Below are 52,668 nucleotides of genomic sequence, written 5' to 3'. Positions count from 1 at the left end.
CGATACTTTAATCGTTGGACAAAATACCCAGTCTGGTCCACAAGGTAGTTCGACAACTTCCACAGTAGCACAGCAAAAAATCAATACTAGTGCTGTTCACTTTATTGGATTAGGTCTCTAACTCTTAGGAAACATAAATATAGGAGTTGAATATGTTAATTGAAAATCAAACCATCATTGAATTATCTGAGCAAGAACTAGAGGTAGTAGCAGGTGGTGCAGATGAATCGTTTGCTCCCAATCCTCTCCCTCCTGGCAATATATTCAAACAATTACCAGAAGTAAAATTTCCAAGTTCTTGGGATGGAACTATACCTAATCCTTTTCCTCCCACTGGAGGGGATGTAGTATATTATTAAAATTCCAATGACTAATTAAATAGCAGAGGTTAATCTACTAAATAACTTTTTTTGCAGATAAAACCTCTGCTTTTATTAGAATCAAAATCAGTCTTTACAAAGGAAAGAGTAAGTTATGTCAAATGAAAATCTAGACGCTATCGAATTATCTGAGCAAGAATTAGATGTAGTTGCAGGTGGCTCTGATTCACTGGTTGTAGATAAGTTAAATGAACATGAGGGTTACAAGCATTTTAAAGAAATAAAAAAATCTCTTTTTCAGGATGGTACTTCCAGATGGATGGAAAATGAACGCAACAAGAAGTATACGCTGACTTAGTAGCAGAGGTTATTTAATCTAATTAATATTTTTTTAGTATTAAACTTCTGTTTCTATTAAAAAAATCAATATACACATAGGAGTAAGCTATGTTAGATGAAAATAAAGTTGCTATCGAATTAGCCGATGAAGAACTAGATATGATTGCAGGTGGTTTCAATTTCTTCTTTGCTGCTACCTTTTTTGAGCAAAGTGATCGCGTAATTCTTCAAAATACTCAGTCTGGCCCTAACGGTAGTTCTACAAGTTCTTTAATTGCAACGCGAGATATCAGAACTTTTGCTATTCAGGGCTTATTTTTGGGAGACACACCTAGTCAATTTGGTCAGTCTAGCTAGGAGAGCAGATATTAATTCATCTAACTAATTCTCCTATAAATTCAATTCATTTTTTTACCCTAAATAACCAATCAAGGAGTCAATCATGTCAGAGCAATACATTAATTATAGTAAAGTCGTTGAATTACATGAGGAGGAATTAAATGCTGTTGCTGGTGGTAAGGACGTTTCGATTTCTAGCTCTTACTCTCAAGAAGACGTGAAGTTTGTAGCGAAAAGTCATCCCGATTCAGTTATCAAGTCTGTGAATAAAATCACCACCGCTTTACATTTAATTACGATAAGTATATAACTTAACAGTAGAGCAAAGCGAATCAAATCAAGTATTATCGGATTTTTTGGGACTGGGAATTCTGTTCCGTGAATATCTGCATTCAGCAAAACATTCAGCCAGTATTAAGATGGATCAAGGTGAACAGAGCAAACCAACTCAGTTTTCAATTCCTGATTTTGGGTACTTACAACCACCGACAAAACTCTCCCGCCCTTACAAACATCAGGGAGTTAAATTATGAGAGAAGTTCTGCTAAAGGAACTGAGTAATAGCGATATCGACTGGATGTTGACCACAGGTACTAAGGAAGAAGTTGCCGCAGGCAAAGTTCTTATCCGTCAAGGCGAACCTGTAAATGCACTATATATTTTATTGGATGGAGAATTAATAGTTTCTCTCTCACAACCGGATAATAATCCTTTAGGTCGTGCCTTTGCTGCCCTAGAAGGTGGTGAAATGTCAGGGCGTGAGATTGCGAGATTATCAAGCGGAGATATGGTAGGAGAAATTCCCTTTCTCGATACCTATCTACCTTCTACTACTATGAAAGCGCTGACTAACTCACTGGTATTAGCAATTCCGCAAAAGCAGCTAGCGACAAAATTAAAAGAAGATATCAGTTTCGCAGCTCATCTTTATCGAGCAAGTGCGATTCTGCTATCAGACAGACTAGAGCAAATCATCAGTCAGCTAGGTAATAGCACACTTGTTCTTAGTCAACCGCAACTTAGAGAAATCTTATTTATCTTTGCAGAATTACGTGATAGCGATATCGATTGGTTGGTTGTTGCCGGCACAGTGAGCAAAATTACCGCAGGTACTGTGCTCATTCCTGGTGGTAGACCTGTCGAGGCGCTGCATATTTTATTAGAAGGAAAATTAACACTTTCAGCTTCAGAAGACGATCGCAATCCTTTAGCTAGGGCATTTTCAAGTTTGGAAGGTGGCGAATCTCCAGAACGTGAGTTTGCTAGGTTATCCCGAGGCGACATTGTGGGAGAAACACCTTTTATCGAAGCGCCTCCACCTTCTTTTTCTGTGAAAGCTGCGGAAGACTCTTGGGTATTATCCATTCCTCAATGGCGAATAGCGGCAAAGCTTTTACACGATTTACCTTTTGCTGCACGTTTTTACCGAGTACTTGCAGTGTTGCTAGCAGATAAACAGCGGGCAATTGTCAGTCGTCTTGGTTATGGCAGACTCAGTTACAGCAAAGATCAATCTTTAGATCAAAGCTCACAATATGAAAATGAACTGAGTTCCGATTTTTTAGCTCAGGTGGCGCTAGCTGGAGCCAGATTTGATTGGATGCTTAAAAGAATTCGCCGGAGTTAAGTGAAGGCAGAGGGCAGAGGGCAGAAGGCAGGAGGCAGGAGGACAAGGAAGAAAAAGCTTATTCCTATGTCTTCGCAGGCTGAATTTCTGAGCCTGCGTTTGTCAAAGACGTTCCCGCAGAGTAGCCTGCCTACCCTGCGGGAAGCTGCTATGCGCCTATGTGCAACAGCACGATTCTATGATGACGGCGGGATTTAAGGATAGTGAAAGGTATTACTTCTAATTCGCCCACAATCCCCATTAAACTACCTTTTTCCTTCCCTCCTGCCTTCTGCCTCCTGCCTTCTGCCTTCTGCCTTCACCCAGACACAATGTAGACGATCTCATTAAAGTTTTGTTTCATTTCTGGGAAATTAATATTCGAGTTTGTATTTAAAACAGTATTTAACTTCACAGCTTTGCATGGACTTTGACTCTACATCCCATGCATATTTTGGATAAATTAGGAAGGTATTAAATGGTCACTCACAGGAACAACCTGTTTCGCAAACAAGCTTTAGAGCGTTCATCCTCTCCCGAGCGCTTAGACCAGATCATGCAAGTAGTCAGTCCGATGAATTGGTTACCCTTGGCTGCTCTAGGGACCTTGGTTGCAGCAGGACTGGCCTGGAGTATTTTGGGTCGGATTCCAATTACGGTAGAAGGTAGGGGTGTACTTGTCTATCCCAGTAAGGTTCTACCATTGCAATTCCCCGCTGTCGAAGGGAAGTTAAAGGTAGTAAATGTTCGTGTTGGCGATTTTGTGAAGAAAGGACAAGTTATAGCCACAATCGACCAAGATGAACTACACAAGCAACTCCTCCAGCAGCAAGCCAAACTTGCAGAATTAGAAGCCCAAGACCTCAACGCTAATTCACTTCAGGGTCAGCGCAGTGAATTGGAAGTCAGAGCGATCGCCCAGCAGCGTTTAGGATTACAACAACGGCTAGTTGAAACTCAATCTCTGAGTCCAATTATCAGAGATAAGGATATCGGCGCGATCGCCCAGCAACGAACCAACTTACAGCAACGTTGGGAAGAAGCTAAGTCTTTAGCTCCTACTCTCAAAGATAGACTCGAACGCCGCAAAGCGCTGAAAGCTGAAGGAGCAATTTCCGCCGATCAGGTTTTAGAAGCCCAACAAACTTACCTCGATAGCATCGCCAAAATCGCCAATATTGAAAGCCAATTAAAACAACTAGATATTAACCAAGTTCAGGCAGAAAAGTCTTACCGCGAGAATCTGGGACAAATCACCGACTTGAAAACACAGTTAAAACAATTGGATGCTAAGGAAAAAACTCTCAGCGAACAAAATTTTCAAACTTCGATTAACCGCACCAATCAAATTCAAGATTTGAAACGGGGTATTGCCGAACTGCAACGAAAATTAACAGGTAGTAGCGAGATTAAGAGCGATCGCACCGGACGCATTTTAGAACTGACTGTAACTTCCGGGCAACTTCTCTCTCCCGGTAGCCGCATCGGCTCTATCGAAGCCCAAGAGTCCTCTGCTAAATTGCTGGGAGTGACATTTTTACCAGTGAGTGAAGGTAAAAAAGTGCAAAAAGGCATGAAGTTACAAATCACTCCTTCCACAGTCAAGCGGGAACGATTTGGTGGTATTGTCGGTACTATTACCAATGTTTCACCCTTCCCTGTGACCAAAGAAGCCGCAGCTAGTCTAGTTGGTAATCCCGACATTGTCGGCAGTCTAGTAAGCTCAGAACCACAAATTCAAGTTTTAGCAGAACTTCAGCCCGATCCTGCCACCTTCAGCGGCTATCAATGGTCTTCTTCAACTGGTCCCCAAGTCAAAATGTCTCCGGGAACCACCACCTCTGTGCGAGTCACTATCGAAGAACAAGCACCCATTACCTTTGTGTTACCTATCCTGAAATCCTGGAGTGGGATTTATTGATATGTCGCTGCCCAAATTGCCAAAACTCCTGAAACGTAAAGGCGCTCGCCGTCGTACCCCGACGCTGCTGCAAATGGAAGCGGTAGAATGTGGTGCAGCGGCTTTGGGAATTATTCTGGGTTACTACGGTCGCATTGTCCCCTTAGCAAAACTGCGTCAAGATTGCGGGGTATCGCGGGATGGGAGTAAAGCCTCCAATATCCTCAATGCTGGTCGTAACTACGGATTAAATGCCAAAGGTTTTAAGGCAGAGTTGAACCAGCTGATGGAAATGGAATGTCCCTTTATCGTGTTTTGGAACTTCAACCATTTCCTAGTAGTAGAGGGATACAACAAACAGCGCGTTTATCTCAATGACCCCGCCAGCGGCCCGCGTCACATCTCCATAGAAGAATTCAGCAATGCCTACACTGGTGTAGTCCTGGTTTTACAGCCTGGGCCGGATTTCAAAAAAGGGGGAAGCAAACCCAGCATTATCCAGGCTTTATGGCAACGATTGCGGTTTTCCTTGTGGGCGCTGGCTTATTGTGTGCTGGCAGGTTTGCTATTGGTGATTCCTGGGTTGGCGATGCCCACATTTGCCCAGGTGTTTGTCGATAATGTTTTGATTGAGCGTCGCCAGGAATGGTTATCACCGCTGATTTTGGGAATTTTGATCACAGCTTGCGTCACGGGATTTTTGACCTTACTGCAATTACAATCCCTGCGCCGCATGAAAATCAAGCTGTCTGTGGGGATGTCGAGTCAGTTTCTCTGGCACATTCTCCGCCTCCCAGTCAGTTTTTACGATCAACGATTTGCTGGAGAAATCAGCAGCCGCGTTAACCTTAACGACTCCTTAGCTAGCATTCTTTCCGGGAGATTAGCGACAACTGCGATCGCAGTCGTGACGGTGATTTTTTATGGAGTGGTGATGTTGCAATATGACAAAGTACTCACCTCAATTGGTGTAGCTTTTGTCGCCATCAACCTCCTAGCATTGCAGTGGGTAGCTCGGCGGCGCATCGATGCCAACATGAGATTGCAACAGGATCAAGGAAAAGTTGCTGGTGTGTCCATCTCTGGTCTTCAGAGTATGGAAACCCTAAAAGCATCAGGCTTGGAATCAGATTTCTTTTCCCGTTGGGCTGGTTACTATGCCAAGTCAGTCAACTCTCAACAGGAAATGGATGTGACAAACCAGACTTTGGGAGTCTTGCCATCTTTCCTAACTACCATGTCATCCATGCTACTAATTGTCATCGGTGGTCTCAGAGTTATCGATGGGCATCTCAGTATTGGGATGCTAGTGGCGTTTCAGGGGCTAATGCAACAATTTTTACTACCTGTAAATAATCTTGTTAACCTAGGAAGCGACCTCCAGAGAGTGGAAGGCGATATCACGCGGTTAGATGATGTCTTACGCAACCCCACAGATGCACAAGTAGATCGAGAGGTACAGAGATTTGGGGAAAATATCCAGTTCGCTTCCGCCGAAAACCCTGTTGTGCGTCTGCAAGGATATGTCGATTTACACAATGTTACCTTTGGCTACAACCGCATTGGTCAACCATTAATTGAAAACTTTAATTTTTCTCTCAAACCAGGGCAGCGAGTCGCCTTGGTCGGGGGGAGTGGTTCTGGCAAGTCTACCGTAGCCAAACTAGTAGCGGGATTGTATGAACCTTGGCAGGGAGACATTTTGTTTGATGGTCAAACGCGATCGCAAATTCCCCGACAAATTTTAGTCAATTCTCTGGCTCTAGTAGAGCAGGATATTTTTCTGTTTGCTGGGAGTGTGCGAGATAACTTAACACTTTGGGATACCACCGTTCCGGATAGCTATTTAATCCGTGCTTGTAAAGATGCGGCTATTCACGATGTTGTGATTTCCTTACCAGGCGGCTATGGTGCCCAACTGTTAGAAGGGGCAGCTAACTTAAGTGGCGGACAACGTCAGCGGTTGGAAATAGCCCGCGCTTTAGTAAATAATCCGGCGATTCTGGTGATGGATGAAGCCACCAGCGCCCTTGATAGTGAAACAGAAAAAATCATCGATCGCAAACTCCGCCAACGGGGTTGTACTTGTATTATCGTGGCGCACCGCCTCAGCACCATTCGCGATTGTGATGAAATTATTGTCATGGAAAAGGGCAAAGTCGTGCAACGGGGCACACATGATGAATTAAAGGAAGTTGAAGGTGCATATTTGCGATTAATTCGTAGTGAAGGAGAAGCACTTTAGGAAGTTCAAAAAAATTTTGGTGTTGCACAAATTAAGGATGAAATTAATGAACCGCAAAGACGCGAAGTGCGCGAAGGTATTTGTAGGGTGGGCAGTGCCCACCATGTTCTGGGTATAGAACCGCCAATAATTTAGAAAATGTACGTAAGTTTTATCTAAAAAATTTAAATTAAAACTTTTTCCGGGGAGTAAAGTGACTGATGCTAGAGCAAATCAGACTCATCATTCCACAAGCAGAACAATATATTGTTAAAGGTAATGAGCCAATACTCCTAAATGACCCGCAGACTGTTTGGCTAGTGAAAACCGGTTCGATGGCAATGTTCGCCGTGACGGTGAAGAATGGCGTGCCGGAGGGTTCTCGCCGCTATTTATTTACCATCGGCGACAAAGAAGCGATGTTCGCTACCTCTACTAGCGGGGAACAGCGCCAAATCCTAGCGGTGTCAATGGAGGAAACAACTGTTGTCAAAGTATCGGCAGAAGATTTTAGCAAGTTGATTACTAATGCCGATGAAGAAGCTGTGGAGATGTTAGAGGGCTGGATTCAGCATCTAGGCTTGACAATATCAGAAATCGCTGCTCCGGCAATGGCAGTCAAACCAGAGACAATTAATTACTATTCCTTACGCAAAGGTGATATCTTTCAGCCCCAACTAGGTGCAGTCTCTTGGGTACAAATTCAGCAAGGATGCGCCAGTTGGATGGGTTTGGCGGAGGTGCCGTTGAGTTTTGCATCCGGACTGTTACCCATGAGTGAAGATATGTGGTTGCAAGCAGATGACATAGTTGAACTGGCAACTGCTAGTACCTTAGATATCCAAAATACTCAAGGCTTATTGGATAGTTTATCTCGGTTGACAAACCATTTTCTCTTGGTTATCGACCTGCTAGAGCAGTCAGAGATGTTCTCGGAGTTACGTAGATTTCAGGAGAAGGAACGTCTCAATTATCAAGTGATGGAGGAGACGTTGGGAGAACTGTCTTCCGTGCTGCAACGCCGGAAAACAGCTTTGGCTCCGGGAGCGATACCAGTTGACGATCCAGACCAAGCTTTACTTGTGGCGACTGGTGCGGTGGGCAAAGCGATGGGAATAACTATTCGTCCACCAGCTAAGTCAGAAAACCTCAAACGGTTACAAGATCCCCTAGAAGCGATCGCGCGGGCTTCGCAAATTCGGATGCGTCGTGTCTCCTTAACTGATAAATGGTGGAAAAAAGACTCCAGCCCCATGCTGACTTACACTCTGGAGGACGACCATCCTGTGGCATTGTTGCGGGTTGCAGGCAATCGTTACGAGATTTACGATCCTTGGGCTATGACCCGCACTCCTGTAGATGCTCGCAGTGCTGCCAAGCTAGCCCCGACAGCATACGCATTTTATCGACCTTTGCCTGAGAAAAAATTAAATCTCCAAGATTTGGTACAGTTTGCGGTGCGAGGTCATGAGAAGGAGCTAGTGTTAATTTTGGTGACTGGAGTTTGCACCACCGTACTGGGGATGCTGACACCACAAGCTACTGCCATCCTGATAGATAACGCTATTCCAGATGCTAACCGGGCATTATTAATCCAAATCGCCTTGGGTTTGTTAGCAGCAGCTTTTGGACAAACTCTGTTTGAACTTGCCCAGGCATTTGCAATCATCAGACTAGAAACGTTTGCGGAATCTTCTACCCAAGCGGCGGTATGGGATCGGCTATTGAATCTGAAGGCGTCTTTTTTCCGCCAGTACTCGATTGGGGATTTGAAATCTCGGGTTAGTTCCATCTCGCAAATTCACCATAAACTGAGTAGCACGGTACTTAAAACGATTTTCTCCAGCTTTTTTGCCTTGCTCAATTTGGGGCTACTGTTTTATTACAGTGGTGCTTTAGCTCTCTTGGCTTGTGCGATCGCGATTGTGAATATTGGTGTCACCGTCGTTTCTGGTACACTCACCGTGCGCAAGGTACGACCTTTACTAGAACAAGAAGGACAAATCTTTGGTTTGATGGTGCAGTTAATTAATGGCGTCACAAAGCTGCGAGTTGCTGGCGCGGAAGCCAGGGCTTTTGCCTATTGGGGTAAACAGTATACCGATCAATTAAAACTCATGCTGAGTACCCAAGGCATTGAAGACTCTGTTGCCGTTATTAATAAAGTACTGCCAGCTTTAACCAATGCTCTACTCTTTTGGGTGGCGGCTACGATGATTCAGCAAACATCACAGCCAGGAACAGGCTTATCTACAGGGATTTTTCTCGCGTTTAATGCGGCTTTTGGCAGCTTTATTGGTGGTGCTACCAACCTCAGCACGACAATAGTAGACGTGTTGCAAGTCTTACCTGCGTGGAAACGTGCCCAGCCGATTCTCCAAGCCATACCAGAAGTAGCTGCTAGCAAAACCGACCCCGGTAGACTCACAGGTAAACTGCTAGTAGACCATGCGATTTTCCGATATCGAGATGATGGTCCCCTGATTTTAGATGATGTGACAATCAAGGCGGAACCTGGAGAATTTATCGCCTTAGTCGGTCCTTCTGGCAGTGGCAAATCGACTATGTTCCGGTTACTACTAGGTTTTGACCTCCCTGAATCTGGCACTATTTACTACGATGGACAAGACTTAGCTGGGTTAGATGTCAATGCTGTTCGCCGACAATTAGGTGTGGTGATGCAAAATAGCCGCATGATGTCAGGTTCAATCTTCGATAATATTGCTAGTGGCGCTTTAATTACAATGGATGAAGCTTGGGAAGCTGCCCGTGCTTCCGGTTTAGCTGATGATATCGAAACCATGCCAATGGGGATGCACACTGTTGTCAGTGAGGGGGGTACTAACCTTTCAGGAGGACAAAGACAACGGCTGTTGATTGCCCGTGCTTTAGCCTTGAAACCCCGGATATTGCTATTTGATGAAGCTACGAGTGCTTTAGATAATAGAACCCAGGCAATTGTAAGTGAAAGTTTAGAAAGATTACAAGTCACCCGAATTGCGATCGCTCACCGTCTCAGCACCATTCGTAATGCTCACCGCATTTATGTGTTGCAAGGCGGTAGAGTTGTGCAACAGGGAAGTTTTGAACAATTGGCAAATCAACCAGGGCTATTTGCTCAACTAATGGCAAGACAAATGCTTTGAGCAAAAATCCGAATAGGGCTATTGTCAGGGATGATGTGCGATCGCTTGTATGAAATTAAGGTAGAAAGCTAAAGAATTATTAAAATGCAGCTAGTAGGGCATTCTTAAAATCTACTGCACTCTTAAAGTAAATCTCCGGCTTCTCTAACAACCCCAAATCAATCACCTCTGCTAACTTGGGTGGAATACTTGTGTCACGTTGGCGAATTGGTACAGGATCATTTTGCAACACTGCCAAAAATGGGTCATTGCCGCTAAAATTACCTGGATAAGTCCCTGTCAACATATTATCAAGACAAGCCGCAGTCGCCCAAATATCTACATCTTGTTGCACATATTTAAAATTTCGTAATTGCTGTCTGGGAAGAAATACAGGAGTTCCGGCTTTAGTTCCTGTCATAGTTTGCCCACTTAAACCTGCTAAATCAAATGCTTTAGCTAAACCATAATCTTCGATTTTTGCAGTTAATTCGCCATCATTGTAGGTGAGAAATATATTACCCGGTTTTAAATCGCGGTGAACTAAACCCCTACCTTTACCAAAGCCACCATCCTTTAATTTCACATAAGGAATTTCTGTATTGTGGCTATATTCCAACCCGTTGAGAACTTGCAGAATAATTGGGACAGCAATATCAACAGCTAATTTCCCACCTTGCTGCTGCATTAAATCCCAAACAGTGCTGCCTGAGCAATATTCCATTGTAAAAAAGAAAATGCCTTCAAAAAAGCCATAATCGATCACTTGCACCACATTGGGATGCTGCAAAGCTTTCGTATTCTCGGTTTCCCGTAAAAACCTTTGTACAGCATCTTCATTGGCTGCGATCGCAGGTAACATTACCTTCAAAGCAATAAATTTACCAGAAGTATGATGCTGTGCTAAATAAACCTCGCCAAAACCACCCTTCCCTAATATTTTGATGAGATTGTAACCGCGAATCATTTGCAAATTTTGATTACCATTCGCCGCCAAACCTAGCCAGCGTTTAATTACCTCTAAAAAATTTGGTGGTTGGGTTAAATCTTGATTCGCATTAACTGTCTGAGGAAAAAAGTTAGGAATAATAATTTCTTCGGGATTATCAATATTAAGTGTAAAAATAGTATTACCGAGTTTAATGTCATCGCCTGAGCATAAATCATACTCTGGAAATTTTAATTTCGCTGCTTCTTCTGGCGTTTGATCGGGTTGACGCTGACCGATTTTTTCATTGTTGACGTAAGTACCGTTTTTACTGCCAAAATCCCGAATCCTAATTGCAGGTGGGTTAATATCTAACAGGCAATGATAACGGGAGATTGTCCGATGTTCTGCATCATCTGGTAGTTGGATATTGCATTCATTACTTCTGCCAATAATACAAAGAGTGCGCGAATCAAAAGTATATTGTCTTCCGGGAAGTTGGCTTTTAGTAATAGTGAGGGTAACTTTAGAGACCATTTACTTTATAAATGGTCTCATAATAAATGTGTAATTTTGACTTCAGTATATTTTATTGTAGTAGTACATAGGTTGCGTTATTTTCTGCAACACAAAATTTTTAAATTACAGCAGATTGCAGGTACATGAGATATAAAAATCAACAATATAACTCTTGTGGTGCGGGCATCTTGCCCGCTACGGGTGTACCTTATTCATATGAAATCCGCTGTAAGTTGATGGTTAATGAGGGTAAAGTAAATGATGGGCGCAGTGAGAGTTGCAATCAAATTAAAAAATGCAGTTGATGAAGAATTAATACTTCGCGGCTTACTAGCACCTAATCTACTCCGAGAATGTGAAGTTATCGGATTAGTAGATACAGGCGCAGTTTCTTTAGTAATTCCACCAGAGAGAGTAGAACAACTGGGGTTAAGAATTGTCGGACAACGAGTTGCACAATATGCAAATGGTAGTCAAGAAACTATAGGTGTAACTGGCCCCATTATTATTGAATGTGAAGGACGTACAACAATTGATGAGGCGTTAGTGGTTGGTAATGAAGTATTAATTGGACAGGTAATTTTAGAAAAATTGGATTTACTGGTGGACTGTAAAAATCAAATATTAATACCAAATCCAGCTAATCCTGATTATCCAGTAGCGATGATTAAATAAAAAAATATAGCAGTACTAAATCATTCTTGAATAATTAGATTCCCGACTTTTTTAAGAAGTCGGGAATCTGCGCCTCTCGTAATTCGTAATTCGTAATTATTAACCGATGATGTCCCGCAAGGAACTTCAGTTCCTTGCTCATAGCGAAAGTCATCTTAAGATGACTAAATCTCTCTCCAAATCCTTAGTCTACTTCAGTAGACTTGAGTTATTAGCCTGGGAATTCATTCCCAGGCGGATGAGGAAGCTAAGAGAGAGGCTATTTTTAGCTTAAGTTGACACCAATCAGCAATGCTAAACCCTTACCTATGTGCTTCAAAATAATTAACCTTAAATAAGAATTCAAGACAGCGCAAAACCCGTAGATTTTCGTAATTCTTCTGGATGGAAAGCTAATACAATATCTTATTTAGGTACATCTGCACATATCAGTGCTTGTGCTAAAGGTTCGGCACAACCATCATATTGAATCCAGACTTTATCACCTCTGGGCAACAACTTCCACTTTTTGTGTTGAAGTACTTGAAAATCGTATTTATCGTCATCAATATCGTATTTATCGTCGTCAATATCGTATTTATCGTCATCAACATCGTGTTGATCGTCATCAACATTGTATTTATCATCGTCAATATCGTGTTGATCGTCATCAATATCGTTTTGATCGTCTTCAACATCGTGTTGGAGTACTTCAAACTTTGTTGCATCACGATCAAGTTGTCAATGTCTAGAAAAGCAATTGACGGTGCGTTAGCCTACGGCATAACATACCCTACATTTTAGACAGCGACAGGTGGATTTTCTTCACCAAAATTAGCCACTTCTACAAAACGTGCAACCGCCAAACTTTTTCTATTACTTTTAATTCTTTCAATTTCATGCAAAGTTTCTGCTGTGAGATAACTCTCGCCACATTCAGGACAACTAATAACAGGAATATTTTCAATTACTAGTAAATCTTTACCTTTGCCATAACTCCTTGCAACCTTACGAATATTTACTTCTTCGTTGCCACAAAAGTCACATTTCATATAATATTTTCCCGTCTTATAATTGATATACTGTAATGATAACTAACTTTCCAGTCACACCTAGCTTGGCAACAACTTCCATTTCTAAGCCATCTTCATTTGTACCTCGAATACGGTATTTGGATTCAGCAGTTACTTTATCTTTTTGACGTTCTAGTATTTCGCCTGAAAGAATAGCTTGTTCAATATCATAAATTGTTAAATTGTCATCGTTCATTTCTTCTTCTGCGTGGAGTGTCATTACATACTGAAGTAATGTAACTTTCTCTCGCATTCTTTGTAGAATTTCATCGAACATCCTGTGTCAGGTAGGGATTTTGCCGGACTACAAAATTCTACCAAGCATAGGGAGAATGCCCAGTGCCAGGTAACAGAAAGCTACAACCCGCAAGGCTTCGTGGAAAATGATGGGTTTATAAATCTGAAAAATTTTCTGTAAGCTTTATATGTTAAAGTTTACAAGTCTCGAAGCGAGAGAACAGACCTAAAACAACTCCTTCCCCAAAATACCAAAATTCCTTAGGGAGGTGGGCTACTGGTGCTGTGAGGTCAAAAGTTAGGTCTTTATAGTACATCCACGTTCCGTCCTTTCTCCAGCCTATTGCGACGTAGAAGGCTTTCCAAATTTCGTAGTTATATTCTCTGGTTCCACCCAGACTTTGATAAATGCGCTTTTGCACAGAGAAGCCAAAGCACCCATTGCTGTATTTTACCCATAACTGGTCTATTGTGCGCAGGCCTTCGCAAGGGAAGTTATCAATATCTTCAACTCGAAGCCAGCCTTCCTTTTCTCTCCCCGCTACAGCTAGCATGACACGCGTTGTTTCTTCATCCGCTTCTCGCCACTTCCCTACTACAAGTAAGTCACGCAGTCTCGTGTAGTTCATCCCCACAGCAGATTTGAGACTGTCAACTTCCAATTTAGAATTGAGTAATTCTAACCATTCCCGCACAGTCTGAGGACGTTCTTCCACTTTCAACGCCATCCCCTGGAGAATTGCTTTATTCACTCTGTCGCTAATCGCTGAATTAAATTGCTTTGGCGGGTGTAAAGCTATACCACTTTTGCGAAAATTAGCTGGTAAGGGAACTTCCGCAGTTAGCAAACTATACATTGTCGCGGCTAAAGCATAAACATCTGTGTAAGCAGCAAAAGTTCCCCGTCTTTCATACTGTTCTATCGGTGCATAACCTTCAGTTTTGGCATTTGTCATGCTACCCGTCTTCCCGCCTTGAAACTCACGGACTAGCCCAAAGTCAATTAATACAGCTTCTTGTGTACTGCGTCGCAATAAAATATTATTGGGCTTGATATCCCGATGTAAAAATCCCTTGGCATGGATATATTCTAAAGCTTGTCCAATTTGCTCTATGTAGCGTAGCGCCTCAAGTTCTGATAACTGTCCACGCTCATCAATATAATTAGCTAAATCTTGCCCATTAATATATTCCATTACGATTACCCAAAGTTCACCTTCTTTGAAGACTTCGTTAACTTTCACAATATGGGGATGACTACACTGGGCTAACCGCACTGCTTCGTTGATAAATTTTACCTGTTGTTCGTCAAAGTCTGCTCGTGTTTGTTGCAGGTGATTCAGGGTTTTGATGACAAATAATTGACCTGTGCGTTGTTCAAGGGCACTGTAAGTAATACCAAAACCACCGCTATCAAGGACTTTTTGCACAATAAAGCGTCCGTTTTGCAATGATTGATTGGGTGTCCAAAGTTGCATAGGTGGAGTTTAGAGCTATTTTTTGCGTGGTATGGTAGTTTTATTTCATTATGAATAGAAACTCTATCTTTGCGTTATATCATCATAGGCAACAGGTTACAGGGTAGCGTACAATATTGCATTTATTTTTACAGCTTTTCATCTTTATTAAGATTCGATTAAAAGAATACAAATAGTACTAAAGTGTTGGCTAAGTAACGATCTCAAGTTTGATAGAAATAATTATGGGATGAGTTTTGCCCTCACCCCATAAGAAAACAAAAAATCCGTTACTCAATTTTGGGAACCGATGTGGATGCGGTTCTCAACTTCTGCAAATTTTTCTTCTGCTTGTTTTTCGCTAAACATTAGAGAAACCACAATCCCGACAATAAATGCTAGGGGAATAGTCACCAAGCCAGGATTTTTTAATGGGAAAGGTGCATCAGCGTGCTTGAGAATTGTTACCTGGATTGTGGGAGAGAAATAAATCAATATTAAAGAGGCGAAGGTTCCTACTAACATACTTGCTACCGCACCATTGGTAGTAAAGCGTCGCCACAGCATCGATAGCAGTAAAGCTGGGAAGTTAGCACTAGCTGCGATCGCAAATGCTAAACCCACCATGTAAGCTACGTTTTGTCCCTTGAATAAGATACCCAGGATAATTGCCAATGCACTTAAAAGCATTGTTGCACCGCGAGCTACTTTTAGCTGTTCTGACTCATTGGCATGACCTCCTCGCACCACATTTACCCACAAATCATGGGACAATGCCGCTGCGCCAGAAAGTGTTAAACCTGCAACTACCGCTAAAATTGTGGCGAAAGATACAGCAGCAATAAAGCCTAGGAATGCGTCACCACCGAGAAATTCGGCTAACATCGGCGCAGCCATGTTACCACCAGTACCAATTTGCTTGATTGCATCTTGACCTACCAGCACCATTGCCCCAAAGCCCAGGATAAAGGTGAGAAGATAGAAAAAGCCAATAAAAGCTGTAGCGTAAGTGACAGAAACTCTCGCAGCTTTGGCATCCGGTACTGTGTAGAAGCGCATCAGAATGTGAGGTAATCCCGCAGTCCCGAACATCAATGACATCCCCAAGGAAATTGCATCCCAGGGATCGGAAACTTGTTTACCTGGGGCCAATACACCTGAATACTTTTCAGCGGCGGCGGCGAACAGATTTAAAGGATTAAAACCAAATTTTGCCAATACCAAAACAGATAACAAGATAGTCCCGCCTAACAGCAGAACTGCTTTGATAATTTGTACCCAGGTAGTAGCAATCATGCCACCAAAAATTACATAAGCCATCATCACGCCACCAACGATGACTACGGCTAATTCATAATCAAAACCAAACAGCAATTTGACCAGTTCACCCGCACCTACCATCTGGGCAATTAAATAAAAACTGATTACTGCTAATGTCCCAATTGCAGCGGCAATGCGTACAGGTTTTTGCTGCAAGCGATAAGCTACCACATCAGCGAAAGTATATTTACCTAGATTTCGCAGTGGTTCGGCAATTAGAAACATCACGATGGGCCAGCCCACCAAAAAGCCGATGGAATAAATTAAGCCGTCAAAGCCATTGAGTGCAACTAGCCCAGCAATTCCTAAAAAGCTAGCTGCACTCATGAAGTCTCCTGCTAAAGCTAGCCCATTTTGGAAACCGCTGATATTACCTCCAGCCGTATAGAAGTGGGATGTGCTTTTAGTCCGCTTTGCCGCCCAGAAAGTAATACCAAGGGAAGACGCCACAAACAGCAAGAAGAAGGCGATCGCCAAAGGATTGAAATGCCCTAGACTGGTAAGATTCCCAACAGCTAGTGGAAAGTTATACCAAACACTATTTATGCCCATATTTGATTACAATTTTGGATTTTTGATACACACATAGCTAATAGTTTTTAGCCAATTCACTTGCGTGTCAGATTATTGATTCGTTCGTCATATTTATTATTTGCCCAGCGCACATAAAGAAAAATTAATACCCACGCTGAGACAATTACCAGTGCCCCTAACAAAATGCCAAGACTCAACCCTGGAAAGATTATTGACCCTAATAAAGGCTTATTAAATGCAATCAGCAGAATAAAGCCAAAATAAATCAACATCATGGCTCCACTTAGAAGCAGAGACACCCGCCAGCGGTCATTAGCAATAGATTGGAGAGCTTTTTTGCGATCGTCCATATCTTCGGTTAATTTTTGAAGAAGATAAGTTCAGATTGTCTCATTGAAGTTGATTTCTATGTAATCTACTTAAAAATTATTAGTAAATGCATAACAATTTTTTGTAAAAAATATAACTGTTAGTATTTTTTGAATAACTAGATAAAATCTGAAACTTTTAATCTCAATAACGATGACAAAACAAAAAACTAGAGACATTCCATTGGAACGTCTCTAGGTGCGATCGCAGAACTGCAATTTCAACGCGAACAAACAAACTAATTTTTTATGGGGTCAAAGCCCCTTGTAGCGTTATCAGGTATGAAGCATCCAGAGGTGTAAAGAAAAAGCGGAAACCTCTGATTATGGAAGGGAAACACCGCTATTTTTCAGATGCACGGCTTTTAGAAACCGATCGTGCTGCCCGAAAAAAAGTAATATTTTTGTTCGCGTTGAAAAGTTTGAACTTATATTTCTAACTAACTCCACGTAACTTGCGAGTGTTGTCAACTAAACTCTGAGCAAACTGATCAAACCTTTGGGAGAGTTTTTCATCTAGCAGCTTACCTTCAGAATTGAACGCACCCCAAGCTTGTCCAATAGCAATTTGTTCGGGAATCACCCATCCATGTACCCAGCGGATAATTAGCCGGAGTTCATTGAGGGCGTTGCTATTCGACTGTCCTCCCAATACGCTAATTAGTCCTGTCACCTTACCGGACAGTTCTTCAAAACTTAACAAATCTAGTGTATTTTTCAGTACACCACTCACGCCGCCATGATACTCAGGTGTGGCTAAAATCAAACCATCGGCATGAGCCACAATATCCCGTAACCGTTGAACGTCTGGATAATCTGGATATTCCTTGCCACCGTTGCAAAATGGTAACTGCAACTGTCGCAAATCGAGAATTTCTACTTCTGCTCCTAGTGCTTCTACCCTTTGCGCTGCTAGTTGTAAAGCAATCTGGGTATAGGAGTTGGGTCTTAAGCTACCACCAATGCCAACAATTTTTACCATAAATTCACCTACAAAGTAAGTAACACAATTTACTAATCAACTATTCTCACTAGAGTTCTTGAAAAACGGAATCATTACGACTATGTTTATAGTAGCGATTTGTTGCGTAATATGTCAAATTACAATACTAGGGATAATTTGATGGTAAGTGAGTAAAAACACAGCTAAATCAGAATTTAGACAGAATAGATACTATGTATGCTGACACAAACCAATCTGGGAGCTAAAAACCAGTTTTGATGGTCATTCCCCTTATTAATAGAGGTGTATTCCTAAAAGCTGATGGAGAAAGACTGGGAAATGGTTTTATGTGGAAGTTAAACTAGATGAGAAAACAATTATTTCCCGTTATTTCAATTTTTGCTAGAAGAATAGGCATAAAATTAGCGCTCAGCTTTTGCCAGCAGGAAAAGGGTAATTATTATGACAGTTTTAGGTAAAAAAGCATTGAACAAACAGCTATCGGCAAAGCGTGTTTCTTGGGCTGGTGCATTAGCCGCCAGCTTGATCTTACTGCCAGGGATTTTAGCTGGCAATCCAGTCTTGGCACAACAAAAAGCAGAGCGCAACTCCTTGACTTATGGGGAGTTGATCAAGAAAACAGAAAAAGGGGAAGTTGCAAAAGTCGAGCTTGATGAAGCTGAACATGTAGCAAAGGTATATTTGGTTGGTCAAAAAGATACGCCAATCCAGGTAAAACTTCTAGAGCAAAACACAGAGTTAATTAATAGACTCAAAGAAAAAAATGTGGATTTTGCTGAGGTTTCCTCTGCTAATAGTAGAGCAGCCGTGGGGTTATTGATTAACCTGATGTGGATATTGCCACTGGTGGCTTTAATGCTATTGTTCTTGCGGCGCTCCACCAATGCCTCTAGCCAAGCGATGAACTTTGGCAAATCTCGCGCTCGCTTTCAAATGGAGGCGAAAACAGGAGTAAAATTTGACGATGTTGCAGGGGTAGAAGAAGCGAAAGAAGAACTGCAAGAAGTCGTCACATTCCTGAAACAGCCAGAAAGATTTACTGCTGTAGGTGCGCGTATTCCTAAAGGTGTGTTGTTAATTGGTCCTCCTGGCACAGGTAAGACTTTACTGGCAAAAGCGATCGCTGGGGAAGCAGGTGTCCCATTCTTCAGCATTTCCGGTTCGGAATTTGTGGAAATGTTTGTGGGTGTTGGTGCATCCCGCGTCCGCGACTTATTCAAGAAAGCTAAAGAAAATGCCCCCTGTCTAATATTCATCGATGAAATTGACGCTGTAGGTAGACAGCGGGGTGCTGGGATTGGAGGCGGTAACGACGAGAGAGAGCAAACCCTAAATCAATTGCTCACCGAAATGGATGGTTTTGAAGGTAACACAGGCATCATTATTATTGCTGCCACTAACCGTCCTGATGTACTTGATGCAGCATTATTGCGTCCCGGACGCTTTGACCGCCAAGTAATTGTTGATGCACCCGATCTCAAAGGGCGCTTGGACATTTTGAAAGTCCATGCCCGGAATAAGAAAATCGATTCTAGCGTATCCTTAGATGCGATCGCGCGGCGCACACCTGGATTTACAGGTGCAGATTTAGCTAACCTACTCAACGAAGCGGCAATTCTCACCGCCAGACGCCGCAAAGAAGCGATTACCATCCTCGAAATTGATGATGCTGTAGATCGGGTAGTCGCTGGGATGGAAGGAACTGCTTTGGTAGATAGTAAGAGCAAGCGTTTAATTGCTTACCACGAAGTTGGACATGCTTTGGTAGGCACATTGCTCAAAGACCACGACCCAGTACAAAAAGTCACACTCATCCCACGAGGACAAGCATTAGGATTGACTTGGTTTACTCCTAACGAAGAACAAGGTTTAATTTCCCGCGCCCAACTTAAAGGCAGAATTACCTCTATTTTGGGTGGTCGCGCGGCTGAGGAAGTTGTTTTTGGGAAGCCAGAAGTAACTACTGGTGCAGGAGACGACTTGCAAAAGGTAACAAATTTAGCACGACAAATGGTAACGCGCTTTGGGATGTCCACCTTAGGCCCTTTATCTCTAGAAAATCAGAGCGGAGAAGTCTTTTTAGGCCGCGATTGGATGAATAAATCAGAGTATTCTGAAGAAATTGCTGCCAAGATTGATTCACAAGTTCGGGAAATTATCAGCAATTCTTACCAAACTGCAAAATCAATATTGGAAGAAAATCGTGTAGCTTTAGAGCACTTGGTAGATTTGTTGTCAGACCAGGAAACAATTGAAGGCGAACTATTCCGCAAAATTGTTGCCGAACATGCTCAGGTAGCTGATGAAAAAATAGCTGTATCTCATTAGCAATAAAGCTAGTAGTTGGTGCTGAATTGCCAACTACTAGAATACCGATTTAGTAATCAACAACTAAACATTTAGAGGTTATTTATAAAGTAAAGCTTAAATCGTAGGGTGCGTTATAGCAACGCTTAACGCACCGAGAAAGATGGTGCGTTACGGCTAATAATCACTCTCTCAAACTCCTAAATCCTTGCATAGCCGTAACACAACGGCAATAAAGCGGGAGGAACATCCACACCGCTTTTTGCCTCCCCTACTTAATATTTACTTTATAAATTGTCTCTTATTACAACTGGGTTTTAAGTTTTAACGGGAGCGATCGCACTTAGACAAACAAAGCCTCGTGAGCGATGATATACCGCTTACGAGGGAGAAACTTTTCAGGTTTTGTCTTTTCCTTTTTCTAGTTTCATTCGTTGCTATTGATTCTTGCAGCCCCATAGGACAGATATAACCATTAAGCTTTTGTGTGAGCATGGTTACTTTTTGAATGGTCTATGCGATCGCACCCCTCTAGCGAGCAGCTAATGCCTCAAGTTCGTGTGTATTAAGCATTAGCAGCGATATCGTCAAACCTTTTTTAATCTAATCGATAAAAATGGTGATACTCAATGGTGCTGTTAGCGATCGAAAACTCATGTCCGTCCTGATCGCGAAAATAGTAACGCCCATTTTTAAAACCTGTAAACTTTGCTACCAATCTCGAACCATTAAGAAATTCAATTTCATAGATTTTATCAACCTTAAGCTCATTTGATGGCACTGACCAGTACTCCTTGGTACGCTATAATCAGCAATACTTGAAAATGGTTAATTTTAGCTTAAGTTCTTCAATTTACAGCTTTATTCTAGATAAAACATGATTTTAAGCCATTTTAAAATAATAATTGAGTCATGTTTTAATTAATACTTCCCCACCTTGCTGAGCTATGACATCGCAACACTTGTATGCGGTCGCACCTTCTCATGAGCTTGGGTCTAACCAGTCTTTTTTGGTGTAGATATGTAGATATCTTGATCCAACAAAGTGCGATCGCGCTCATTATGCAGTCTGTGGCTGAAGATTAGTTGTTTCTCTTCTTAAGTAAAAACTTTGGGGCTTAAAACCTTACTGTACAAGGTCTGTGAACATAAAAATGCAGCGACTCAATACAAGCTTGTATGTAGTACGTTACTGCTGTGCCAATTAACCTATAAGCTATTTGGCACAGCTTTTTTGTACAACACAGCAGCAATTGGAAGCCTCTAAATTACAGAGGCTTCAATTGGTACTGGTTTCTCCCAGGTGGACAGGATGTTGAAAACAGATCATCAAGTCCAAGCACGTAAGTTTCTGTACGGATCGCTCATAATTTTGAGCTAGATAGCTTACCCACTCACCTGTGTTTCGGCAATCCCCACTGGACAAGAAACGTTTGTCCCACCTAAACCACAATACCCATTCGGGTTTTTGGCAAGGTACTGTTGATGGTAACCTTCGGCGTAGTAAAACTCAGGTGCATCCAAGATTTCTGTGGTAATTTTTCCATAGCCTGCATCTTTTAAAGCTTGTTGATAAGCTTCTTGTGATGCTTCTGCTAGCTGGCGTTGATTTTCAAAGTATACGTAAATTCCAGAGCGGTACTGTGTGCCAACATCATTACCTTGGCGCATCCCTTGGGTGGGGTTGTGGCTTTCCCAAAAAACTTTCAGCAGTTGGGAATAACTAATCACTGTTGGGTCAAATACTACCAATACCACCTCATTATGACCGGTCAATCCGGTACATACCTCTTCATAGGTGGGGTTGGGCGTTAAACCAGCAGCATAACCTACTGCGGTAGTGTAAACTCCGTTAAGTTGCCAGAATTTGCGTTCTGCACCCCAAAAACAGCCTAAGCCAAATAAAGCTTTTTCTAATCCTTCAGGAAAAGGAGGTGTTAGCGGATGACCGTTAACATAGTGATTAGCAGGAACCCGCATTGATTGTGCTCTTCCTGGTAAAGCTTCCTCAGGGGTGGGTATTACTGCTTTCTTGCCAAATCCAAATAATGCCATTGATTTTTCATAAATATCTTTACCTTACTTAATATTTTAACGATTCTGGTTAGCGATCGCTGCGGATGTATTTTGCTGCCATAGCAATAGATGATGCCGTGACCCTTGGCTTTTGACTTCCACGTAGCGGTACTAAGTCTATAGCCGATTGATATCCTTGGTAATCAGTTTCCAACCTTCAGCTTGGTCAATTAGCTTAATCGAATCCAGTTGGAGATTGTTGTAGGCAGAAGCGTTTACCAGGAAATAGGGTTGGCCGTTGTAGTGCCAATAGTATTGCAGTTCCCCGAAAGAAGCAGGAATAATCGTGCGATCGCTATAAAAATCTAAGGAAGGACGACTGTAAGGAAAAGATGTGTAAATCTTCCTGACTGCTGGATTTGCCCGTGCTATCATGCTGGCAACTGGTTTAACTGGATAAGCATCCCATAATTCCCAAACCCAGTAGTTGGTTTTCATCAACAGCAACAGCGAAATATAACTTCCCCAAAACAGAATTTTCAGGAATTGCCCGTCGCCTCGCTCTGCGTAAATCGCTGCTAAAGTCATAGTTAAAGCAACTGCCGCAAAAATTACCTGTAAGTCTGTTTTAGGCGTTCCACTTGAACTAAAAAAAACGCTACCAGCAGAAGCGGCTAAAGCCAGTATTGCCAAACCAGCTACCCAAGACCGGGGATAGGCTGTTAGTAAAGGTAAATTTTCCGTTTCTGTGATTTGAGCACCCAAAGCTAAAGCCAAGCCTGGGTAAATTGGGAACAGGTACCAGAGAAGTTTGCTACCCATGCAGGAAATTATCAGCAGATAGACACCACTCCAGATCAGTACGAGTTTTGCCCAGCTAAGATTGCGATTTTCCCAGGTTAAGCGTAAGCTATGCGGTAAAAACAGTAGCCAGGGCCATGCATACATCAAAATTTCTTTGAGATAGTAACAAGATAGCTGGAAATTATCCTGTGAAAATGCCCCAACTCGGTTGATGGATGGATTGATAAAGGCAATCTGGAGGAAAGTATGACCGTAGTGTACTAACTGCGCACCATACCAACACAGCGCTGGTAAAATACCAATGAAGATTGCTATCCACAGATAGTAACAAGTAAGTAGTCGGGGCGTATCCCAAAACAGAAATGCAATTGCGATCGCACCTAATAATATGCCGAATATCCCTTGAGTCAGGCAAATTAATCCCAAGCCGAGTCCAATGCCCAGACAGTAACGCAAATCGCGCCGCGATCGCAATACACACAACATCATGACCATCAGAAAAATTACCGTTGCGCCATCTGACATTGCCAATCGCCCATGACGCACTACAGGTAGCATTGTTAGGTAAATCAAGGCGCTATAAATAGCTGCCCAACGTTGGCGAAATATTTCTCGACCAATGCAATACAGTAAAGGTACTGAACAAGCTGTTAAAATTGCTCCTGGTATGCGGGTAGTCCATTCATTGACACCTCCCAGCTGATAAGCCCAAGCAACTAGCAAATGCATCAAAGGCGGCTTGTGAAGATAAGGTTCACCGCCCAATGTTGGGTAAAGCCAACCCAGAGAACCTGCTGGCGATCGCAAAATTTCGCGGGCGACCTGTGCGACAGTACCCTCATCCCAATCGCGTAGTGGTACTCCCCCAAGATTGACGCTAAACAGTAACACTGCTGCCAATAGCAGGACAATTAGCCATATGCCATCAATCAATTTATCAACTGTGCGATGTTGCTTTCCTAGATGACCCCAAATAAAGCTTCCTTCTTGCATATTCTATGATAATCATTTTGCTTTCTGGTTTGATTACATAGAGATTAGAGCGAATCTCTAATGTTGCCACCCAGTAATAACCTGTGTGTTTAGCAATTGCTAGATTCCAAATTAACTCATTTTTTCAAAATAGTAATAATTTTTTTGAGAAAATAATCTAAGTTTTTTCACCTTACTATTATCAAGAATATTTTTTCAATAAAAGATATAAATAATACAGTTTTCAAAGCACTGTTTGCCTCTAGTATTTATTGGTAATTACTCTATATTTTTTATGAAAACTCTTATATGGTTTGATATCTAGTTATTTAATTACTACGAGTTTGTTTCGTAAAATCTCAGGAACTGATAGCTACAGTGTTTCAAAGATTAACTGTCAAACTAAGGTAATTAATTAAATTTCTCTGACTTGTAATTTGAAAAACTTAAAATTAGCTAGTTTAATTACAAAGTGAAAATAAAATCCATGATAAATCGTTAGAAACAGCCTCACATAAACAAAACCCGCCTCCACAGTTTCTTCAACACTCAGTAGGAGCAGAGGTAATTTGCTTGTATATCTAGCAATTAAATTAGCTAGGTAAAATTTTCAGTTACTCTAGCAAACTGCTCGCTTAATAGTTACTAAGTAGCGATCGCCAACTAAATAAACTAGGATAGATAATAACTATTTTTTCTTAGTATCTTCGTGGCTTATTGCTTAATTCTCGCTATACAAAAGCACAAATATATAACGGCATATAGACAGTAAAAATATAATCTGTAATTTAAAATTAATTACTGGTTACCATTAAAAGATGAAAATAATTTGTAAGTTCCAGTCTGTAGCCTGACGAACAATCTCAATTTGCCGAATAAATTCTCTAAAATAAAATCGTCGCTCTGATTCTGACAAATCTAACCAAAATTGCGGAATTGAAACAGCTTGAGCAACAGAACGCAAATTTACTGGTGGAAGCGTAGCCAACTTTGCTTGAAGTGCAGATATTTCTGTGCGGAGTTTGTATGTGCGTAACTTTGCTGTTTCTGCATCTAATACCCCAGTTTCGACTAAAGCAGGTAACTGAGTTAGTATTTCTTGTTGGCGAGCGATCGCTTCTCCTAAACTATTCTTAATTGCATCTAATTGGGGAAAATTCATTCCAGCCACAGCTAGGGGTAAGTCTTGACAAACCTTGGTAATTGTCTTGTCCAAAACTTTCTCATAAGCGATGGCGCGACACTTGGGACTTTGAGGACAGCTAATCGGACGTAAATAAAGATACTCTTTGTCTTGACGATGCTGGGTTACACGGGTCACAGTCATATGGGATTGACATTCTGCACAAACAACCAACCCCGCCAGCGATCGCGGCGCACTAGCAGTGCGAGATGGTAAACGACTGTTACGGCGTAACAATCGGTCCACTTGGGCGGCTTCTTCTTGGGAAATTATCGGACTGTGGGTATTAGAAATAATTTCGTCATCTTTATAAGCAGTATTTCCCCGATACACTGGATTAGTTAGCCAGCGCCTCCCTGTTGTTACAGAGATTTTCTTACCGTATTTTTTAGCTAAATAACGAACTGCTCCCCGCAAAGAACCATAAAGTAAAAATTGCTCAAAAAAATCTTTCACTACAGGAGAAGTACTCCGGTCAATAATATATTTATCTTTACTTCTGCGGTAACCATAGGGTGGCTTACCTGGTGGTGGTGAAGTTTCCAGACGATTGCGCGCATGTCCTTGACGGATACGACGACTACGCTGCTGGCGTTGGATCTCCTGTAGCAATTTCAGCAATTCGGCGCGGAGATTCCCTTTTTCTGAAGTGTAAGGTTGTTCGGTGGCAATCACCACTATATCCATTGCTTCTAGTTCGTTGAGGCGATCGCTCACTTCCTTGACAGTATCACCCAACTCTTCCAAGCGCCGGATCAAGAGATAACTTGCTGGTTCAGCTTTGCAGTCAGCAAACAATTGTTGTAATTGCAATCGCTGTCCCAAATCAAGATAAACCCGATCCACATCCCATCCCCAATCACCTGGCTCAAAAGAAGAGTCTATTAAAGGATCGGTGTAACTGTAAGCAATGATTTTCATTGGTCATTAGTCATTAGTCATTTGTCATTGCGTATTGGGCATTGAGCATTTCTTCCCTGGCTCCCTTGTCTCCCCACACTCCCCACACTCCCCACTCTCCCCACACTCCCCACACTCCCCACCCTCCCCTCCGTCACTGCTGACTCAGTTCGATAATATTCCCATCCGGATCTTGGGTGAAGAGAGCCGGGCGACCAGAGGCGCTGGCTTGAATAGGATAATTGCGATCGAGCAATTCTTGTTTGGCGATGTCCAAGTTAGCAACACAGAAAGCAACATGAGGATTGCGTCCCCATTTTTCGTTTTGCTCGTCTGTGGGAGATGAGGGTGCGACTATCAGGTGAATTTGATAATTGCCGACTTGATACCATGCACCAGGGTATTTCAGGGAGCGATCAATTTTGGCTAGTCCTAATACTTTGCCATAAAAGTGTTCGGAGCGTTCGAGGTTAGTAACAAGAATGGCGGTATGAAGACTGTTGGTAATTTGCATTGTCTGTGAGTTGCGATCGCGTTTATTTAAATTTTGACTTAATTTCAACCACAGATCATCTCTGAAAAAGAGGTGGCAAGATGAGAGTTAAGGATTAGCAGCATCTAAACGATTCACATCTTTAATCAGGATTTCGACTTATGTCAGGCTCAATAAACTACCAGGATCAGTTAAGTCAAGAGTATTGCCAACCATCGCCGCGTCAAACTATTTGCCAAGACTGTATTTTTTCCAGCAAGGTAGAAGGAGCGATAGATTGTACTCACCCTGACGAATTTGAGGTTAATTGTTCTACCATTATTTTCTGCAATTCATTCCAACCCGCCCAGGAAATTGACAGTCCCTGTGTATCCTTCGACTATGATGATGAAAAATAGCGACTGCTCTGCTTGATGTTGCAAAATTATGATTTACTGAATCTGCTTGTTCAGAACTAATCCAAATCACGCGATCGCTTCTAAGCATCACGCTAGCTTATCTACTTATATTATGCAGAGTACCAGTTTTTATGTTTCAACCTAGATATCAAAAAAAGATTAGCAATAAAATTATATTTTTAACACTAACTACAACCATGATAAACAAAAATAATTCAGGAGGAGCTAGCTGCAAATGAATAAATATGTTAAAAAAACCACCATTTTTTCACTTTGCTGCAAAACAATTAGTGGGGATTTAAAGTGCCACTGATTAATACTAAATTCTGAATTCAACAGCCAGAATTCAGAATCGAGTGTATTTATTTTTATCTTGGCTGTATTACCAAATAAATGGGATGCTCCCATTAAATGTTAGCTTCAGCTAGACACGCGAGTAGCGAAAACGAATCCTGAGCAGGCGTAACCAACGCAACCAGATGAGTGACGGTTGCTCAAAGAAAGTAAAAATATCGCCAAAACCCTGGTTAGTTTTCTGATGGTGTAACCAATGTCTCTCAGGAGTAGTGATGAAGAAAAACTGGCACAAAATAGTCAAAGGCTTTGGAGTTTGCCAATCCAAAACACTGATGTGTCTCCACCAAACATGAAACTGACCCAAGACTAGCCCAGAAATTACACCGATTGGAGAGAAAGTCCACAAAATTACTGCCATTACTAAATAAGGCAAAGCACCCAGAATACCATCTAATAAAACCTGGGGATTTAACGTCAAAATAGCATAATGGCGGAAGTCTTTTTTCCAAGAATGGTGCGTTTTCAGGTGGAGGCTACCAAAAACATGCTCGGGTACATGGTAAACGAAGGTTGAAAGGAAATCACCAAAAAATAATAATAGCCAAGCAACAGCGATAGCCTCAAGCATTTGTACTCCTCACATCTAGTTAAGAAAACTCCAAAGAAAAAAATGCAGATGTCATGCTTTAGATGTAGACGCTAAAAACACTGGCTATAGAAAGATGTTATTCACGATAAAAGAGGTCAACATCTGTTCTAAACTTTCTTTGCACAGTGCTACTAAGGAAACCCTGCAACGCAGTTTCCTCTAACTCTTTGTATTTATAAACTTCGTAAGTCTACACTCTACTTGCTTTGCTCAGAAAATAAACTATTTAAAGAGTTTTATGTTCTGAATCTAATGCCCTGAAAGTATTGCAAAGCAACTTGTAAGAGCCTATCATCTGAATTTTAGCTCTGGGTTCATGAAATAAATACATCTAAACTCCAATCGGGATACCGTATTTTAGCATATTGACTTCACAATCTTCTTATTAAGGCTTACAGGATTAGCAAAGGTTGAGTTAAAATCGGTACAAATTTAGGTTAAGACGTTTTGGGAAATTGTTAAGTCTAGTAGAAACAGGAATACTGCTAAACTACAAAAGGCTTTCCACTGTGGCTAACCTATATAGAGTAAGAGTTAAAAATGAAAAAATGCAGGCTTTAGATTGGAAGCAGTGTAGCTAAATTAGAATTTTAAATACAAAAATTTGCTTACAGGTAAATCAACTCAGATTTTAAATTTAAGTTTAGAGCTTTAAATTACAAAATCGATTTATGATTAAAATTTGGTTAATAAAAACTGAGGCATATAGAACTTACCAATTGTCCTTGCAAAAATCAGAATAAGAATAAAAAACCACAGATACACACAGCGAAAAGTCGGATCGCCCGCTTCCGGCGATGGCTTCTCCTAAGGGAGACGCTGCGCGAACGCCAACGTCTCCGACGAACAGAACTTTTTAAGACAGTCAATTACGGGAAAATCCCACAAACAAGGGATGAAAATCCTTCTTCCTCTGTTCCCCGTTCCCTGTTCCCTGTTCTCCATTTTAAAGCTAGATAAACACTGATATTTATCTGTGTGCATCTGTGTTCGTCTGTGGTTTGATATTCAAAAAATCGACTTATACAAGAGTCTTACACCTTATCCTTCGCTGGTGGTACAATCCCAAACTTATTTAGATCGCGATCAATATCCCTGAGTATTTTAAAATCCTCTTGCGGCAAGGGATAACCACTACTGTTAAACAAGCCAGCACTCACAGCTGGTTGCTGTTCTAAGAAAGAAAATGCTTGGCGAAACTGATATGGCCCAGCTTTGATTGGTGAGTCAAAGTGGCAAGGAATAATCCACTGAAAATCCCAACTTGCTATTTTGTTAGCCCAATCAATAGTTTCCTGTGGTGCGCGGTTGAGAATGAGAGTCTGTAATATTGGCGCTACAAATATCCGGCCATCGCCTCGCAGTGCATCAAATGAACGCTGCCAATCTTGTTGCCATTTGAAGGGGAACAACCCAAAATAAGCTTTTTTAGTACGCTCTGGTGCTTTAATAGCATCACGCACTACTTGACTTAATCCAATCACCTCCAACACACTTGGCTGAAAGTACAAAGCAAATAGTGAGATCCGTTGCCATCCCTTACGGCGGTTTGCCTGATTATCTGCGACGATTTCACAGGCATTCTCCTTGGCATGAAATAATAAAGGATATGGCTCTAATTGAACGATCGCAGGCGGTTCTTCTGGTACAGAAATTACTGAGTCTGTCACTAACAAAGTATGCGATCGCTTGTGGAAAAATGCGACTTCCGCAAACCTACCCGGCCCCAACTCGATGGGGCCGAGGATTGCATAGTCAAACTCGTCAGCAAAAGGTGCTATTTTGCTATCTTCTGGAAGTATTTGAGTTCTTTTTGGGGGTAAACCAAGCCAGCTAAGTGGCAGATTTAGCGGGAAACTCCACTGGCTGGGAGCGACAAATATTTGTGCTTTGGGACAAAATCTGGCAAAGGGACCAACGAAGACTTTATGTTCCAATCCAGAAATAGTTGGCAGAATAATGTACTTGACTTCACCGTGTTCTGCTACCAACTCATTAACCAACCGGATACACTCTCGGGTTGGGGCAACAGGAGCATAAACCAGAAGCCCCCCAGCCTCTAGCTTGACAACGGTCATACGAATGGGCACGACAACATAAAATATGCCCTGCATTTGGTCAAAAGTCCAGACTGTATCTTTAACTACTTCTTTGCGGATTGTCCGCCGATTGCCGTATGGGTAAAGTGGCAAAGTGAACCAGAAGAACCATGAAAAGTCCCTTTGATCAATTTGTTCTATGTTGCCTGTACGTTCTTCTTGAGCCACTTTGCGAACCCCTCCGCATTCCCAATGCTATATTTGCTCTCCAAAAGTTGGAGTTTAGCAAATTGTTGAATCAATAACCTAGTTCTAATCAAAATTCTAGTCTCTGACGACCAACAAATGAGGGAATTAGAATACCCACATTTTTAGTAAAGCAATATCTTAAGAAAGATGAACACATTTGTGATTGGGCAGTAACATAGTTTCCAAGTACTAAATTAATTACTGTATTTATTTTTGCTGACATTGCCCGTATTCCTCACAAGATACTCAACTTTTCTCTTTATAACTGCGGATGTGATAGGCAGGAGTCAAGGATGCACCAAATTTCTTGATTTCAGTTCAATTCGCGCTAATAACTATAATTCATGGAGAGTTGCATGATTCGCTTACTAGTTAGCGTTCTAGTTTTTGTTGTCAATACAATTTATCGCGATCGCCCTTATCCTCGCTTCTATGTCTTGGAAACTGTGGCGCGAGTACCCTACTTTTCTTATCTCTCAGTTTTACACCTCTACGAAACTCTGGGATTTTGGCGCAAAGCTGATTGGCTCAAGGTTCACTTTGCAGAATCTTGGAATGAATTGCACCATCTGTTGATTATGGAATCTTTGGGAGGTGCAGCATTTTGGGGCGATCGCTTTTTAGCGAAAACAACTGCATTGGTTTACTACTGGATCATTGTAGCGTTGTATATGATTTCTCCTCGTTCTGCCTATCATTTTATGGAATTGGTCGAAGAGCACGCTTACAGTAGCTATCACAAATTCCTCACAGATAATGAGACAGAGTTGAAGGCACAACCTGCACCTGAGATAGCAATAAGTTACTACCGTAATGGAGACCTTTATCTGTTTGATGAATTCCAAACATCTCATACTCCAGCCGAACGCCGTCCTGCAATTGACAATCTCTATGATGTATTTGTGGCAATTCGAGATGATGAGATGGAGCATGTAAAAACTATGGTCGCTTGTCAAAAAAGTAATGCTCAACTTTCATTCAAAAGTCCACATAGCCTCGAAGCCGAGACAGTAATGCTAGAAAAATCTGCGGTTGGTAATTCTGAAGTGTTATCTACTCAATAAAACAAGTATTTAAATCATGGGAAATTCTATAAATCTTCATAAATCTAGTTGATGTAGCTGATTGCCAATTTTAAAATCTTTAGGTAGGTTACTGATATTAGTATATGTAGGGTATGCATCGCCCACCAAAACCCTGATCTAAAGATACCTACTAAATCTAGTTGATGTAGCTGATTGTCAATTTCATAATGTTTAGGTAGGTTACTAATATCCAAGTAATATCAGGAACCTACCTAAATTTGTATGGTATAGAGCTTTCGTTTTTGCTTAATTAACAGGAAAGTAAACATTTAAAGGCTTTTCAACAAAGGATTATCAAAATTGCCCTATGTTGTCATAGCTGCTTTAACTTCTTCCTCTAATTTACCTTTAGTTGTTTGAAACTCCTTACCCAGATCAGCTAATTGCTGATCGCTCATACACTCAGATATAGTTTTAAAAATTTCACTTTCTTCTTCTTCAACGTGATGTTGAACTGCCTTTTTTAGTTCCTTAATTTTTGTTTTAAACTCTGAATCAGTTGGTTTCAGAGACTTAATTTCTTCTAAAAGAATTTTAGCCTCTTCATGTTCGGCTTCAGCTTCTTCGATATATTGTTTAGTCTCTTCATACTCCTGCATTGCTGGATAAAAGACTAACTCTTCAGATCTAGCATGTAATGTCAATGCTTTATATATTTCATTAAAGCACTCATATAATTGATTGGCATCAGCCTTTTCTACCTCTGCAAATAGCTTTTCAACTTGGCGATGCTCTGCTTCTATCAAAGATAGAATGTTTTGGGTTTGAGATTTAGCCATTTTTTGCTCCTTGGAACAATTCTTTTGCTTAGCGCTGGTAATGCTATACAATAAAGGATTAAGCCATGAACATTTAAATCAAAATTACTTTTGAGTAAAATTTTCGATAAAAACTGATTGCTTTATTTGTATCTAATTGAACAATAAAAAAGCAAAACAATGTAAATTCTTTAAATTAAATTTTTACGAACCACAAATAAATAAACCTCTGTCCAGAGGTAGAAAATGATTTTCACAACTAGTCACTTTGAATATGATTGGCGACAGTTACAATAAGATTTTTTACTTAAAAATATCTATATTTATGTTGTGGCTCTTAAAATTAACAATACTTTTGAAATACTACGGCTTAATTCTTAAAGTAGAGGAGAGAAGTAACCATAAATACATATACTACTATTTACCAAGCAATAATTTTATAAGCCCCTAGTCTTAGACCTACTAGGAGCTTTTTCTTAAAATTTTTATTCATAAAATTAACGGTGTATATCAAAAGGCATAGTATTGTTCATATTCCTCTTTGGATATATGGATAAATAATTCTTATGGCAGATTGGTTATTAATAGGGAAATTGATAATCTTAAGTTGTTCGTAAAAAACGTTCGTGAATAACAAACAATGAACATTATTGCTTGGCTCGTTTTAGGTCTAATAGCTGGTGCGATCGCAAAAGCTATCTATCCCGGTCATCAAGGTGGTGGAATTCTTGGAACCATTTTGCTGGGAATCATCGGTGCTTTTATTGGCGGTAGTTTAGGTATTTTCTTTACTACGGGAACGTTGGCATTAACCGCTCCTACTCTCAGCATTACGGGTATTATAGTCGCGGTTATTGGCGCAATCATCGCCGTCTTCCTGTGGAACTTGTTAAACCGCGGCAGTACTGTCTAAGAAATTAACTTATAACTCCATTATGAATAAAGTTCAGGGAGCTCGTGTAGATATTATTTATCCCTGAAATTAAATGGAAATATATAGCGTCTGCCTAATCAAAGGTAGGCGCTATTATTAATGATGTAAAAATTGAAAGCTTTAGACATCTTTTTATTATTCAGTGCTTTAGGGATGACTCTATTCTCTCAACCTGACTTTTCATCAACCTTTGGACACTTGTTAAAGCTCGATTCAGTTCATAATTGCGCCTATCTGGATTTTGCAGATAAGCCTGCTGTTCTTCCTCAATCATCTTCACATCTTGAACCACTAAACCATCAAGTAGTTTCTGTGCTGCACCAAATAAACTATCTTTGACAAAGCGCCGAAACCGCACAGGTAATTTATGTAACCGCCAAAAAGCATTTAATGATGTGAAATGAATTAAATAAGCTTTTGTCTGTGTTTCATTGACTGGACAAAGCAGACAGTAAATTTTAAAATCTTGTCCCAATTTTGAAGCCCAATGAGGATAGATATAACTCACATCCAAAGGTTCAGGATGCAATCGCCGCAAAGCCGGAAAAAATAATTGGGATATAGACCAAATTTTATCGATTTTATAATAACTTTGTGCTGTGTAATGGGCATCCACACGATTAGCATCTTCATCGATATCTTGTAAAGCTGCTTCCGCCCAAGCTTGCAAATCCTGATGTAAATGTCCGTGATACATATCCATCAGGTTTTCAATTAAATAGGAATAATGAGCATTACAATTAATAACTGAAACAGTGGCAATGTAATTGAGGTGTTCCCACTCTGGCAAACCCAGAGGTTCTACCGATGGTGATTCATTTCCAGGGAATAGCCAGATAAAACCGTCTTGTTCTTTTACTGGGTAGCGACGAATTTTACAACTGGGTAGTTTCTGATTGTCTGCTAGGTAGGGAACTGCTACACATTTACCAGATGAATCGAAGCGCCATCCATGATAAGCACATTCTAAGCCATTACCAACGACTTGCCCATGACTGAGTTTAACTTGGCGGTGGGGACAACAGTCATCTAAAGCGTGGATTGTGCCTGTATCATCTCGGTAAAGAGCGATCGCCTGCTGCCAAAGTACCACACCCACAGGTTTCTTAGTCACTTCACTACTACGAGCAACCACATACCAGTGATTGGGGTTGATACCCAACTGACGGACATCACGACTTTGCACAGCTTGAGAAATAGAAGACATAGAATCGCGTATTCTTGTAGGCGTCTAAAGTCAATTTGACATGGCTCAAGATCAGACTATCACTTTAGAAGCTAAAACTAACTGCGTCTACAAGCTATAAAGTATGTGTAGATAAATCAGTAACCATATTCAGCAAAAAATCTGTATGACAAACTACCAAGAAACCCTACCAACCAACCCACTCGTCAATGAGTTACTCGTAGAAACAGCAAGCATTAACCATGTGGAGGTCATTGAAAATGTCATCGACAGTCTAGAACAAGATGACAGTGCAATGGTTAGCCACAATTCAGATGGTAATTTTCTCTGGAAGTTTAAATATGGCAGTGTAGAAGTATTTGTCCAACTTAGTGGTACAAGTGATGAAGATACCATTACAGTTTGGTCTGTGGTGCTAAAGTTACCTGCTAAAGATGAACCCAGATTATTACGGCATTTATTGGAGATGAACTGTACTAGCACCTTGGAAGCTCGGTTTGGGATTATTGACAACCAAGTTGTGGTCATATCGACACGCACTTTAGCAGAGTTGTCTCCTGGCGAAGTCTCCCGAGTCATTACCATCGTGGCCACGATCGCCGATAATAACGACGAAGCTTTACAATCTGAATTTGGTGCAGCTTGAAGAATTTGAGATTGGAGTTTGCTCTATCGAATGCATAGCAAGCAGTGGCGACTAATTCCTTTGCTAGAAGCTGCTGGCAATGTGCAAATGGCAATTGACGGCTGGTTGCTAGCACAGCACCAGTCTGGAAAACATCCCCCGACTCTGCGGTTTTATACTTGGTCGCCACCCGCTATTTCCTTGGGCTATCATCAACGCCAATACCCAGAATTTTGGGAACATCTAATTTGGCAAGGTCAAAAACTGGATGTGGTCAGGCGTCCTACTGGTGGACGGGCAGTGTTACACCAAGGTGATTTAACTTACACTGTCGTCACATCTGGACTGAATGGCGCTCGCCTCCAAGCTTACCAACAAATTTGTGAGTTTTTGATTCAAGGTTGGCGATCGCTTGGCGTTGAATTGGAATACGGTACAGTTGGGCGAGGCTATATTCACAACCCTAACTGTTTTGGTACTGCTACAGGTGCAGATTTAGTTTTACCCGATGGGGCAAAACTCATTGGTAGTGCTCAACTGCGGCGTGCTGGGGCAATTTTGCAACATGGTTCTATGCGGTTAAACCAAGATGCTGAACTGTTTGCCCAGGTATTTGGTGCAGAATCTTGGACACAGGTGCAACTACCCCAAAGTCTCAGTGTAGAAATAATAATTACAGCGTTGATGGCTGCTGCCAGTTATTGTTTTGATATTGAGTTAGTTGTGAAACCTCTCTCAAAATCAGAATGGGAGGATATTTTGGGGTAAATATCAGTGTTTATCTGTGGTTCCTTTGATTGCTATTCGATGTTTGCAAAAAGTTAAATACTATTTCTACAGGAAGATGCACTTAATATTGATAAACACTAGAAAGGAGCCTCTTGCAAATAGCCTGCTGTTACACAATCATCAATTAATTGCAGCACAAATGGCCAGAGTTCTGGTGCGCCTGTTTCTACAGGTGCTACCCGTTTCATAACTTGATCGCGCCTAATACCATGAATGCGCCAAGTTCCACCCTTTGTGCGCTGGTTGTGCAGTAGAGGTTGTATCCGGTCTAGGGCTACGGCAAACTTAGCAGTGGGTGTTTCTTGTGCTTCAAACTCATCCCACAATGAACGCAACTCACTACCTATATCTGTTGGCAAAATTCCAAATAGCCGCGATGCTGCTTGTAACTCTTTCTCTGCTTTACTGTAATTAGCCTGCACATCGTAACAAAAGGTATCACCTGCATCAATTTCTACCAAATCATGAATCAGCAGCATTTTGATGGCGTGGAAGATATCAACTCCTACGGGTGCATATTCTGCTAATGTCATTGCCATCACTGCCAAATGCCAAGAATGTTCTGCACTGTTTTCTCGGCGCGATCCGTCGGTGAGCAGGGTTTGACGCAGGACTTGCTTCAGGCGATCAATTTCAATGATGAATTGAATTTGTTGCGTCAGTCTGTTGCTTTGCACGATGATTTCTCAAATACTACCTTAATCAGCTTAACGGCTCGGCAATTTTTAGGTGCAATTTCTATGACTGAATTATCTTTTCGGTATGTATATATCGCAGTTCTAGATTTGCCCGTAACCACAAATCTGCTATTGACCAAATCCAAAAATTATGAGTAGCCTCCGCAAAATTTTCTTGTTTGTGGGTAACAATTGCGTGTAGTTGGCGCTTACTAACACAAACCAGTTCAACAGCAGATTCAAAGTCTTTTAAAGGTGATGATCTTGCTTGTTGTAAAATACTATTGTCAATTGGGCAAATTTGGATTTTTTCTTGTAACCAATTAACTACTAGCTCTGCAATTTGAGTATTTTGGAGGCAGCTAAGATAATTGTAGATTTTTTGCCAGCCTACATCTGTAATATATATTTGAATCACAGGATGTATTATATCTAATAGCTTGCCAACATCTTCTACACAGTTGTTGCGATTCATTAAAGCTTCTAATATTAAATCAGCATCAACTAAAATTTTGAGCACTTTTAACCCCTATTACTCAATGATAAATTTAGTGCCATAAACAAGCTGATACGCATTGATTAGAGTATATCTCATTTTGCCAAAGAGATTTTTCAATAGCGCTTTAATTGGAATGACGAAAAGTTATTTTTTTAGTTCCAAGATTAAATAAAAAGAATTAGTAAAGTAAAATTGTAAAAATTTTTTATAGGTAAAATTTACATGGCATTATGCTCATTTTCGCTAGCCATAGAATGCCAATAAATTTAGTTTGTATCTTTCAATAGTAAATAGAATAGTTGTCCATTACTAACTGTGACACCAGCGCGATCGCCTGCTAATTTCCCAGTACCTAAAAAATAATCAACTCTGCCAGGGCCTTTAATCGCACCGCCAGTATCTTGATCGAGTACGTAACGACTCACAATCCGATGCTCTAATTTACCAGTATCATTGGCAAAAGGAATAGCAGCACGAATCAGTGCTAAAGCACCAGGAGGCATTAAGGATTTATCTGTAGCAATTGAACGTTCTGCTGTTAGCGGTTGACTAATAGAACCTTGTGCTGGCGCGCCTTGAGTTTCTTGAAAAAACACAAAGCTGGGATCGCGAGGAATATAAACATTTAATTCCTGCGGATACTTTTGAAAGTAATCGAGAATAACTGGCATAGTCATTCCCTCTAAAGGCAATTTGCCATCATTCGCCAGTTCCCGCCCAATGCTTTTGTAGTTATAAGCAGTATTACCTGCATAACCAATACTTGTCTGAGTACCATCAGTCAGTTGCAGCCTTGCAGAACCTTCAATTTGCACCATATATGGTTCCAGGCGATCGCGAAACCAAAATAACTCTAAGCCTCGGAGTTTACCTTTTGCAGCTTGTAAACCATCTGCGCCTTCTAGTTCCAGGCGCGTAGGATGAGGTAAACTCCACGAATCTAAATCTGGAGGTAGTTTATAAACAGGATAGCGGTATTCTGCTGTGGGCACACGACTAGCAGCATATAGTGGTTCGTAGTAGGCGGTGAACAAAACAGAACCTTTGCTATCCTTACCAATTGACTGGTAATACACAAACTCCTTGGCGATCGCTGCATGAAGTGTTGCGGCGGAATTAGTGTTGAGTAACAGTTGGCGGAATCTAATTAAACTTTTGTAAACGCGCTCGCGCGTGACCCCAGAAACCTGATAACTCTTGTAAACAGCATCCGCCCTAGCAGTTTGTAGGTATCGCAGACTACGATCGATGGAGGTTAACAGGGCTTTTTTATCCGCTGGTTGATTATTCTCACCCCCATACAGCGCCTCATCAACACAAGAGCGATCGTCCTGACAACAAGTAACTGGTAACCGCTGGATCAGTACTGCTGGCTGAGAATTGCTAGACAATGACACTGGTATATCCCACTTTTTAACTTGACATTCTGGCGAACTGAGTTCTCGATACCCCAAAGATGGCATCCGTACCAGGAAAATCAAGAGAGCAATAGGTAGGCTGATGGTAATGGCGGCAAGTTTTTTTCTCATCCAATTCCCCGTCTTCCCTTCCCTCTTTTTTATTCATTCATATTATGATATGTGGCAACTGCGGAAGGTGATATGCGGTTCAAGTAGCGGAAAATCCAATATTTGAAAATCGTATCTAAAATCACTGGGAATGTAGCAATAAATAAGAAGATAAAATCTCGATTGGCTGGTAATCCCCAATGGCGAGAGACACCTTCTAAAATTACTTCCCAGCCGTGAGGGGAGTGAAACCCTACAAAGATATCAGTAAACAAAATGATAATAAATGCTTTGGCGCTATCACTCAGACCATAGACAATATTATCGAAAAATTCTTTGATAATAGCGATAGAAGGTTTACTGACTAACAAAAGCCAGATAAAAGCTGCCACAGAAAAAATATCTGAAAAAACATTTTTAATAGCATTCGAGCTTTCTTCGCGGAATTCTTCAGCAATCTCACTAGCTTTCTCCTTCATGTGAGTTTCTAGTTCCTCAGGAGATAGTGGTGGTGCTTTGCTAATAAGATTTTCAAATTTTATTCTTTCTTCAAACCTTTCTAAGCTCACTAAAGCTTCTTCTTCCATTTCAACATTGAGGAAGATTTGCACTGCTTCTGAACCTCGAAAGCGTTCAACAAGGGGTCCGACTACCAATGCTTTTGCTAACTGATGAGTCAGAAGTGGTACAATAATTAGTAGTAAAATAAACCTAATAGATATGATTGTTCTTCTTTGAGTTTGGCGAAAATTTTGAACGACATCTTGTTCAGAATTTGGATCTAATTCAACTTGCAGACGAGTAATGGTACTTAAAATCGACCTTGGTAATATCCCCGTTGTATTCGCTTTACCTTGAGGCTTTTTTCTGACGTTATTAGGGATTTTTGGTATTGATGTTTGAGCAACTACTGAGTCAGTTTGGATCTTGGGAGGTTTATCCACTACTGCTAGGGAATTTACCTCATCCTCAACAACGGTATATTTTGAAAGCACTTGATCGATGAATCTGAGCTTTCCTAAAATTAAGGAAAGTTCGGGATATTCTATACCTGCTTTATTCGCAGCTTTTTGATTAGCTTCGTTTAAAAACCAACGGCTACCTTTAAACTCTGTTAGTCGCATCCGAGCAATTTTTAATTGCTTTTTCAGATCTGACTGAAAATAATCCATGACATTGCTACTGTACATGGTTAAATCAGGGTCTATTTTATTACCATTGAAATGTTTATCTTCTAATTCTTTAATCTTTAATGCCGCGTTGTAAGCCTCATCCAGTGAACGCTCTGGCGTTCGTAAGTACCATCGGTAAAGACTCAGCAAGAAAGGGTAAATTTTTTGGCTAAAAACAGAGTTATTCATCGTCCGCAATCATCCAGCATAATTTGGTGATTCTTAATTCTTAACCTTAAATTAACGCACGAAGTATACTAACTAAATCTACAAGGAGAGGGTTTGTGGTTTCTCATTCTGTTTGGATTGTTGGTGGTAGCCGTAGTGGCAAGACTGCTCGCTTAATTCAGCAGTTTTGTCGTTGGGTACAGAGCGAAAATCAAAATACTGAATCATTTTATACTAACCAAAAAGAGCAAAAAAAAGGTAAAAATTTAGCCAAACGCTGGGATGTTCGCCAAACAGAAACAGGAGTTTTGCTCTTGGCGGCTAACGATGATAACCGCCGAGAATTAGGAGATAGAATTGTTACGGCTACTTTGGGTAAATATCCTGTAAGAGCTAAAACACCTCTGGGTTTTTTTCAGGATGAAGTAATTTTATTTTGGCCGTTGCTGATTGATTCTTTCAAGCTAAACGCCCAATTTCCCGTGAGATTACGTCCAGAAACCGAGCAGGAATTGGCAACCAAACTCTGGCGTTCGCAGTTAGATGAAGAAACTCTGCGCCGTGCGGGAGTAAATGAGTATCGTTTGGTGCGGCGCATCCTAGATTTATTGCAATTAGCAGCCTACAGCGGTGAAAAGTGTGATCGCATTTCCGAAATTTTGGCAAGCGGGTTAGGAGATAATCCGATCAATTTAGAGCCGGATTTTCTCGCATCTTTGTTGCTAGATTGGCGCGACTGGTGTTTACACAGGGGATTGCTGACTTATGGGATTATTACCGAACTGTACAATCACCACTTGTTAACCAATGAAAATTATCAACAACATCTAGCGAAACGTTATCAAGCTGTCTTAGCAGATGATGTGGATGATTATCCTGGCATAGCCCGTCACCTGTTTGATTTCTTATTAGATCAAGGGGCAGTAGGCGCGTTTAGCTACAATCCTGAGGGTGCAGTGCGCTTGGGATTAGGTGCAGATCCCAACTATTTAGAAGGATTGGCAGGGCGTTGTCAAGTAGAAACGTTGATTGGGCCACCTATAGAGTCTTTGGCAATTGAGTTGGCTACGCAAATGGTGGAATTAGCCACAGAACCAACGGTGATATTAAGCTTGCCAGAAACGGTACAGTCAATTCAAACTACCTCCCGTGCCCAACTGTTGCGGCAAACAGCAGAAGTGATTGTGGATGCGATCAAGTCAGGACAAGTAGAACCAGAAGAAGTGGCAGTAATTGCACCTGGTTTAGATGCGATCGCTCGTTATACCCTAATAGAAATCCTCAACAAGCAAAACATCCAGGTAGAACCACTCAACAACCAACGTCCCCTGATTAGTTCACCTGCAATTAGAGCATTACTCACTATGCTTGCCCTAGTCTATCCTGGTTTGGGACGCTTAGTAGATCGGGATGCTGTAGCTGAGATGCTTGTGATATTGAGTAGAAAGCAAAAAGCAGCAGACAACGGCTCAGAACTCAGTAGTGACATCGATCCTGTACGCGCTGGGTTGATTGCCGATTACTGCTTTGAACCGCATCCAGAACGCCCTAATTTGCTACCAGTGACAACCTTCGAGCGCTGGGATCGAATTGGCTATGCAGCCACAACAGCTTATAGTGAGATATTACAGTGGTTAGAAAAACAGCGATCGCAACAAGAACAGCGATTAATTCCTAGCCCTATTTCCCTGTTATACCTGGCAATTCAAGATTTTCTTTGTAAAGATTGCAATCCCCCCTATGAGCAACTAGCAGCCTTACGGGAATTGCTAGAAACCGCCCAACACTACTGGGAAATTAATACTAAGCTCCAACAAAGCAATTCAAAATTACCTGCGCTGAGTTCTGCTGAAGCCACCATTGCCGAATTTATTCAACTATTGCGGCGCGGTACGATTACTGCCAACCCCTATCCTTTACGCCCTATTGGCCCAGCCAGAAAAGCTGTTACCTTAGCAACCATCTTCCAGTACCGTTCTAGTAGAAGATTTCATCGTTGGCATTTTTGGTTGGATGCTAGTTCGCCTCTGTGGGCAAAAGGTGGTGCGGCTACCTTATTTGGCGCGCCCTTGTTTCTTCAAGATAGGTTAGGTTCACCTTGGACAGCAGAAGATGAGAAATTAGCAGAAGAACATCGGTTGCAAAGGATTTTGGCAGATTTACTTTCTCGTGTATCCGAAAAAGTTTATTTGTGCCATAGCGATTTAGCTGTGAATGGGCAAGAGCAACTAGGGCCACTATTACCTTTGGTAAATGCTTGTGTGCCAGTTAATTCTGAGGCTGCTATTAATTAAGTGACTTTATTTACGTTGCTTCACTAAAAATTTATCTAATCTAGAGCTTTCTTTATAAAGACTTTATTTAATCTAAGTTTCTTTACTTAAATATTTACTACATTAATACCTAGGGATAACACTGAGAATAACAAAAACTTACAATATTCATTCGGATACATCGGTTTATTAACAGAAAATTCTTAGGTAAGCCATATATGACACTTGTATCTGGTAGTAGCTTGATTATGGTATTGGCGATTGTAGATGTTGAAGTTTAGGGTGGGCAATGTCCAACGCAGTGGCTCCCCCACGTGTATTTCAAAAATCAAATACTATTCCTATATTTCCTATACCAAATAATGCTTTAGAAGTAATCTTAAATATGTCATCAAAGTATTTAGTAATTCGGCATTAATAAACGAAATTTTATTTAGATAATAGCCTGCTGCAAACTAACTTTACCAATTATTAAATCTTACTAAAACCCTAGCTTTTTGACATTAGTAAACCTACTCTTGTAATGAACATTACTGACCTAATATCACCCAAATTATTCAAGAATGAACCATTCTGGCTCTTGAGTATTACCGCAGGGCTAGAAGCGATTTGTCTTACCTTAGTTTGGAAAGCTGATGATGTTGGCCATTTAGGCATGAGTATTCTGTTTTTGTTCGCTACAGGCTCCCTATTATGGGACAAACGACATACATTGCGCTTTGAAAGTGATGTTTTCTCCAGCATTGTGGGCTTGCTCTTAATTATTTGGGTGCTATGGCAGAGTGCAACTCAGAATCTCGAACATACCCTTCGTCTTTTGTCTTTTACTTCTGCTTTTGGTGTCAGCTTGTTGGCTTCGGGCTTCAAAGGCTTAAAGCAATATTGGGAGGAACTGATTATTCTGTTTTTCTTAGGAGTGCCCAGCGTACTTGCTGATTTATTAATTGATATTTCACCTTTGAGTGCCAAATTTGCTACATTGCTTTTGTGGTACTCAGGCTTTGATGTTACAAATGTTGGCGTTAATATTTATCTACCAACTGGCAGCATCAAGGTAGTTCATAGCTGTTCGGGAATAGACACAATCAACTATATATTAGGTATCTCAATTATTGCTCTGGTAATGTTTCCCATCGCTAAGAGCAAGCGGTTCTTCATACCGATTTTTGCCATTATCTTAGGATTTGTGATCAATGGAGTGAGGATTGCCATGCTGGCAGTGATGGAAGGAACCAACAAAGCTGCCTTTGATAGCTGGCACGGAGGACAAGCCTCCTATTCCTATGGCGTTTTAGGTATCCTAATTTTTGGGCTAGTCTACATGTTGCTGCTGAAACAAGAAGAGCAGCAAAATCACAATAGCGAGAGTTCTTCAATTAATTAAGATCTTACAAAAATTCTAAATGGATAGAAACCACCAAGAAATACCAATGTAGGCTAAATCAGTAAAAATCTGTGTTTATCTGAAGGACACTGCGTTCAGTCGTCAGACTGGAAGCATGTGTCCATTGTGCATTTATAATTTCATGTGCAGAAAAATAACATTTGCAAGAGCTGCCCATGAAATACTAGCGATACAAAAACGCGTTTTTCACCCTTCTATTACCTCACATCATGCATTGTTGGAGAGGCTAGGGGTATTTACGAAACGTCTGCGCCAGAGAATAGCAATTAAATTAGCCAACAAACAGGTAATTGCTAGCCATAGCAAGATATAAGTCGGAAGCATCACCACGCCAATGGCAAACCAACTATATACGTGCATTACCATGATTAAAGCGAAAATACTCGCAAATCCAGCAGCTTGCCAAATTTGATGTAATGGACGATGTAATGCCGTCAGGATAATTGTTAGTACTGTGGCTAGCAAGTTGGCTGGCACTAGAAATGCACAAATGCTCACGCAGTTGGCGCGGGAGAACTCAGCTAATGTGTGAAAATCGAGCATCAATGTGTTGGGATAATGTTCGCATATACTAACAAATTTAATATATTTATAAATAATTGAACCAAGCTTAGCATCATATTGCAGTGTCTACTTTAAATATGTAACATAATTTAAATTAATTTATGCTATTGAAAATTCTTAATATTTATTGTGGTGGGGATTACCCACCATAGGCAAATTAACCCATTAAAATCACTGTATCGATAACGTGAATCACACCATTATCTGCTTCGATATCTGCTGCTAAAACAGTGGCATTTTTCACTTCAAAACCATCAGAACAATCAATTTTAATTGGTGAACCTTCCACAGAATTAACTGTACCTAATTTTGCTAAATCAGCCTGGAAGAGCTTTCCTGGAACAACATGATATTTTAAAATGCGCGTTAGTTGGGGAATATTTTGCACCAGAGTTTGTATAGTTCCAGGCGGTAACTTAGCAAAAGCATCATCATTTGGTGCAAACACAGTAAAAGGCCCAGGACTTTTTAATGTCTCTACTAAACCAGCAGCTTGGACAGCGGTTACTAAAGTTTTAAAAGAGTCAGCAGAAACTGCAATATCAACAATATCAGCCATATATTTTACCTAAATCCGTGTATCCTAACTTAAAGGATAGTAAATCCTTTTTAAGTTTTGTTAAATAAATTTAGCTTGAAATAGGGCTGTCTGTATACAACGTATTCGCCTTATGATCTTCATAGAAAAATCTCTTTGTTAGCAAAATGTCCGAGCGTAGTTACGCCATTCTAGGAACTGGTGCATTAGGTGGCTTTTATGGTGCCAAACTGCAAAAAGCTGGTTTAGATGTCCAGTTTTTGCTGAAGAGTGATTATGAACTTATCAGTAAATCTGGTTTAGTTATTGAGTCGAAAGATGGTGATTTTACCCTTCCGCAAGTCAACGCTTACGATGATATAGAAAAAATGCCACAATGCGATGTGGTGGTGGTGGCACTGAAGACGACACAAAATCATTTATTGCCACAGATGTTACCACCCGTCGTCAAGGATAATGGCGTGGTGTTGGTATTGCAAAATGGACTTGCGGTGGAGGAAGAAGTTGCCAGAATAGTTGGCAATGTCAGCATTATAGGTGGGTTGTGTTTTCTCTGTTCCAATAAAGTCGCAGCAGGACATATCCGCCACCTCGACTATGGACAAATTACCTTAGGGGAATATGCGGCTAGTTATCAGCCTTGTGGGATTACAGATAAGATGCAGCAAATAGCCAATGACTTTATTAATGCTGGTATCTCGATAGAGTTAACCGAAGATTTATTATTAGGGCGATGGAAAAAACTGATATGGAACATCCCCTATAATGGCTTATCTGTAATTCTCAACGCTAGAACAGATGAATTAATGGCTTATGAACATACTCGGAAATTAGTTGAACAGTTGATGTATGAAGTGGCAGCAGGGGCTAAAAGTTGCGATCGCATCATTCCTGATAGCTTCATTCAAACAATGCTTGATTACACCGTAAAGATGAAGCCTTATCGTACTAGCATGAAAATTGATTACGATGAACGCCGGCCTTTAGAAGTTGAAGCAATTTTTGGTAACCCATTACGCAAAGCGCAAGCAGCAGGTGTGAATTTACCGCAGATTAACTGTACATACCAACAGCTAAAGTTTTTGGATGAGAAAATCCGAGTCAGACAAGAAAAATTTAAAGTAACTCAAAATTCAGACTTGAAAAATAATTAATAATCCAGAATTCAGGATAAGGTGGGCATTGCCCACCTTACAATTAAATTTAGAGTTATATTAACGGAAACCTAAAATTTCCGATATTGCCGCGACGATATCAAGATAAAAATTGCCGCTCACTGCTCGAAATAGCTCAAATTTAAAGCCAGGAGCACCAAAAAATGGACGTAAAAACCATCCCAACTGCATACCCACAAAAGCATACAGAAATAACCAAGATCTTAAAATAGTAGTGCGCGTTTTTTTACCTACATCGTCTTGTTGAGAAAGTAACTGCATTCCTTCATAGAGGAATTTTATACCAAATACTCCTGTAATCCCAAAAATTAATACATTTAAGAGTTTAAAAAATTGGTAAGAATTAGGAGCAGTGATCATAAAAAATAGGGTAACTGGTGCCAAGCTGAATAACAGCACACCAATTACTGATACAGCTGTTAGCAAGACTACAAAATGCTGTTGAAAACTGCTACGAGAACCAAATAAAACATTAAAAAAGAATAGAGTCGGAAAACAAATAATCAGTGTTAATAAATAAAAGGCGGGAAGTTTGATAGCACCAGATAACGCTTGTGCCCAACTATGAGATGCACCGATAATTGCACCATAAATTGCAAAACAAATGGAACTGGAAACAAACAAAGCGCTGATTTTACTTTGTAACCTTATCCCTTGACTAATTTCTTCTAAGAAACCCTGGCGATCGCGTAGTAAACTAATTAAAATTCCAAACTGTTTATTTTTGTAATTTGGCTTCTCTAGCATAATGGTGTTATGAGTAAATTCTTGATTGTTTAATTAATGAATTAACTACTTGCTAATTATTTATTAACGAATCCCTAAAAGATGACCAATAGATTGCAGAACGCTCAAGTAAAAACTACCTTCTCTATCTCTAAATAGTTGAAACGCAGAACCAGGTGTGCCAAAAAAAGGTCTGAGAGTCCATCCCAACTGACTACCCACAAAAGCATAAAGAAATAGCCACGAGAGTATAATCTTGCGGCGTGTTTGGCTACCTTCATTATCTTGTTCCAATACCACACTTGTGGCTTGGTATAAAGAAGATATTCCGATAAATCCTGTAAAAGAGAATATCAGGACATTGAGTAAAATTAAAAATTGATAATTATTAGTAGTAATCAAGAAAAATAGTGTGATGGGTGCAAAACTAAATAGCAATACACTAGTTACAGAAACCGCAGTTAGTACCAGCGCAAAATGCTGTCCAAAACTACGTTTAGAACCAAAGATAATGTTAGAAAAGTACAGCGTTGGCAAACAAATTAACAGCGTAATTAAATAGAGCGCTGGGAGTTTAATAGCAGAAGATATAGCTTGCATCCAGCTATGGTACGCGCCAATAATGCCGCCATAGATAGCTAGAAATATGGAACTGCAAACTAAAAGAGAAATGATTTTACTTGGTAATCTGACACTTTGAGTAATTTCTTCTAAAAAAGCTTGGCGATCGCGCAGTAAGCCAATTAGTACTGTAAAGTATTTTATTCCTGAAGATTGCCGTTCAATCATCTTAATCCTCACACAAGTTTTTTAGTAAAAACGCGATTAATCATATTAATGATGCATCGCGTCTATAATTTTTGTTAAATTATTCATCCGCATAATCGCTGCCAGAACCAAACTTCCAACCATCAACTAGGCGATGCCAATAATATTGTTGTTGGCTTGGTAGGTGCTTTATCAATGTTTCTAGCATTGGATTCAGCCAAAATAAGGCAGTGTAAATACCTAAATTCCCATAATGCACCACCCAATCCAATAAATTAATTAAACCTACTTGAGGAATTATTTTGGCAACTAATCCAGGATTTGCTAAACCAGTTTTCAAAAGTGTTTGCGTCAGTGCGGGAAACTGCACTACATCTTGCAAAAATGGCTTGAGCACGGTTGAACCCAGCTGTTGCATTTCCTGAAATACTACTGAGAGCAGTTGATTAATCTGATCTGGAGAAATATTTTGATGCACACCAACACTCATCGCTTTTTGAAACAACCAGGTAACAGCCAAACTTGGTTGATAAGGTTGCAGCAAAGCTAAGGCTTTTGCAGATAACTGATCGGTTTGCAGCGCTTCTTGAATACCAAAGGTTAAACGCTTCAGGTGACGCACCATAGCACCAAAACCACCAAAACTTAAAGGGGATTGACTACCGCTACTATCTCCCACTGGCAAAATCCGATTCCAAGGGGTTTTGAGGGGACTTTGGCGATAAGTGGGAAAGAAGCCAAACAGTGCCCGTTGAAACTTTAACTGACTCAATTCCACACCCTGATATTGTGGTAGAAGGCGCAGATATTCCTCAAACAGAGCTTCTAAACCTAAACGTTGTGGGTGTGCATCCATGTAGGTAAACAAGTAGGTGGTTCTGCCATCCTTCGCTGGGAAAGCTTCCCAGAAGTATTGGCATTGATTGTGCAAGGATGTAAATGATAACAACAAGTCACCCGAGTGATTTTCCGGAAAACCTTGAGCACAACTTCCCACAACTAAGCACAGCGCATCTGGTTTTTCTCCTTGACGTGCTTGTTGAGCGATGGGAGAAAGATGTCCCATTGCATCGATTAGTAATCTAGTTTTGAATTGGTTGTTTACCATCACCCCATTGGGATGAACTACAGCTTCACTCAAGGGTGTGTTTTCCCACAATTCACCCCCAACCGCCAAAAATCGTGTTTTCAATGTAGCCAGTAGATAAACAGGATCTACACCAATATTGAGAACATCCTCTACCCAAACTTCTGTACCACCTTGAAAGCTGACTCTGGCTGCGTTATATTCAGTGGCGATCGCTTGTTCTAATTCTTCGTTCGTCAGTAAATTCAATTCCAAAAATACTTCTAACTCTTTGCGGGAAATGTTCCATTCTTGCTCTCTACCACGGAGGATTCCCCGCTCAATCAATCCCACTTTGGCTCCCTGCACAGCTAAGGCGCAACCAATTAAAATGCCTAAAGTCCCACCGCAGACAATGACATCCCAGTCTACGGTGTCTAAAAGTTGATCGTTCTGTTTGACTACCGTTGGTATCGGTGCGCGATCTTCCCGCAACGATGCTAAGATGCGATCGCTACGACGCAGGCCTTCCATTACATCGCCTGGTAGTTGGGAGAGAATATCTTCGGTGATGCTCATATTGAATAATCCCCTCTAATCATTGTGCTTACTAGGCTAGACCTCTTTCAGCATAGAGGGTAAATGCACTAACCTTGGTTAACTGATCAGCGATATCTCTGCAATGTAAATCAGGCTGCCATAGCATTCATAGCAATAGCAAAAATTTAAATACTAAAAATTGCAATTCAATTTTCTATTTCTACTTAGTATATATCTGCCTTCAGTAGGGTTAAAAATTAAATTTAATCTGATACTTTTGATTGCCTAATTTAATTATTAAAAGTAAAGTTTATTATCTGTAACCCTTACAATATCAGTGTTTCTGCAAATTTTCTATCAGTTTTATCTTTAATTTATCTACTTCTATCTTCAGTAGGGTTAAATCATAAATAGAACTTTGTTACCTTTATTTGAGACATAAAACATCGAAGAATTATAAGCGGAGTTTGTAATGACATACACCCAAACTAGCGATTCTACTATTCGCGAACATGTTCAGGCTTGGCAAAAATTGGATGTGGATCAACAGCTAGCTTTGTTTTGGTTCATATACAAAGAAATGGGTGGCTCAATTACACCAGCAGCACCTGGTGCCAGCACTGTTTCCCCAGAAATTGCAGAAAGTTTGTTCAATCAAGTTAAAGAATTATCTCACGAAGAGCAACTCCAAATTCAACGGGATTTAATTAACAAAGTTGATAACCAAATATCCCGTGAATATGGTTCTTTTGGTGATACCACCAAGTTACTATTTTGGTATCGCTTATCTCAAGGTATGGATAACGGTACTATTATTCCCGTACCTCCTGATTACCAACTTCCCTCACAATCTCAAGCTCTATTAGATAAGATTAAAGGATTAGGTTTTGAGCAGCAGATTACTCTTTTCCGCGATTACGTCGCACCAATGGGTGCTGAACCAAAAGCTGGTGCGGAAATTTAAATTCTGAAATTTTGCGTCTGCTGTAGTAGTTAAATAAAAGCTTGCTTCCTATGGTTAATTAACTATAGGAAGCTTAATATATTTCTATTACAAGGGAACAGAATAATTCCCAATATCGCTTCGCTTCATATTGGGACTATTAATTATACTAAAGTCGATAGCGATCGCATCTTGGTTGAGTATATGATGCGTCTTAACAGTATGCCGTGGCTAGGTTACTGTTGGGGGATTGAACCAGATGAGTGAGCGCATCAGGGCACAGCGCCAGAAAGCAGGTACATCCAAATCTACAAATCCATCGCTAATATCACCAACATCCCCTTCGTTGGCGAATTTAACACGCGGTTTTGGTTTGCCAGCAGAGCGGATTTTGGCTAAAAAAGTGGATTGGGAGTCGTCAAAATCCCAAGCATTGCCGTCTGATGGTGAAACGTTGTCAGAAGAAGCTTCACTACAACAGCCTCTAAGTCACGATATTAGCCGGATATCACTGCGTCCCCAAGCGAGACTTACTTCTAATCTAGAGGTGCAACGATTTGGGGACAAAGACGCTAAATTACTAACAGCTGCACAGGTGAGTTCAGCTAAGGCTTATTATGCTAGCCGTAGTAAACAATATACGCCTGAGATTATTACGCAGATTCAGCAGACAGTTGGAAGTACACCTACGGGAGTGATTGACGACGAGACAATTCAAGCTGTGGCAAAATGGCAGCAAGAACACCCACCCCTGAAGATAGATGGTAAAGCAGGACCAAGAACCTTACCAGCAGCATTCCCTACAGGATTAGCCACAACTGATGCTACTGATGAGTATGTAGGTGAAGCCAAGCAAGTTCAGGCTGATTGGGCAAAACTGAAAACTACAAATGAACGAGCCGATGCTTTATTAACAGCAGTCAACAAGCAACTTACGGCTGCGGGTGTACCTGCTTGTAACAAAGCCATCAAAGATTTGGGAGCAGATGCAGGTCAGTTTGATTTTGTTACCTGGACATTAGATTTAGGCAAAGAAGCTTTTTCCCAAGCCTCATTGACCGATGAAGCGGCGGCTGATATTGCTGATACGGTCTACCATGAATCCCGACATGCGGAACAATGGTATATGATGGCGCAGATGCTAGCTGGTAAGGGAAAATCTGCCAAAGCGATCGCCAAAGAAATGGACATTCCCCCCAATATTGCCAGCAGTGCTGTCAACAACCCACTCAAATCAGGCAGTATGGAAGCACTCATAGCTGAAGGCTGGTATGAGAGTGTTTATGGAGCAAAAGCAGATTATCGCGGTCGGGTTCTCACAGATCTCGATACCAAACAAAAAGCTTTAGACAAAGCTAAAGAGCAGCATGATAAGTCTCCTACAGATGCTAATCAGGCAAAGCTAGATAAAGCTCAGAAGCAGTATGACATAGCATACGAGAAGTACAGAGACTTGCCAGAGGAAGCTGATGCTTGGAGAGTGGGTGGAGCAGTTACAGATGCTTATCTCAAAAAGTAAACTTCTCCAGATAATCGCCATTTCTCTCTGGGCTTTAGCTAGCTGTCAGACAGGTGCAATATCTATTTCCCAACCGCATAAAAGTGCGATCGCACCCTTACAGGCAAAGCTGAATCAGGAGACAACAATGATTGAGACTTTACAAAAGCTGTGTAATGTTTTATCTAACGCACCTTTGACTGCCCAAGAAGCTGCTACCAGCCTAGGTACAATTGTGGAAGACCAGGGAAAGGACTGGCCTGTGATTGTTCGACCATCGAATTCTGCTTTTAAAGAGGCGCAGGTTGTACGGCAAGTCGGAACTAATGAGCCAGCACACGTAGAACTTATTGTAGCTGAGACAAATAAACTTACAGTGAAAATGCTGAGTGATGCCTTTGGTAGCTATTCCAAACCACCAAAGCTTCATAGTAATAGACCAACTAAACTAGTCTTCGAGGTTGATATTCCAAATATGCCACGCACTTGTGCAGTTATTGCGGATGTCACGCCACAAGAGCATGGTGTCGAAGATGGCATTGTCAATTCAGTAACAATCAGGCGCGACATCAGGTTGGAATAGGCTGAAGTTTATAAATACCCCTCAACTTCCGCAAATTTACGCAAGCGGGGTAAACACTGACGCTGATAAAAACTACTTAAAGTAGGAATTGATAAACCAAATTCCTCAGACAATTCTTTCCAACTAGCTTCTGGGGGTAAGCGTTTCAAAATTAATACCTGACAATTTACATCTGGACGCCCTTTAATACAAGTACTGCATAGTTCCCCGCTGGTATCGGCTTCTGCCCAGATCCTGACGTTTTCTAAAATTGGCGGAGCTTCCGGGGTAGCAGCTAGGTTCTCTACTGGGTCAATCGTGTTACTATTGTCGCCTGAAGTAGAATGGCGCACCTTCAAAGGTACTTTGATAACTTGTTCCCGTTGCTGATTGAGGTAAAAGTCTTGCAGTCGACGTTTTAGATAGGCATTCAGCCAAGTTACAACACTCCCATAAGTGGGATCGTAAGCTTGACCTGTGCTAGCTTCACAAATGTTGCGGCAAAAATATAACCAAGTTTGTTGCAGTGCGTCTTGATAATAGGAAGTACTTTCCTTCCAGAGTCTACTTGCGCTCAAGCGAATGATTTGCGTAAGCAGCTTCTGACGTTGAGGACTTCCGGGTGGGTTTTCACAGGCTTGTGCAACTAAGTAGCGTAGCTGTTCATCCAATTCAACCATACCAATCAGGGTTAAGAACGCAAGAATATCATAGTATTGCGTATAACAATGTACTAAAAAATTACCCTCTGTCGTGATATTGCTTTTTCTACCTCATAGAGGAAATAGAGACTTTGAGGGCTATTGATAGGAAAGACGCGGAGAGGTTGTTAGATAAACTTTCCCCACGTCTTGCTGAAGCTGCTAATTATGCAACTTTGTGAGAGATCTATAACCCAATACAGTTCAGATAAGCCTGTTTTTTCTCTCTCTGTTCCCGTTCCCTGTTCCCTGTTCCCTTGCCTTCACAGAAGAATTTTCTTAACTGAACCGTAT

General features: G+C 41.0%; 47 protein-coding genes. 21 read left to right on the top strand and 26 right to left on the bottom strand.

Annotation, left to right across the window (positions count from 1 at the left end):
- The first annotated feature begins 10 nt into the window (after nt 1–10).
- The 9 genes from BV372_RS37190 (at nt 11) to BV372_RS22050 (ending at nt 9,874) form a co-directional block, all read left to right on the top strand.
- A complete protein-coding gene (locus BV372_RS37190) occupies nt 11–121 on the top strand; it encodes a CTB family bacteriocin (RefSeq protein ID WP_256973380.1) in 111 nt (36 codons plus the stop codon).
- A 31-nt stretch (nt 122–152) separates the two neighbouring features.
- Complete coding sequence (locus tag BV372_RS22090) at nt 153–359, top strand: hypothetical protein (RefSeq protein WP_086688645.1); 207 nt, start codon at nt 153–155, stop codon at nt 357–359.
- A 115-nt stretch (nt 360–474) separates the two neighbouring features.
- Complete coding sequence (locus tag BV372_RS22085; RefSeq protein ID WP_086688644.1) at nt 475–678, top strand: CTB family bacteriocin; 204 nt, start codon at nt 475–477, stop codon at nt 676–678.
- An 89-nt stretch (nt 679–767) separates the two neighbouring features.
- Nucleotides 768–1,016, top strand: a complete 249-nt coding sequence (locus tag BV372_RS22080) for a CTB family bacteriocin (RefSeq protein WP_086688643.1) — start codon at nt 768–770, stop codon at nt 1,014–1,016.
- Nucleotides 1,017–1,101: 85 nt separating this feature from the next.
- Entirely contained in the window at nt 1,102–1,308 is a 207-nt protein-coding gene (locus tag BV372_RS22075; protein ID WP_086688642.1) for a hypothetical protein, read from the top strand.
- A gap of 219 nt (nt 1,309–1,527) precedes the next feature.
- On the top strand, nt 1,528–2,625 hold the full coding sequence (locus BV372_RS22070; RefSeq protein WP_086688641.1) for a cyclic nucleotide-binding domain-containing protein: 1,098 nt from the start codon (nt 1,528–1,530) through the stop codon (nt 2,623–2,625).
- A gap of 457 nt (nt 2,626–3,082) precedes the next feature.
- Nucleotides 3,083–4,525 (top strand): NHLP bacteriocin system secretion protein, encoded by a 1,443-nt coding sequence (locus tag BV372_RS22060; protein ID WP_086688639.1) that lies wholly within the window; start codon nt 3,083–3,085, stop codon nt 4,523–4,525.
- Nucleotide 4,526: 1 nt separating this feature from the next.
- The gene (locus tag BV372_RS22055) at nt 4,527–6,749 is read left to right on the top strand and encodes an NHLP family bacteriocin export ABC transporter peptidase/permease/ATPase subunit (protein WP_086688638.1); all 2,223 of its coding nucleotides are present in this window, start codon (nt 4,527–4,529) and stop codon (nt 6,747–6,749) included.
- A 200-nt stretch (nt 6,750–6,949) separates the two neighbouring features.
- Nucleotides 6,950–9,874: an NHLP bacteriocin export ABC transporter permease/ATPase subunit gene (locus tag BV372_RS22050; RefSeq protein ID WP_086688637.1), complete on the top strand. Its 2,925-nt coding sequence runs from the start codon at nt 6,950–6,952 to the stop codon at nt 9,872–9,874.
- A gap of 79 nt (nt 9,875–9,953) precedes the next feature.
- Here BV372_RS22050 and BV372_RS22045 read toward each other — a convergent pair whose 3' ends face one another.
- On the bottom strand, nt 9,954–11,318 hold the full coding sequence (locus tag BV372_RS22045) for a protein kinase (RefSeq protein WP_086688636.1): 1,365 nt from the start codon (nt 11,316–11,318) through the stop codon (nt 9,954–9,956).
- Between the two features lie 240 nt (nt 11,319–11,558).
- Between BV372_RS22045 and BV372_RS22040 the strand changes: the two genes are divergently transcribed.
- Nucleotides 11,559–11,975: an aspartyl protease family protein gene (locus BV372_RS22040; protein WP_086688635.1), complete on the top strand. Its 417-nt coding sequence runs from the start codon at nt 11,559–11,561 to the stop codon at nt 11,973–11,975.
- Between the two features lie 779 nt (nt 11,976–12,754).
- Here the strand turns inward: BV372_RS22040 and BV372_RS22030 are convergent.
- The 6 genes from BV372_RS22030 to BV372_RS22005 all read right to left on the bottom strand — a co-directional run bounded on the left by BV372_RS22030 (nt 12,755) and on the right by BV372_RS22005 (nt 17,925).
- Complete coding sequence (locus tag BV372_RS22030) at nt 12,755–13,006, bottom strand: type II toxin-antitoxin system MqsA family antitoxin (RefSeq protein WP_086688633.1); 252 nt, start codon at nt 13,004–13,006, stop codon at nt 12,755–12,757.
- Nucleotides 13,007–13,022: 16 nt separating this feature from the next.
- Nucleotides 13,023–13,304 (bottom strand): DUF4258 domain-containing protein, encoded by a 282-nt coding sequence (locus BV372_RS22025; protein ID WP_179198186.1) that lies wholly within the window; start codon nt 13,302–13,304, stop codon nt 13,023–13,025.
- A gap of 151 nt (nt 13,305–13,455) precedes the next feature.
- Nucleotides 13,456–14,742, bottom strand: a complete 1,287-nt coding sequence (locus BV372_RS22020) for a serine/threonine-protein kinase (protein ID WP_086688632.1) — start codon at nt 14,740–14,742, stop codon at nt 13,456–13,458.
- Nucleotides 14,743–15,015: 273 nt separating this feature from the next.
- The gene (locus BV372_RS22015) at nt 15,016–16,593 is read right to left on the bottom strand and encodes a sodium/solute symporter (RefSeq protein WP_086688631.1); all 1,578 of its coding nucleotides are present in this window, start codon (nt 16,591–16,593) and stop codon (nt 15,016–15,018) included.
- 56 nt (nt 16,594–16,649) lie between these two features.
- Nucleotides 16,650–16,925: a DUF485 domain-containing protein gene (locus BV372_RS22010; RefSeq protein WP_086688630.1), complete on the bottom strand. Its 276-nt coding sequence runs from the start codon at nt 16,923–16,925 to the stop codon at nt 16,650–16,652.
- 454 nt (nt 16,926–17,379) lie between these two features.
- On the bottom strand, nt 17,380–17,925 hold the full coding sequence (locus BV372_RS22005) for an NADPH-dependent FMN reductase (RefSeq protein ID WP_086688629.1): 546 nt from the start codon (nt 17,923–17,925) through the stop codon (nt 17,380–17,382).
- Between the two features lie 423 nt (nt 17,926–18,348).
- Here BV372_RS22005 and ftsH point away from each other — a divergent pair, with 423 nt between their 5' ends.
- Nucleotides 18,349–20,235, top strand: coding sequence for an ATP-dependent zinc metalloprotease FtsH (gene ftsH / locus BV372_RS22000; protein WP_086688628.1), 1,887 nt, complete (start codon nt 18,349–18,351; stop codon nt 20,233–20,235).
- Between the two features lie 577 nt (nt 20,236–20,812).
- On the opposite strand, the gene BV372_RS21995 is transcribed toward ftsH, so the two are convergent.
- The 7 genes from BV372_RS21995 to BV372_RS21955 all read right to left on the bottom strand — a co-directional run bounded on the left by BV372_RS21995 (nt 20,813) and on the right by BV372_RS21955 (nt 30,193).
- Complete coding sequence (locus tag BV372_RS21995) at nt 20,813–20,995, bottom strand: hypothetical protein (protein WP_086688627.1); 183 nt, start codon at nt 20,993–20,995, stop codon at nt 20,813–20,815.
- 605 nt (nt 20,996–21,600) lie between these two features.
- Nucleotides 21,601–22,269 carry a peptide-methionine (S)-S-oxide reductase MsrA gene (msrA, locus tag BV372_RS21990; RefSeq protein ID WP_086688626.1) on the bottom strand — a complete coding sequence of 223 codons (669 nt, stop codon included), beginning with the start codon at nt 22,267–22,269 and terminating at the stop codon, nt 21,601–21,603.
- A gap of 138 nt (nt 22,270–22,407) precedes the next feature.
- Nucleotides 22,408–24,027: a glycosyltransferase family 39 protein gene (locus tag BV372_RS21985; RefSeq protein ID WP_086688625.1), complete on the bottom strand. Its 1,620-nt coding sequence runs from the start codon at nt 24,025–24,027 to the stop codon at nt 22,408–22,410.
- Between the two features lie 790 nt (nt 24,028–24,817).
- Nucleotides 24,818–26,110, bottom strand: coding sequence for a recombinase family protein (locus BV372_RS21980; protein ID WP_086688624.1), 1,293 nt, complete (start codon nt 26,108–26,110; stop codon nt 24,818–24,820).
- Between the two features lie 133 nt (nt 26,111–26,243).
- The gene (locus BV372_RS21975) at nt 26,244–26,603 is read right to left on the bottom strand and encodes a VOC family protein (protein ID WP_086688623.1); all 360 of its coding nucleotides are present in this window, start codon (nt 26,601–26,603) and stop codon (nt 26,244–26,246) included.
- 801 nt (nt 26,604–27,404) lie between these two features.
- Nucleotides 27,405–27,905, bottom strand: a complete 501-nt coding sequence (locus BV372_RS21960) for a sterol desaturase family protein (protein WP_086688620.1) — start codon at nt 27,903–27,905, stop codon at nt 27,405–27,407.
- 1,055 nt (nt 27,906–28,960) lie between these two features.
- Nucleotides 28,961–30,193, bottom strand: coding sequence for a DUF4336 domain-containing protein (locus BV372_RS21955; RefSeq protein WP_086688619.1), 1,233 nt, complete (start codon nt 30,191–30,193; stop codon nt 28,961–28,963).
- Between the two features lie 377 nt (nt 30,194–30,570).
- Between BV372_RS21955 and BV372_RS21950 the strand changes: the two genes are divergently transcribed.
- Nucleotides 30,571–31,278: an alternative oxidase gene (locus BV372_RS21950; protein WP_086688618.1), complete on the top strand. Its 708-nt coding sequence runs from the start codon at nt 30,571–30,573 to the stop codon at nt 31,276–31,278.
- 326 nt (nt 31,279–31,604) lie between these two features.
- On the opposite strand, the gene BV372_RS21945 is transcribed toward BV372_RS21950, so the two are convergent.
- Complete coding sequence (locus BV372_RS21945) at nt 31,605–32,078, bottom strand: hemerythrin domain-containing protein (protein ID WP_086688617.1); 474 nt, start codon at nt 32,076–32,078, stop codon at nt 31,605–31,607.
- 619 nt (nt 32,079–32,697) lie between these two features.
- Between BV372_RS21945 and BV372_RS21940 the strand changes: the two genes are divergently transcribed.
- The gene (locus BV372_RS21940; RefSeq protein WP_086688616.1) at nt 32,698–32,970 is read left to right on the top strand and encodes a GlsB/YeaQ/YmgE family stress response membrane protein; all 273 of its coding nucleotides are present in this window, start codon (nt 32,698–32,700) and stop codon (nt 32,968–32,970) included.
- A 160-nt stretch (nt 32,971–33,130) separates the two neighbouring features.
- Here the strand turns inward: BV372_RS21940 and BV372_RS21935 are convergent, their stop codons facing one another.
- Nucleotides 33,131–34,198, bottom strand: a complete 1,068-nt coding sequence (locus BV372_RS21935) for an aromatic ring-hydroxylating dioxygenase subunit alpha (RefSeq protein WP_086688615.1) — start codon at nt 34,196–34,198, stop codon at nt 33,131–33,133.
- Between the two features lie 145 nt (nt 34,199–34,343).
- On the opposite strand from BV372_RS21935, the gene BV372_RS21930 reads away from it, so the two are divergent.
- Together BV372_RS21930 and BV372_RS21925 are read left to right on the top strand one after the other, a co-directional pair.
- Nucleotides 34,344–34,823, top strand: coding sequence for a YbjN domain-containing protein (locus BV372_RS21930; RefSeq protein ID WP_086688614.1), 480 nt, complete (start codon nt 34,344–34,346; stop codon nt 34,821–34,823).
- 30 nt (nt 34,824–34,853) lie between these two features.
- Entirely contained in the window at nt 34,854–35,570 is a 717-nt protein-coding gene (locus BV372_RS21925; RefSeq protein WP_086688613.1) for a biotin/lipoate A/B protein ligase family protein, read from the top strand.
- A gap of 98 nt (nt 35,571–35,668) precedes the next feature.
- Here the strand turns inward: BV372_RS21925 and BV372_RS21920 are convergent, their stop codons facing one another.
- The 4 genes from BV372_RS21920 to BV372_RS21905 form a co-directional block, all read right to left on the bottom strand.
- A complete protein-coding gene (locus BV372_RS21920) occupies nt 35,669–36,268 on the bottom strand; it encodes an HD domain-containing protein (RefSeq protein ID WP_086688612.1) in 600 nt (199 codons plus the stop codon).
- 61 nt (nt 36,269–36,329) lie between these two features.
- Complete coding sequence (locus tag BV372_RS21915; protein WP_086688611.1) at nt 36,330–36,788, bottom strand: PIN domain-containing protein; 459 nt, start codon at nt 36,786–36,788, stop codon at nt 36,330–36,332.
- A 245-nt stretch (nt 36,789–37,033) separates the two neighbouring features.
- Nucleotides 37,034–38,296 carry a murein transglycosylase A gene (locus BV372_RS21910; protein WP_086688610.1) on the bottom strand — a complete coding sequence of 421 codons (1,263 nt, stop codon included), beginning with the start codon at nt 38,294–38,296 and terminating at the stop codon, nt 37,034–37,036.
- Between the two features lie 29 nt (nt 38,297–38,325).
- Nucleotides 38,326–39,636 carry a proton extrusion protein PcxA gene (locus BV372_RS21905; RefSeq protein ID WP_086688609.1) on the bottom strand — a complete coding sequence of 437 codons (1,311 nt, stop codon included), beginning with the start codon at nt 39,634–39,636 and terminating at the stop codon, nt 38,326–38,328.
- Nucleotides 39,637–39,731: 95 nt separating this feature from the next.
- Between BV372_RS21905 and BV372_RS21900 the strand changes: the two genes are divergently transcribed.
- Complete coding sequence (locus tag BV372_RS21900) at nt 39,732–41,909, top strand: hypothetical protein (RefSeq protein ID WP_086688608.1); 2,178 nt, start codon at nt 39,732–39,734, stop codon at nt 41,907–41,909.
- Nucleotides 41,910–42,411: 502 nt separating this feature from the next.
- Nucleotides 42,412–43,272, top strand: a complete 861-nt coding sequence (gene crtA, locus BV372_RS21895) for a cyanoexosortase A (protein WP_086688607.1) — start codon at nt 42,412–42,414, stop codon at nt 43,270–43,272.
- Nucleotides 43,273–43,500: 228 nt separating this feature from the next.
- On the opposite strand, the gene BV372_RS21890 is transcribed toward crtA, so the two are convergent.
- Together BV372_RS21890 and BV372_RS21885 are read right to left on the bottom strand one after the other, a co-directional pair.
- On the bottom strand, nt 43,501–43,836 hold the full coding sequence (locus tag BV372_RS21890; protein ID WP_086688606.1) for a hypothetical protein: 336 nt from the start codon (nt 43,834–43,836) through the stop codon (nt 43,501–43,503).
- A 178-nt stretch (nt 43,837–44,014) separates the two neighbouring features.
- Nucleotides 44,015–44,416 (bottom strand): fasciclin domain-containing protein, encoded by a 402-nt coding sequence (locus tag BV372_RS21885; RefSeq protein WP_086688605.1) that lies wholly within the window; start codon nt 44,414–44,416, stop codon nt 44,015–44,017.
- A gap of 146 nt (nt 44,417–44,562) precedes the next feature.
- On the opposite strand from BV372_RS21885, the gene BV372_RS21880 reads away from it, so the two are divergent.
- Nucleotides 44,563–45,549 (top strand): putative 2-dehydropantoate 2-reductase, encoded by a 987-nt coding sequence (locus tag BV372_RS21880; protein ID WP_086688604.1) that lies wholly within the window; start codon nt 44,563–44,565, stop codon nt 45,547–45,549.
- A 60-nt stretch (nt 45,550–45,609) separates the two neighbouring features.
- Here the strand turns inward: BV372_RS21880 and BV372_RS21875 are convergent, their stop codons facing one another.
- The 3 genes from BV372_RS21875 to BV372_RS21865 all read right to left on the bottom strand — a co-directional run bounded on the left by BV372_RS21875 (nt 45,610) and on the right by BV372_RS21865 (nt 48,709).
- The gene (locus BV372_RS21875; RefSeq protein WP_086688603.1) at nt 45,610–46,317 is read right to left on the bottom strand and encodes an actin-binding WH2 domain-containing protein; all 708 of its coding nucleotides are present in this window, start codon (nt 46,315–46,317) and stop codon (nt 45,610–45,612) included.
- A 63-nt stretch (nt 46,318–46,380) separates the two neighbouring features.
- Nucleotides 46,381–47,085: an actin-binding WH2 domain-containing protein gene (locus tag BV372_RS21870; protein ID WP_086688602.1), complete on the bottom strand. Its 705-nt coding sequence runs from the start codon at nt 47,083–47,085 to the stop codon at nt 46,381–46,383.
- A gap of 79 nt (nt 47,086–47,164) precedes the next feature.
- Complete coding sequence (locus BV372_RS21865) at nt 47,165–48,709, bottom strand: FAD-dependent oxidoreductase (protein WP_086688601.1); 1,545 nt, start codon at nt 48,707–48,709, stop codon at nt 47,165–47,167.
- Nucleotides 48,710–49,142: 433 nt separating this feature from the next.
- Here BV372_RS21865 and BV372_RS21860 point away from each other — a divergent pair, with 433 nt between their 5' ends.
- The 3 genes from BV372_RS21860 (at nt 49,143) to BV372_RS21850 (ending at nt 51,694) form a co-directional block, all read left to right on the top strand.
- Nucleotides 49,143–49,634 (top strand): orange carotenoid protein N-terminal domain-containing protein, encoded by a 492-nt coding sequence (locus BV372_RS21860; protein ID WP_086688600.1) that lies wholly within the window; start codon nt 49,143–49,145, stop codon nt 49,632–49,634.
- Nucleotides 49,635–49,872: 238 nt separating this feature from the next.
- Nucleotides 49,873–51,132, top strand: coding sequence for a peptidoglycan-binding protein (locus tag BV372_RS21855; protein WP_086688599.1), 1,260 nt, complete (start codon nt 49,873–49,875; stop codon nt 51,130–51,132).
- Entirely contained in the window at nt 51,113–51,694 is a 582-nt protein-coding gene (locus BV372_RS21850; RefSeq protein ID WP_086688598.1) for a hypothetical protein, read from the top strand. The genes BV372_RS21855 and BV372_RS21850 overlap by 20 nt, the downstream gene beginning before the upstream one ends.
- An 8-nt stretch (nt 51,695–51,702) precedes the next feature.
- Here the strand turns inward: BV372_RS21850 and BV372_RS21845 are convergent, their stop codons facing one another.
- A complete protein-coding gene (locus tag BV372_RS21845) occupies nt 51,703–52,353 on the bottom strand; it encodes a hypothetical protein (RefSeq protein ID WP_086688597.1) in 651 nt (216 codons plus the stop codon).
- Between the last annotated feature and the right edge of the window lie 315 nt (nt 52,354–52,668).

This window comes from Nostoc sp. T09 (genome assembly GCF_002154695.1).
Classification (GTDB): Bacteria; Cyanobacteriota; Cyanobacteriia; order Cyanobacteriales; family Nostocaceae; genus Aulosira.
Note: the sequence above shows the minus strand (reverse complement) of the source record. Positions and strands in the feature narration are given on the sequence as shown.

Coding starts and splice junctions, on each gene's coding strand:
- BV372_RS22090 (WP_086688645.1), top strand. CDS start 153: ATGTTAATTGAAAATCAAACCATCATTGAATTATCTGAGCAAGAACTA.
- BV372_RS22085 (WP_086688644.1), top strand. CDS start 475: ATGTCAAATGAAAATCTAGACGCTATCGAATTATCTGAGCAAGAATTA.
- BV372_RS22080 (WP_086688643.1), top strand. CDS start 768: ATGTTAGATGAAAATAAAGTTGCTATCGAATTAGCCGATGAAGAACTA.
- BV372_RS22075 (WP_086688642.1), top strand. CDS start 1,102: ATGTCAGAGCAATACATTAATTATAGTAAAGTCGTTGAATTACATGAG.
- BV372_RS22070 (WP_086688641.1), top strand. CDS start 1,528: ATGAGAGAAGTTCTGCTAAAGGAACTGAGTAATAGCGATATCGACTGG.
- BV372_RS22060 (WP_086688639.1), top strand. CDS start 3,083: ATGGTCACTCACAGGAACAACCTGTTTCGCAAACAAGCTTTAGAGCGT.
- BV372_RS22055 (WP_086688638.1), top strand. CDS start 4,527: ATGTCGCTGCCCAAATTGCCAAAACTCCTGAAACGTAAAGGCGCTCGC.
- BV372_RS22050 (WP_086688637.1), top strand. CDS start 6,950: ATGCTAGAGCAAATCAGACTCATCATTCCACAAGCAGAACAATATATT.
- BV372_RS22045 (WP_086688636.1), bottom strand. CDS start 11,318: ATGGTCTCTAAAGTTACCCTCACTATTACTAAAAGCCAACTTCCCGGA.
- BV372_RS22040 (WP_086688635.1), top strand. CDS start 11,559: ATGATGGGCGCAGTGAGAGTTGCAATCAAATTAAAAAATGCAGTTGAT.
- BV372_RS22030 (WP_086688633.1), bottom strand. CDS start 13,006: ATGAAATGTGACTTTTGTGGCAACGAAGAAGTAAATATTCGTAAGGTT.
- BV372_RS22025 (WP_179198186.1), bottom strand. CDS start 13,304: ATGTTCGATGAAATTCTACAAAGAATGCGAGAGAAAGTTACATTACTT.
- BV372_RS22020 (WP_086688632.1), bottom strand. CDS start 14,742: ATGCAACTTTGGACACCCAATCAATCATTGCAAAACGGACGCTTTATT.
- BV372_RS22015 (WP_086688631.1), bottom strand. CDS start 16,593: ATGGGCATAAATAGTGTTTGGTATAACTTTCCACTAGCTGTTGGGAAT.
- BV372_RS22010 (WP_086688630.1), bottom strand. CDS start 16,925: ATGGACGATCGCAAAAAAGCTCTCCAATCTATTGCTAATGACCGCTGG.
- BV372_RS22005 (WP_086688629.1), bottom strand. CDS start 17,925: ATGGTAAAAATTGTTGGCATTGGTGGTAGCTTAAGACCCAACTCCTAT.
- ftsH (WP_086688628.1), top strand. CDS start 18,349: ATGACAGTTTTAGGTAAAAAAGCATTGAACAAACAGCTATCGGCAAAG.
- msrA (WP_086688626.1), bottom strand. CDS start 22,269: ATGGCATTATTTGGATTTGGCAAGAAAGCAGTAATACCCACCCCTGAG.
- BV372_RS21985 (WP_086688625.1), bottom strand. CDS start 24,027: ATGCAAGAAGGAAGCTTTATTTGGGGTCATCTAGGAAAGCAACATCGC.
- BV372_RS21980 (WP_086688624.1), bottom strand. CDS start 26,110: ATGAAAATCATTGCTTACAGTTACACCGATCCTTTAATAGACTCTTCT.
- BV372_RS21975 (WP_086688623.1), bottom strand. CDS start 26,603: ATGCAAATTACCAACAGTCTTCATACCGCCATTCTTGTTACTAACCTC.
- BV372_RS21960 (WP_086688620.1), bottom strand. CDS start 27,905: ATGCTTGAGGCTATCGCTGTTGCTTGGCTATTATTATTTTTTGGTGAT.
- BV372_RS21950 (WP_086688618.1), top strand. CDS start 30,571: ATGATTCGCTTACTAGTTAGCGTTCTAGTTTTTGTTGTCAATACAATT.
- BV372_RS21945 (WP_086688617.1), bottom strand. CDS start 32,078: ATGGCTAAATCTCAAACCCAAAACATTCTATCTTTGATAGAAGCAGAG.
- BV372_RS21940 (WP_086688616.1), top strand. CDS start 32,698: ATGAACATTATTGCTTGGCTCGTTTTAGGTCTAATAGCTGGTGCGATC.
- BV372_RS21935 (WP_086688615.1), bottom strand. CDS start 34,198: ATGTCTTCTATTTCTCAAGCTGTGCAAAGTCGTGATGTCCGTCAGTTG.
- BV372_RS21930 (WP_086688614.1), top strand. CDS start 34,344: ATGACAAACTACCAAGAAACCCTACCAACCAACCCACTCGTCAATGAG.
- BV372_RS21925 (WP_086688613.1), top strand. CDS start 34,854: ATGCATAGCAAGCAGTGGCGACTAATTCCTTTGCTAGAAGCTGCTGGC.
- BV372_RS21910 (WP_086688610.1), bottom strand. CDS start 38,296: ATGAGAAAAAAACTTGCCGCCATTACCATCAGCCTACCTATTGCTCTC.
- BV372_RS21905 (WP_086688609.1), bottom strand. CDS start 39,636: ATGAATAACTCTGTTTTTAGCCAAAAAATTTACCCTTTCTTGCTGAGT.
- crtA (WP_086688607.1), top strand. CDS start 42,412: ATGAACATTACTGACCTAATATCACCCAAATTATTCAAGAATGAACCA.
- BV372_RS21890 (WP_086688606.1), bottom strand. CDS start 43,836: ATGCTCGATTTTCACACATTAGCTGAGTTCTCCCGCGCCAACTGCGTG.
- BV372_RS21885 (WP_086688605.1), bottom strand. CDS start 44,416: ATGGCTGATATTGTTGATATTGCAGTTTCTGCTGACTCTTTTAAAACT.
- BV372_RS21880 (WP_086688604.1), top strand. CDS start 44,563: ATGTCCGAGCGTAGTTACGCCATTCTAGGAACTGGTGCATTAGGTGGC.
- BV372_RS21875 (WP_086688603.1), bottom strand. CDS start 46,317: ATGCTAGAGAAGCCAAATTACAAAAATAAACAGTTTGGAATTTTAATT.
- BV372_RS21870 (WP_086688602.1), bottom strand. CDS start 47,085: ATGATTGAACGGCAATCTTCAGGAATAAAATACTTTACAGTACTAATT.
- BV372_RS21865 (WP_086688601.1), bottom strand. CDS start 48,709: ATGAGCATCACCGAAGATATTCTCTCCCAACTACCAGGCGATGTAATG.
- BV372_RS21860 (WP_086688600.1), top strand. CDS start 49,143: ATGACATACACCCAAACTAGCGATTCTACTATTCGCGAACATGTTCAG.
- BV372_RS21855 (WP_086688599.1), top strand. CDS start 49,873: ATGAGTGAGCGCATCAGGGCACAGCGCCAGAAAGCAGGTACATCCAAA.
- BV372_RS21850 (WP_086688598.1), top strand. CDS start 51,113: ATGCTTATCTCAAAAAGTAAACTTCTCCAGATAATCGCCATTTCTCTC.
- BV372_RS21845 (WP_086688597.1), bottom strand. CDS start 52,353: ATGGTTGAATTGGATGAACAGCTACGCTACTTAGTTGCACAAGCCTGT.